Origin of the sequence: Methylobacterium indicum (assembly GCF_001043895.1) — a bacterium.
Taxonomy (GTDB): Bacteria; Pseudomonadota; Alphaproteobacteria; order Rhizobiales; family Beijerinckiaceae; genus Methylobacterium; species Methylobacterium indicum.
In genome coordinates this window covers 1-56,103 of record NZ_JTHF01000138.1, presented here as the reverse complement: position 1 = coordinate 56,103, position 56,103 = coordinate 1, and the positions used below count along the sequence as shown (strand labels likewise).

Genomic DNA, 56,103 nt, shown 5'->3' with positions numbered 1-56,103 from the left:
CCGGTAGCCGCGGGCGACGAGTTCGGCGAGGGTCGAATCGAGCAGGAACGGCCGGTTGGCGTTGACCGCCTCCACCACCGTGAGGTCGCGCCGGCGCCCGCCCTGCGTGACCTCGACGTTCGAGAGCCGCACCGCATCCGTTCCGCGGCCGGGCCGCGCCGCGGCGAGGTGCCGGCGGGCGGCGAGTGCCAGATCGGCCAGGTCGTCGGGCGCGTAGGCGGTGAGGTCCTCGGGCGCGACGCGGCCGAACAGGTCGCGGACGAAGCCGCCGGGTCCGCCCCTGTCCTCGGCCAGGGCCGCCGCTGCGGCGATCAGGTCGGTCCGGCTGGCTTTCGCTTCGGCGGTCGCGGTCGCGGTCGAAGGTTCCATGTCTGGCCTTCCTCTTCTGCTCGTCCTCTGCCGAGGTTGAGGGCCGGAGCGGTGGCACAGCGTCTCGGCCCCCGCAAGCCCGGCCTCGCCTGCCCGAGGCAAACTGCCTATAGCTGAGGCACGATCACCGGGAGGGCACGGGCATGAGCGGCGGCAGGAAGAAGGCGGGGGAGAAGCCCGAGATCGGCGAGCGGCCGGCCCGGCAGGAGATGGAGGGCACCGTGATGGCCCTCGATTTGTCCCCCTCGCCGGACCTGTCGCCCGCGATGCGGGCCTATTTCGACAAGTGCCGGGAAAAGATCGGCTACGTGCCGAACGTGCTCCTGGCCTACGCCCACGACAGCGCCAAGCTCGAGGCGTTCGCGGCGCTCTACAACGACCTGATGCTGGCGCCCTCGGGCCTGTCGAAGCTGGAACGCGAGATGATCGCGGTCGCGGTCTCCAGCGTGAACCGCTGCTACTACTGCCTCACCGCCCACGGCGCCGCCGTGCGCAGCCTTTCGGGCGACCCGGTGCTCGCCGAGATGCTGGTGATGAACTACCGCGCCGCCGCTCTCTCGCCGCGCCACCGCGCGATGCTCGACTTCGCCGTGGCGCTGACCGAGGCGCCCTGGACGATCGAGGAGGAGGACCGCGACGCCCTGCGGGACGTCGGCTTCTCGGAGCGCGACCTCTGGGACATCTCCGCCGTGGCGAGCTTCTTCAACATGTCGAACCGCATGGCCTCCGCCGTCGACATGCGCCCGAACCGCGCCTACCACGGCGAGGCCAGAGGTTTGTCCGGCGCCGAGGAGGCCTGACGACGGCCGGTCACCCGGTTGCCGTATTGTCGGCCTAGGCGCAGCACGAGAACGGATCTGGGCCGAAGGCGCGCGTCGCGTCGCGTCTTGCCCCGCGGGAGTGAAGGATGGCGTACCAGGCGAAGTCGGCGCTCGAAGTCCAGCTGGACGTGCTGGGCGCGCTCATGCTGCGCGACATCCGGACCCGCTTCGGCGGGACGATGTGGGGTTACAGCATCGCGGTCTTGTGGCCGTGTGCCCACATCCTTGTCATCACCGCCGCCTACGTTGTCATGAAAAAGCCGACGCCGCTTGGTGACAGTATCGTATTGTTTGCCGTCTCCGGCCTATCTCCCTACATTATCATCAACTATATGTCCAGGAAGATGATGGAGGGCCCGCTGGCAAATAAACAGCTTGTTTATTTTCCTCAGGTCAAATTCTTCGATGTCGTAATGTCGCGCGCGCTCGTCGAAGTCTGTACAAGTAGCCTGAGCATTTTTATGGTATTCTTGATTGCGGCGTGTTGCGGTGCTCATATTATCCCCAGAGACTCCTTGGCTTTCTGCGAATCCATGCTTCTCGCGCTTTTTTTCGCAATGGGATTCGGACTTTTCAATGTTTTTATTTCGCAGATTTTTCCTCAGTGGCTAATAGTTGTCATCGTCCCCATCCTCATTATGTATTTTACTAGCGGTACGGTCATCGTGGTTGAGGCTATGCCGGCCATCATTTATGATTACGTACAATTGAATCCGCTCATGCACATCGTCAAAGTGTGCCGATCGGCTTTCTATCCAGGTTACGGGTCGGATGCCGACATCATGTTCGTGCTCATTGTCAGTGGCGTGATGGCGCTGATCGGCCTCCTGGGCATCCGCTTCGTGGTGCCGCGCTTCCTCAACTAAGACCCCGCTTCCTGAGGCGCGGGCGAGTCGTCTGACGAGGATCATGGCGGCGGCGGTACGACCGCGGCAAGCTTCGCAATCCCACCGATCCGACGGGTGAGGAGTGGACGCTTGTCGCTCCGCTGATCCCGCCGGCCCGACGCGGAGGGAACAAACGCACGGTCGATCTGCGCGAGATTGTCGATGGCTTGACGTATGGTCTTGGCACGGGATGCCAATGGCGTGCCATTCCAAGATATCTTCCGCCGCGCTCGACGGTTCACGGCTCCTTCGATCTCCGGGATCGCGACGGGACCATTCTGCGCATCCATCATGCCCCGTACGTCCTCTGCCGCGAGCAGGCCGGGCGCGAGGCCGGTCCTACGGCAGCGATCGTTGACAGCCGGAGCGTCAAGAAGCGCGGAAAAAGGGGGCGCACGATCGACCCGTTCGGTTGCGACGCGGGCAAGAAGTCAACGGTAAGAAGATCGAGGGCAAGAAGCGCCATCTCCTCGTCGACACCCAAGGTCTGCTGATGCCGCCCTGGTGCATCCGGCTGACGCCCAGGATCGCGACGGCGGCGTATGGGTCATGACGACGCTCTCGAGCCTCTGCCCGTTCCTGCCGACGCCGTATGCGGAGGGCGGTTACCGGGGGCCGGCGTTCCGGGAGGCTTTGGAACGGGTGTGCCGGTCCGTGACGGTGGAGATCGACAAACGTTCGGATCAGGAGGCGGTCGGGTTCGAGGTCCTGCCCAGGCGTTGGATCGTCGAGCGGACGATCGGCTGGCTCGAGCGATGCCGACGGCTGGCGAAGGATTGGGCGTGCCGCACCCGCAAGGCACTGGCTTTCCTGCGCCCTGCCTCGGTCCGCATCATGCTCGGAAAGCTCTGCCAGCAATCAGCGTGATTCCGGACAGACGCTCATGGATCGGTTCAGTTCGTGCGCTCGGCCTTCGTGCTGGAAGCATCCTGGAGGCTCTATGGTCCGCACGCAAAGTTGCGATGTGATCCCCAGTGATGCCTCCCGATGTGTCGCTGTCGCTCCGGTAGGCGATCGGCAGGATGGTTTCGATCCGTATGGTCTTGTCGAAGCACGGCATCGCGGGTCGTGCAAGCACGCCCGCGCCTCATCTCATATATTTTGCTATTTAAGAATTCCGATCATCTTGCCTCAAAGGCAGGATGGTGCGGCCGAGAGGACTCGAACCTCCACTGGTTGCCCAACTAGCACCTCAAGCTAGCGCGTCTACCAATTCCGCCACGGCCGCGGAGTTTGCTGAATATCAAAACGATCCAGATTTTCTCAAATTCGATCAACACCCATCTGCATCAAAAATTACGCATGAGCAATCCGTAATGTCATGCATCCCGAGCTCAGTCGCGATACTTCGACCAGAGCCTATCTCCATCTCATCTGAGTTCGGTCGATGACCTCAGGAGAGAGATGGTGCGGCCGAGAGGACTCGAACCTCCACTGGTTGCCCAACTAGCACCTCAAGCTAGCGCGTCTACCAATTCCGCCACGGCCGCGGATCGCTTCGTCTCGCCGGGAGCGGCGGGGCGGGGGTGAAACCCGTCCGAAGCGAGGCTGCGAATACCAGTCCCCCCCGGGGGACGCAAGCGCCCCGATGCGGATCTGGCAAACATTCTCGTCAGAGCGCGTCCGACAGGGCGCCCAGGAAGGCGGCGCCGCCGTCGCCGATGCGGATGCCGGGCTCGCGCACCACCTCGGCCTTGCGGATCAGCTCGGTCACCTCCACGGAGATGCGGTTGCCCGTGACCACGATCTGGCCGCGGGCGATCGGGTGGTTGTTGGCGAGGATCTCGACCATATCGCTGTCGGTTGAATCGAGCTCGATCACCGCGCCGCGGCCCATGCGCAGCAGCATGTGGATCGGCATCCGGGTCCGCCCGAGCACCACCGCGAGGTCAACCTTGAGAATGTCGAGAACCGCCAACGGACAGACCCACCCTGACCACGAACCAATACCCCGACAATCCGATCTTATGGTGAAGCCTTGGTAAACGACCGGCTCGGAACCGCCCCGGGCAGCCTGATGGCCGCACCCGGGAGCCCTCCCGTCGAATGGGTCGTGCGCGACACGCTCCTCGACTACCGCGAGGCGGAGGCCGCCATGGAGGCGCGGGCGGCGGCGATCGCCGAGGGCCGCGCCCTCGAACGGGTGTGGCTCGTCGAGCACCCGCCGCTCTACACCGCCGGCACCTCGGCGAGGGAGGCCGACCTCGTCGCGCCGGAGCGATTTCCGGTCCACCGCACCGGGCGGGGCGGGCAGTACACCTATCATGGGCCCGGGCAGCGCGTGGCCTACGTGATGCTCGATCTCAACCGGCGGCGGCCGGACCTGCGCGCCTACGTGGCCGCCCTGGAGGCCTGGCTGATCGCGACGCTCGACGCCTTCACGGTGCGGGGCGAGCGCCGGGAGGACCGGGTCGGCGTCTGGGTGCGCCGGCCGGAGAAGGGGCCTGGCATCGAGGACAAGATCGCGGCGATCGGCATCCGGGTGCGGCGCTGGACGACCTTCCACGGCATCAGCCTGAACGTCGAGCCGGACCTGACGCACTTCTCCGGTATCGTACCCTGCGGCGTGCGCGAGCACGGTGTGACGAGTCTCGTCGATCTCGGCCGGCCGGTGACCCTGCCGGAAGTCGACGCCGTGCTGCGCGGGCGCTTCGAGGCGATCTTCGGGCCGACCGTCCTCGTCGACGATGACGGTCGGGGCGAAGCGGCCTCGTCGCCCGAGCCGTGACCGTTACGCCGTTGCCCGACCCGTTTTCACCACGCCGGGACTTGCTCTAGAGTGCTGTGTCAGAACGCGCAGACGACGCGGCCGCCGGGCGGGCGGCCCCGGCCGCGCCATCACGGAGGCCCCGCCCGTGCCGGCTGAGACGCCCGAGAGCCCCGGGCCCAAGGTCTCCGTGCTTCTGCGCGCGGCTCTCGCGGCGTCGCCGCTGCCTTCCCTGCTGGTCGAGCCCGGTCCCGACGGGGCGGTGCTCTTCGCCAACCCGGCGACCGAGGCCCTGCTGGGCGGGATCCCGGACAGGATCGCGGCGCTCGCGGCCGATCCGGAGGCCGAGGCGGCTTTGCGCGCGCACCTGAGCGGTCGTGGACCGGCCAGCGCCGAGGTAATGATGCGCCGCCGCGACGGCGCGACGCTGTGGATCGCCCTCCACCTCTCGCCGACGGGCGGGGAGGGCGGCGCGTCCCTGGTGCAGCTCGTCGAGACCTCCCGCTGCCGCGACCTCGAGGCGGCCCTCGGCCTGGCGCAGCGCCGCGAGGCGCTCGGCCAGCTCACCAACGGCGTCGCGCACGAGTTCAACAACCTGCTGCAGATCCTCGTCGGCTACGTCGACGGCCTGCGGCGGCGCCTCGGCGAGCACCCGGACGCCTTCGTGCAGCGGGCGCTGACCCGCTCGACCGATGCCGCCGAGCGTGCCTCGACGCTCACCCGCCACCTCCTGGCCTTCTCGCGCAAGCACCGGCCCGAGCCGCGCCCGGTCGATCTCAACGGGCTGCTGCGGGAGCATCGGACACGGGTGGACGCCGTGCTGGGCGAGACCATCGCCCTCGATCTCGATCTCGCCGACGACCTGTGGATCGCCTGCATCGACCCGGTCCAGACCGAGCTGATCCTGCAGATCCTGCTGCGCAACGCCGCCGAGGCGATGCCGACGGGCGGTCGCGTCACGATCGAGACCCGCAACCACGGCGGCGAGGGCGTGGCGGCGGACGGATCGGCCGGGCGCCACGTGGCGCTGACGGTGGCGGATACCGGCACCGGCATGCCGCCGGAGGTGCTGGGCCGGGCGCTGGAGCCCTTCTTCACCACGCGCGAGCCCGGGCGCGGCACCGGCCTCGCCATCCTCAACGCGGTGGTCAAGCGCCAGAACGGCGCCGTGGCGCTGCGCAGCACCCCCGGCGAGGGGACGTCGATCCGCCTGACCTTCCCGGCGGCAGAGGAGCGGCGCCCGCAACGAAGTGCCGTCGCCCGATAATCCCGGCCAGATCAAAAATTTATCGCTTGGCAGATCTGATGCCGATCGGTGACTTTTCATCGTGTGTAGTTACGACCAGAGCGGCATCCGGGGCGTGTCCTCCCTTCTACTGCACCACCCGCACCCCCATATGTGCGGCAGGGGAAGGGCCACCGCCCACGGACGGCGCCCCCACTGGTGATGGCACGAGGCGAGACGAACCGATGATGACCACCTTCACCCGCGGCCGCCGAACGGTTGCAGCCTTCGGCCTCGCGGCCCTGATGGCCGTGGCGGCGACGGCCGGCGAGGCGCGTCCCGGCAGCGGCTCCTCGATGGGGTCGCGCGGCTCCCGCACCTATTCGGCGCCGGCCCCGACCACGACCGCCCCCGGCGCCCCCGCGCCGATGCAGCGCTCGATGACCCAGCCCGGCTCGTCGATGGGCGCCCCCGCCGCCCCGCAGCGTCGCTTCGGCGGCGGCTTCTTCGCGGGCCTGCTCGGCGCGGGCCTGCTCGGCGCGCTGATCGGCGGGGGCTTCTTCGGCGGCCTCGGCGGCATCGCGTCGTTCCTCGGCCTGCTGCTCCAGGTCGGCCTGCTGGTCGGCGTGGTGATGCTGGCCCTGCGCTTCTTCCGCCGCCGCCGGGCCGAGCCGGCCATGGCGGGCGCCTACAACCGCAGCGGCCCGGCTTCCGGTCCCGGCGGCCCGCTCGGCGGCATGGGTGGCAACCTGGGCGGCAACACGGGTGGCGGCCTCGGTGGCGGTCTGGGCGGCATGCTCGGCGGTGGCGCTGCGGCGCAGCAGGCCCGCCCGCCCAAGCGCGACGAGGTCGGCATCGGCCCGCAGGATTTCGACGCCTTCGAGCGCACCCTCAACCAGGTCCAGCTCGCCTACGGCGCCGAGGATGCCGCCACCCTGCGCCGCCTGACGACGCCGGAGATGTTCGGCTATTTCGGCGAGGAGATCCGGGCCAACGCCGCCCGCGGCGTGGTCAACAAGATCGCCGACGTGAAGCTGCAGCAGGGCGACCTCGCCGAGGCCTGGCGCGAGGGCCCGGTCGACTACGCGACCGTGGCGATGCGCTACACCCTGCGCGACGCGCTGATCGAGCGTGCCAGCGGCAAGGTCGTCGAGACCAACCCGCCCGAGGCGACCGAGGTCTGGACGTTCCTGCGCGAACGCGGCGGCCAGTGGGTGGTCTCGGCCATCCAGCAGACCCGGTAGCGGTCGATCGTGCGGGGAGCCACGCTCCCCGCCACCGTCGCGGAGCCCTCGATCCGGCCTGGATCGGGGGCTTTTTCGCGTTCGGCCGCATCTCGACGGACGGGCGGTCTCGAAGGCTCGGGCGTCAGAGCGCCCGGGCCATCGCCACGAAACCGGCCACCGGCACCTCCTCGGCCCGGGCCGTCTCCGGGATGCCGGCGGCGGCGAGGAGGGGAGCGGGATCGGGGGTGGCCCCTTTGAGGCTCTGGCGCAGCATCTTGCGGCGCTGGCCGAAGGCGGCGCCGGTCACGGTTTCGAGCGCCCGGACCCGGCAGGGCAGGGGCTCGGGTCTGGGTACCAGCCGCACCACGCTCGAGGTCACCTTCGGCGGCGGCACGAAGGCCGAAGGCGGCACGTCGAACAGGATCTGGGCTTGCGTGCGCCAGCCGCACAGTACGCCGAGCCGGCCGTAATTCGCCCGGTCGGTCTCGTCGGCGACGATGCGCTCGGCGACCTCGCGCTGGAACATCAGGGTCAGCGAATCCCACCAGGGCGGCCAGGCCTCCTGGGTGAGCCAGCCGGTGAGGAGCTGCGTACCGACATTGTAGGGGAGGTTCGCCACGATGCGGGCCGGCCCCTCGCCGATCAGCGGGCGCGGGTCGAATGCGAGCGCATCGGCTTCCACCACCTCCAGGCGGCCGGGGTAATGCGCGGCGATTTCGGCGAGCGCCGGCAGGGCGCGGGGATCGCGCTCGACCGCGATGACGCGGGCCGCGCCGTGCATCAGGAGGGCCCGGGTCAGGCCGCCGGGGCCGGGACCGACCTCGACCACCGTTACGCCCTCGAGCGGCCCCGACGACCGGGCGATCCGTCCGGTCAGGTTGAGGTCGAACAGGAAGTTCTGGCCGAGCGAGCGGCGCGGCATCAGGTCGTGCGCCTGCACCACCTCCCGCAGGGGCGGCAGGCCGTCCGGGGCGCTCATGCGGCGACTTCCTCGTGGGGCCGCGTCAGCCGGCCGGCGAGCTTCAGGGCGGCGATCAGGCTGTCGGGCTTGGCGAGCCCCTTGCCGGCAATGTCGAAGGCGGTGCCGTGATCCGGCGAGGTGCGCAGGAACGGCAGCCCGAGGGTGACGTTCACGCCCTCGTCGAAGGCGAGCGTCTTGATCGGGATCAGGGCCTGGTCGTGGGTCGGGGCCAGCGCCACGTCGTAGGTCGCGCGCGCCCGGGCGTGGAAGAGCGTGTCGGCCGGGTGCGGGCCGGTGATACGGATGCCCTCCGCCCGCAACCGCTCGATCGCGGGGGCGAGCACGTCGCGATCCTCGGTGCCCATCGTGCCGGCCTCGCCCGCATGCGGGTTGAGTCCGGCGAGCACGAGGCGCGGGGCGGGGAGGCCGAATCGGGCCCGCATGTCGCGGTCGACGATGCGGGCGGTCTCGACCACGAGGTCGGCGGTGAGCAGCTCCGGCACCCGGCGGAGCGCCACGTGGATCGTCACCGGCACCACCGCGAGGTCCTCGGACCACAACAGCATCACGGGCGTCGGCGGGCTCGCGCCGGGGGCGGCGGCAAGCGCCGCGAGGTACTCGGTGTGGCCCGGATGCCGGAAGCCCGCCTCGTAGAGGACGTGCTTGGCGATCGGGTTGGTGACGAGGGCGGGCGCCCGGCCGGCCTGGACCAGCCGCACCGCTTCGTCGATCGACGCGAGCGTGCCGGCGGCGCTCGCCGGATCGGGGTGGCCCGGCTCCGCCGCGACGGTGAGCCCGTCCGGTAGCCGCACCACCGGCAGGGCCCGGGCGAAGGCGGCGGCCGCCTCCTCGGGCTCGACGGCGGCGAGCGGCACCGAGAGGCCGAGGCGGGCCGCGATCGACCCCAGGAAATCCGGATCGCCGATGACGAAGAACGGCGTCAGCCCGTGCTCCTCCCGGGCGAGCCAGGCCCGCAGGGTGATCTCGGGCCCGATCCCGGCCGGATCGCCCTGTGTCAGCGCGAGGGCTGTGGTCATCGCGGGAATTCCCGTCCGTGGCGGCGCGCCGTGGCGCGGGCGGCTCTTTGCGTGTGCATCCCGCGCGCCATCGCATTCCGGCTCCCGCCGGGCAAGCGCCGCACGCTGCCCGATGCGAACCTTCCGTTGCGGGAGCCGTTGGTTTCGGGCACCCTCCGGCAGCCATCCCCGGGATGATCGCGCTCCATGGCAAGCGTCGCCTTCGACACGCTGAAATTCGCCCGGACCCTGCGCGACAAGGCGCAGCTGTCGCCCGAGCAGGCCGAAGGCTTCGCGGTCGCCGTGTCCGAGGCCGTTCAGGGCGATCTGGCGACGAAAGCCGATCTGCAGATTCTGGACACCGGGCTGCGCAACGAGATGCAGTCGCTTCGAGCCGAGTTGAAGAACGACATGCAGTCGCTTCGGAGCGAGCTTAAGAACGACATGCAGTCGCTCCGCACCGAACTCAAATCCGAGCTGCGAGAGTCCGAGGCCCGCCTGGAGACCAAGCTGGAGCGACAGCGGTCCGAGATCGTCAAGTGGATGTTCGGAACGATCGGCTTCCAGACGCTGATCATCCTGGGCGCGGTGATCGCGCTCGTCCGCGTCGTCAAACCCTGATCCGGCGCGCTCCCCCATCGGGAGCGCGCCCCGGTGCCGTCACCGCGCCGTGGCGATCCCGTCCGCCGTCGTGGTGGTGCTGAGGTTCTGGCGGAAATTCGCCTCGCCGAGGGTGCGCAGCTCGATCCGGAGCAGGAAGGTCTGGTTGCGCTCGCGCAGGCCCGAGGCCGTCTCGATCGGCGAGGACAGGTAGTTGAGCGAGACCGTCGTGCACTCGTCGCGGTAGCCGAAACCGAAGCCCGACGAGGAGACGTAGAACTTGTCGGCCTTGTCGTAGATCGGCGCCGTGCCGACCGGGTTGAGGAAATAGGCCTGGGCCGCCGTCGCGTAGAACTCGCGCACCTGGAGGTAGTGCGAGAGATCGAACAGCACCGAGCCGGTGACGAACCAGTTCGGCGTGATGTTGTAGAGCGCCGAGGCCTGCAGGCCCTCGCGGCGCCGGTCGAAGCCGAGCTCGGGCTGGGCCTCGTAGCGGGCGTAGATCAGCGAGGTCTCGAGCGGCAGGAACGGCGCGAACTTGGCGGTGATGCCGGCTTCGAGGCGCTTCAACGCGAAGGTGTCGTTGTCGAACCGCGCCCGGGTGATGAAGCTGATGTTCTGGTTCGGCGAGACCTGGAAGCGCGTGACGAAGTCCGAGCGGGTCTGCTCCAGGCCCGAATCGCGGCCGACATTGGCGATGTCGCCGCGGCGGAACGAGTTCACGCCGGCGATCGCGATCGACTCGCCCGCCATCGCGTTCAGGTAGAAGCCGTTGCGGCCGGTGATCGAGTACTCGGCACCCAGGTTGGCGCGCACGCCGCCCTCGACCCGGTCGTAGCCCGAGAACTTGTCCCAGGCGAACAGCGAGGTGTCGTCGAAGACGAGGCTCTGGGCGTCCTCGTTGGGGAGCCGCCCGATATGGGTCTCGCTCGGCCGCGCGATGACCTGGGCCACCGGCGAGATGGTGTGGACGCCGAGCGGCCCGAAATCCGCGACGAAGGGGTAGCGGTACTCGAGCCCGACCGCCGGCATCACCCGGCCGGAGAAATTCGAGTCGGGCGAGAACAGGTTGCTGACTTCCGGGTTCTGGAAGCCGGTCGTGTTCGGGTTCACGAAGAAGGCGTCGCCGCGCAGGTAGGCGAAGGGCTGCCAGCGCTGGCCGAACTCGTCCGTGAAGGTGCGCCGCCACGACACCTGGGCGGTCGCCCGGGTGGTGTCGCCGGCGAGTCCGCTCACCAGGCACTGCCCGCGCTCGAACACCGAGCAGGTGCTGTAGAGCGGGAAGGTGATCCCGTTGACGCTCGGGCTGAGCAGGTAGGTCCCGGTGCGCGGGATCTGGGTGTACTGGGTCGCGTCCCGCGACAGGTGGGTGAAGTTCGCCTGGAACCGCACCTCGCCGCCGATCGGGTCGGGCCCGTCGCGGCGCTTGTCGTAGTCGATCACCGGGGCGACGATCGGCTGCTGCTTCTGCCAGTCGAAGGTCGACAGGCCCTTGAAGTAGTAGCCCCGCGCCTCGAACCACGAGCGATCGCCCTGGCCGATCAGGTAGGCGGTGGAGACCGCTTCACGGAAGTAGTCCGTGCTGATCGTCTGGTTGCGGATGCGGTAGTTATCGAGGAACCACTTGTCGGTGACGCCGACGACGTCCCAGCCGGCGCGCCAGTTCTGGCCGAGGTAGAACTGTCCGGCCGATTCGATCGAGCCGCGGAAGTCGCGGTCGCCCGAGCCGAGGGGGCCGGGCAGGAACGCGCTCGGGGTCGACTGGAAGATGCCGCTGACGCGGACGTTGTAGAAGCCGTTGGCCAGCCGCTGGCGCCACTCGGCCTGGCCGAGCACGCCCTGCTTCGACAGGAAGGTCGGCTCGACCGTGAGGTCGTAATCGGGCGCGATGTTCCAGAAGAACGGCGTGCCGATGCCGTAGCCGAGCACGTTCGAGGAGACGAAGTGCGGTGCCAGGAAGCCGGTGTCGCGCCGCACCGTCGGGTCGGGCGAGTAGAAGTAGGGCAGGTAGGCGATCGGGATCCCGGCCACTTCGAGGTACGAATCCTCGTAGTAGATCCGGCGCTCCTCGTTGTTGTGGATGATCCGCGCCGCCTTGACCTGCCACAGGGGCGGGCGCTCGGGGTGGTCCTTGCACGGCTCGCAGGCGGTGTAGGTGCCGTATTCGAAGGTCGTGGTCTCGCCCGCGATCCGCTCGGCCCGCGGGGCCGAGAACCGCACCCGGGCCGGGCGGCCGCGCTGCTCGATGGTCTGCTGGACGCGCAGCGAGTCGATGAAGCCGGACTTGAAGTCGTCCGTCAGCTCCATCCGGTCGCCGGTCACGACCGAGCCGGTCTCGTCGGTGAGGCGGACATTGCCCTCGGCGAAGACCCGGCCGGTGTTGCGGTCGTAGCGGACGCGGTCGGCCAGCAGGGTGCGCGGGCCGTAATGCAGCTCGGCGTTGCCGACCGCCGAGACCGTGTTGCGGTCGTTGTCGTAGACGAGTTCCTTGGCCTCGACGAGCAGGCGCTCGCCGCCGGCCCCGGCCTTGTCCTGGTTCTTGGCGGTGCGCGCCGCCAGGCGGTCGTTCAGCGTGCCCTGCGCACGCGCTTCGGCGCTCGCGCCCACCGTCACGGCGGCCGCCAGCAGAACCGTCAGGGATCCCGTGACCGCGGCACCCGCGGCCTTACGCACGACTCGACCCATCCCTGCACCCGCTATGCCCGCGCCGCTCGTCCGGAGGATGGGCATCAGCCGTCCTCCAGGTGCAGAAGCGCGAGCGTTCCGAGAAGACTCCCTACCACGGCCGGGAACCACGCCGCCACCGGCGCGGCGACCAATCCAGAGGCTCCTAGGCCCTCCATCACCTGCCGTGCCACGTAGAGCACGAAGCCCGCCGCGACGCCGCCGAGCACCATCTTGCCGACGCCACCAAAGCGGAAGAACCTTAAAGAAACCGATGCCGCCACCAGCACCATCGCCAGGAACAGCACCGGCCGCGCCAGGAGCACGTCGTACTGCAGGCGGTAACGCGTGGCGTCGAGTCCCGCCCGCTCGGTCCGGGCGATCGTCTCTCCGAGTTGCCAGAAAGGCACGGATTCCGGCGGGGTGAAGCGCTGGCGCACCTGCGAGGGGTCCAGCGTCGAGGCGATCAGGTAGGTGTCGTAGCTCTGGGGCTCCTGGTCCGGCCCCTGCACGCGCACGTCCTGCAATTCCCAGTAGCCGTCGTGCAGGGTGGCGCGGGCCGCCTGCATCTGCTGGGTGAAGGCGCCCGTATCGTCGAAGGTGAACACCATGACGCCCGCGAGCGTCGCCGTGCCCTCGATCACGGTCTCGGCCCGGATGATCGCCTGGCCGTCGATGCCGCGCTGGCGGATCCACAGCTCCTTGCCGGAGGCGGCCTTGCCCGAGCGGGCGAAGATCTTGGCCTCGATCTCGGTCGAGCGCTGCTTCAGCTCGGCCGAGACCGGGTTGTAGACCCCGACCGTGAAGGCGCCGATGCCGAGCGCCACCAGCGCGCCGGGCTGCAGGAACTGCCAGGCCGAGATGCCGGCGGCCCGCGCCACCACCAGTTCGAGCTTGCGGCTGAGCTGGAGCAAGGCCGCCATGGCGCCGAACAGGATCGCGAAGGGCAGGACCTGCTCGGCCACCGCGGGCGTGCGGAAGAGCGCGAGCCGCGCCATGACGGCGGCCGAGGCGCCCTCGGCGTCGCCGGCCCGGCGCATCAGCTCGACGAAGTCGAGGGTGTAGACGAGGGCGAAGACCGTGAGGAAGACCCCCAGGATCATGCGCAGGAAGCGGGCGGCCAGGTAGCGGCCGAGGGTGAAGCCGATCAGCATGAAGGCTCAGCCCGCCCGCATCCGCAGCCGCCGCGCCGGCAGCGCCGCCGAGAGCCGGCGCAGCCGCACCGCCAGAGCGGCGTTGAAGGCCCGCACCCGGTTGCCCTGGGTGGCGACGACGAGCGAGAGCCCGATCGCGACGAGCGGCACGAGATAGACCGCCGCGACGGCGCCCTGGCTGCGCACCGCCGCGCTCGAGGCGGCGAAGCCCGCGATGCGCAAGGCCACTACGGCGGCGATGGCGCCCGCCACGGCCAGCCCGCGGCCCTGGCGGGTGGTGCGGGGATCGCCGAGCGCCGCGAAGGCGATCAGCCCGAGTGCCAGGGGGTAGAGCCAGGACGACAGCCTGTCGTGCAGCTCGGCCCGGAAGCGGCCCTTGGTCAGCTTGTAGTAGGTCTCGTTCGGGTTCGGAAAAAGCAGCTGCACGGTCGAGCGCTCGCGCGGCTTGTAGATCGTGTCGGCGTCCGGCGGCGTGAAGGCCGCGAGGTCGACGGCGTAGCGCTGGAAGGTGATGATCGAGGAATCGCGGCTGTTCGGCTGCTGGCGGTGGATGCTGCCCTTCTCCAGAACCAAGTAGGTCTGCCCGTCGAGGTCGACCGCCTGGCCGCGCTCGGCGAGGTAGACCACCGTCTTCCCGGCCTCGCGCCGGTCCTGCATGAAGATGCCGAGCAAGGCCCCGTTCGGCGCCCGCTCGCGGAAGTGGAAGGTGATGCCGCTGTCGAGGCTGGTGAACTGCCCCTCCTTGACCACGTTGGCGATGAAGTCGCCGCGCACGCGGGTGAGCACGTCGCGCAGCTCCTGGAAGCTCGACGGCATCACCTGGATGGTCAGGAAGCCGATCGCCGCGCTGACGATCAGCGCCAGCGTCAGGAACGGCCGCATGATGTGGCGCGGCGACATGCCGGCGGCGCTCATCACGATCAGCTCGGAATCGCCGTTGAGCTTGTTGAGCGCGTAGACGACCGCGATGAACAGCGCGACCGGCGCGATCACGGTGATCAGGGTCGGCAGCGACAGGCCGGTGATCAGGAAGAAGATGAGAAGGGTCTGGCCCTTGGCGGTGATCAGGTCGAGCTCGCGCAGGGCCTGCGTCACCCAGATCACGCCGGTGAGGCCGATCAGGCACGACAGGAACGCCCCGAGGGCGATGCGGAAGATGTATCGCTCGATCTGCTTCATCGGCCGGCTGCGGTCGGGCCCCCTCCCGCGTCGATGCTGGTTAGGCGCCGCCCGCCGGCCGCACAAGCACCGGCTGCCCTGAAGCGCCCGAAGTGCGGCCTTTTGCGGGCGGGCGCGGTCGGCCCGCCACACCCGGCCGCGTTGCGCTGGCGGGCGTCCCCCCGCTACACAGGGGACCGGCACGGCGCCCTTCGAGAGGCGCGCGATCCAGAAGACGGGACGAAAGCAACGCCATGGCGGACGGCATCAGCATCGAGATCGAATCCCTCGCGACGGCCAAGCCCGGCGGGGCCGGCGGCGACCTCGTGCTGTTCGTGGGCGAAGACCTCGCCCTGTCGCCGCGGGCGGCCGAGATCGCCGGTCCCGGCGCCGCCGACCTGGTGGCGCGGGCCGCCGCGGTCGAGCGCTTCAAGGGCAAGGCATCGAGCGCCCTCGTGATCACCGCCCCGGCCGGCCTGTCGGCCGAGCGCCTGGTGGTGGTCGGCACCGGCGCCGACGAGGCGCCGGCCCGCGACTGGGCGACGCTCGGCGGCTTCACCGCCGGCAAGATCGGCAGCCGCCCGGCCTGCGTGGTGCTCGAATGGCCCGGCACCGCGCCGGGCTCGGACGAGGTCGCGGCGTTCTCGCTCGGCGCGCGCCTGCGCGCCTACAAGTTCGACCGCTACAAGAGCAAGAAGACGCCCGAGGGCGAGGAGGCGAGCGGGGCAGGGCGCCTGACCCTGCTGGTGCCGGAGAATGCGGGTCTCAAGAAGGCGTTGCGCGGGGCCGAAGGGGTGGCCGAGGGCGTGATCCTCGCCCGCGAGCTCGTGAACGAGCCGCCGAACGTCCTCGATCCGGAAGAGTTCGCCCGCCGCACCGAGGCGCTGGAGAAGCTCGGCGTCGAGATCGAGATCCTCGACGAGAAGGACATGAAGAAGCTCGGCATGCGGGCCCTGCTCGCGGTCGCGCAGGGCTCGACCAAGGAGGCCCGGGTCGTCATCATGCGCTGGAACGGGGCTGAGGATTCCTCCGAGGCGCCGGTGGCCTTCATCGGCAAGGGCGTCACCTTCGATTCCGGCGGCATCTCCATCAAGGGGAGCGGCGGCATGGAGGACATGAAGGGCGACATGGCGGGCGCCGCCTGCGTGGTCGGCCTGATGCACGCGCTCGCCAGCCGCAAGGCCAAGGTGAACGCGCTCGGCGCCATCGGCCTCGTCGAGAACATGCCCGACGGCAAGGCCCAGCGCCCGGGCGACATCGTCACCTCGATGTCGGGCCAGACGATCGAGATCATCAACACCGACGCGGAAGGCCGCCTGGTGCTGGCCGACGTGCTCTGGCACGTCCAGCAGACCTACAAGCCCCGCTTCATGATCGATCTCGCGACCCTGACCGGCGCGATCCTGGTGGCGCTCGGCCAGGAATTCGCCGGCATGTTCTCGAACAACGACGAACTGGCCCAGCGCCTCTCGGCGGCCGGCGAGGCCACCGGCGAGAAGGTCTGGCGGATGCCGCTGGCCCCGGGCTTCGACAAGCTGATCGAGTCGAAGTTCGCCGACATGAAGAACACCGGCGGCCGCCACGGCGGCTCGGCCACGGCGGCGCAGTTCCTCAAGCGCTACGTCAACGACGTGCCGTGGATCCACCTCGACATCGCCGGCGTCGGGATGGGCTCGCCGGCCTCCGAGATCAACCGCTCCTGGGGCTCGGGCTGGGGCGTGCGCCTGCTCGACCGGCTCGTGCGCGACCACTACGAGGCGTGAGCGCTGCCCCCGGCACCCTTTCGGGCGCCGCTCCCGCAGCCTCCGGTGCCGGGCGCCTCGTCGCGCTGGTGCCGCTGGCCGCCGCCCTGGCGGTGGTGGCGCTCGCCGCCGCCGCGGGGGTGACGCAAGGGCGCCTCGATGCGGCGGGGTTCGGCCAATGGGCCTACGGGTTCTTCGCCGACCGCTACCCGCTGTTCTTCGCCGCCATCGCGTACGGCGTGACGCGGGCGGCCCTCCTGCCGCTCGCCGCGCCGGGCTGGCGCGGCGGGCTCGGTGCGGTGCTGGGGATTGCCCTCGTCCTCGCCCTGTCGCTGCACCCGACCTATGGCGGGCTGGTGCTGCGGGCCGGCTTCTCGGTCGGCGGCGTCGCCTTCCTGTCGGGCCAGACGATGATCGTGGCCCATCTCCTCGGAGCCCTGATCGCCGCCATCGTGCTCGGCAGCGCCCTGGCGGTCGCGGCGCTCGTCGCCCGCGGCCTGCCGCGCCGCGGCGACCGGCTGCGCGCCCTCGGCCGGGGGGCCTCGCGCGTCCTCGCCCTCGCTTGGGCCATGTGGCTGCTGGCCGCGGCCCGGGATCTCGGCCTCTCGGGCTTCCCGCGCGTGCCGCTCGGCAGTCAGGCGCCGCTGGCGCTCGGGCTCGTTCTGGCGGCGTTCCTGCCCCACGCCGCCCTGGGCGTGGTCGCCCCGGGCCCGGCCGCCACCCGGCGCTCGGTTGAAACCGCCCCGGGGAGACGGTAACCGGAAGGGAAGCGGGAGCCATCCGATACGGCATCCGGCATCGGGGAGGGGTTGAGTTCATGGGCAAGGGGCCGAGCGCGATGGAACCGAACACCCCGCCGCGGCCCTGGCTCGCCGCCTATCCGGCCGGCGTTCCGGCGGAGATCGAGGCCGACAAGCTCGGCACCCTGGTCGAGCTGATCGAGACCAGCGCGCGGCGCTTCGCCGACCGTCCTGCGGTCACGTGCTTCGGCGCCTCCCTGACCTACGCCGCCCTGCGGCGCGAAGGCGGGGCGGTGGCGGCCTGGCTGCAGGGCCAGGGCATCGGCAAGGGCGACCGGGTCGCCATCATGATGCCGAACGTGCCGGCCTTTCCGGTCGCCCTCGTCGGCGCGCTGCTCGCCGGCGCCACGGTCGTCAACGTCAATCCGCTCTACACCCCGCGCGAGCTGACTCACCAGCTGCGCGATGCCGGCGCGCGGGTGCTCTTCGTGCTGGAGAATTTCTGCCACACCGTCGCCGAGGCGCTCCCTGATCTGCCGGGCCTGGAGCGGGTGGTGGTGGCGGGCGCCGGCGACGGGCTCGGCCTGAAGGGCTCGCTCGTCACGCTGGTGGCGCGGCACGTCAAGAAGGCGGTGCCGCCCTTCGCCCTGCCGGCCGCACGCCGCACGGATTTCAAGGCGGTGCTCGCCACTGGCCGCAAGGCGACCTTCCGGCCGGTCGCGGTCGGGCCCGACGACCTCGCCTTCCTGCAATATACCGGCGGCACGACCGGCGTGTCGAAGGGAGCGATGCTCACGCACCGCAACGTCGCCGCCAATGTCGAGCAGAGCCGGGTATGGTTCGGCATGCGCGACGACGAGGGCCCGGGCCGGGTCATGGTCACGGCCCTGCCGCTCTACCACATCTTCGCGCTGACCTGCTGCTGCTTCTTCATGATGCGGCTCGGCGCCTGCTGCCTGCTGGTCCCGAACCCGCGCGACATTCCGGGTTTCGTGGCGCTTCTGCGCAAGAGCCGCTTCACCAACCTGTCGGGCGTCAACACGCTGTTCAACGCGCTGCTGAACCACCCCGACATCGACAAGGTCGACTGGTCGCGGCTCGAATATTCGATCGCGGGCGGCATGGCGATGCAGGCCCCGGTGGCCCGGCGCTGGAAGACGACGACCGGCAAGCCGGTGATCGAGGGCTACGGCCTCTCCGAGACCTCGCCGGTTGTCTCGATCAACCCGCCGGCCCTGCACGACTGGTCGGGCACGATCGGCTACCCGGTGCCCTCGACGGAGGTCTGCATCCGCGACGCCGCCGGCACCACGCTGCCGGTCGGACAGCCCGGCGAGCTCTGCGTGCGCGGGCCGCAGGTGATGGCGGGCTACTGGGGCCGGCCCGACGAGACCGCCCGGGCGATGACCCCGGACGGGTTCTTCCGCACCGGCGACGTCGCCCTGATCGAGCCCGACGGGCAGGTCCGCATCGTCGACCGGATGAAGGACATGATCCTGGTCTCCGGGTTCAACGTCTATCCGAACGAGGTCGAGGACGTGCTCGCCGCCCATCCGGGGGTGGTCGAGGTGGCGGTCGTGGGCGAGCCCTCGGCCGAGACCGGCGAGAGCGTCGTCGCCCACGTGGTGCGCCGCGATCCCGACCTGACGGCGGAGGCCCTGCGCCTCTACGCCCGGGAGAGCCTGACCGCCTACAAGGTGCCCCGCCGCTACGTCTTCCGCGACAGCCTGCCGAAGACCAATGTCGGCAAGGTGCTGCGGCGCGCGCTGCGGGACGGCGAGGCGGTGGGGTAGCGGGCACCCCGAACCCTCCCCCGCCGAGGGGGAAGGGTTCGGCGTTGCGCCCTCTACGTCACCGTGATCGGCATCTCTTCCGTCTGCGAGAACCCGTTGTCGCCCGTCCAGGTGAAGCGCAGCGTGCCGGTCTTCGTCGCCACGGTGGTGAAGGTCAGGTACGGGTTGGCGGCGCTCGCCGACGAGAGATCGGCCCGAAACACCTCGTCGCCGTCATAGGCGCAGACGAACTCCGTGATGATGTTGCGCGGGATCAGGCGCCCGTCCGGGCCGGGGCGGTAGCCGGTCTCCATCGGGTGCGAGATCAGGGTCTTGATCTCGATCACCGCGCCGGCCTTGGCGGTCTTCGGCAGGTTGATGAGGGCGCGGGCCATCGTCACGATCCTTCCACGCAAGCCGCCAGCGTCACGATCGCGTCGGCGGTGGCCGACCAGTAGGTGCCGTCCCGCATCTCGGCGATGGCCGTGATGGTCTGGGAATCGGCCAGGCGTATCCGGGTGTTGATTGCGGCCCGGCCGGCGCGCGGCCCGAGATGCAGCGTGATCACGTGCGGCTGCGGGTTCTTGTCGTTGAACACCGCGATGCGGTGGACGAAATCCGTCTCGCTCATCGGGCTCTCGACGGTGATGGCGAGCGGCACGGTGTTGCCGTTCTCGACCAGGGGCGGCATGTCGAGGTGGATGCGCCCGGCCTGGATCGCGGCGCCGCCGGTGAAGCGGCGGATCGCCTCGACGGTCGCCTCGCGGGTCGGCCGGATGATCGCGGCGGCGCCCGGGCGCACCAGCGCCACGGTGAGCAGGCCGGCGCCCCCGGCGAGGATCGTGCGGCGGTGGAGCACGGCCGTCATGGCGTCGCGGGCCCTCCCTTCAGGGTGACGAGGTAGGCGATCACGTCCTCGATCTCGCCCGCCTCCAGCACCGGCCGGTCGCGCCACGCGGCCGCGACCCGGATGCCGTCGGTCCGGTAATAGGAGGGCATCAGGGTCGCGGGGTTCAAGACGCGCCCGTCGACGAGCCGCAGCCGCAGCTGGCCTTCTGAGAGGCGCGCCCCGACCTCCGCGAGGTCGGGCCCGAGGTCGCCGGCCGGCCCGGCGCCGCCGAGGCCCGTATGGCAGAGCGGGCACAGGCCCTTGCGGGTGTCGGTGGCGACGGCCCGGCCGCGCGCCGCGTCGCCGGTCTTTCCCTCGAGCGGATCGGAGATCGCGTCGCCGACGATCGTCGCGGGGGCGAGCGCGGTCTGGGTCAGGGCGAGGAGCACGGCCAGCCCCCGCCTCACCCGAACACCGCTGCGGTGATGGTGCGGTACCAGTCCTCGGCGTAGACCGCCTCCTGCCGGCGCACGGTCTCGGGCGCGTCGACCGGGCTGGTGCCCCCGGCGCCCTCGACGTCCGCCAGCACGCCGTTCGCCGGGTGGTAGACCCCGGCGACCGAGATGCCGTAGCCCGGCGCGACCAGGCTGTAGCAGGTGTTGATCAGCTTCGGCGCCTCCGGCGCCCGCCCGGCCAGGAGATCGATCACGGCCTCGGCGCAGACCTTCCCCTGCGCATTGGCCGCGAAGGCGGATTTCGGCATCGCGCCGGCGATGGCCGCGTCGCCGACGACGTGGATGCCCGGCACCAGCCGCGATTCGAAGGTGACGGGGTCGATCGGGCACCAGCCCGAACGGTCGGCGACGCCGGCCGCGCTCGCGATGGGGGCCGCCCGCTGGGGCGGGATGATGCAGGCGAGATCGGCCTTGTAGGTCTCGAAGTCGGTCGCGACCGTCATCGCCGTGGCATCGACGGACGTGACCTGTCCTCCGGCGGCGAGCGGCACGTAGTCCAGGATGCCGGGATAGAGCGCGGCCCAGGCCTGCTGAAACAGCTTCTGCTTGGAGAAGGTGTCCTTGGCGTCGAGCACGATCAGCTTGGCACGGGGTTTCCGGGTCTTGAGGTAATGCGCGATCAGGCTCGCCCGCTCGTAGGGGCCGGGCGGGCAGCGATAGGGGTTGCCCGGCACCGACAGGACCACCGTGCCGCCCTCCGGCAGCGCGGCGAGTTGTCGGGCCAGCAGCTCGGTCTGCGCGCCGGCCTTCCAGGCATGCGGCATCACCTCGGCGGCGGCCGCGTCGTATCCCGGGAGGGCGTCGAAGCGGAGCGCGATGCCGGGCGAGAGGATCAGCCGGTCGTAGTCGAGGGCCGTGCCGTCGGCGAGCCGCACCCGGCGCGCCGCCCCGTCGATCGCCTCGGCGCTGGTGCGGGCGAGCGTCACGCCGCTCGCCCGTAAGGCGTCGTAGCCGAAGGCCTGCGCGGACATCGGCCGCAGGCCCGCGATCACCTCGTTGCTGAACGGGCAGGCCCAGTAGGTCTCCGCCGGCTCGACCAGCGTGACGGCGAGGCCGGCCCGGTGCAGGACCCGCGCGGCGGTGGCGCCGCCGAACCCGCCGCCGACCACGACGACGCGCCCGCGCGCACCCTGCGCCAGGGCGGGACGGGGGAGGGCCGGACGGGGAAGGGCGGCGGCGGCGAGACCCGCCAGCACCGCGCGACGGCCGAGCCTCGTCACTGGCCGCCTCCCGCGATCCAGGCGGCGATCGCCTGGCTCTCGTCGTCGGAAAAACCCTTGGCGATGCGGTTCATCACCGTGGCCGGGCGGGCGCCCGACCGGAAGGCGGCGAGCGAGGCCGCGATGTCGTCGGCCGAATGGCCGGCGAGGCTCGGCACCGCACCGCCCGGAGCGCCGTGGCAGCCCGAGCAGGACGAGGCGCCCGGCGGCGAGGCCGCCGCCGGGGTGGTGGCGAGAAGGACGAGGAGGAGCGAGGCCCTCACGCGCGCTTCAGGTCCGTGTGGCGTGCCGGGATCTGACGCACCCGCTTAGCCGTGGCGGCGAAGACCGCGTTGAGCACGGCGGGCGCCGCCACCGCGATGGTCGGCTCGCCGACGCCGCCGATGAAGCCCCCGGACGGCATCAGGATCGCCTCGACCTTCGGCATCTCGTCGAGGCGCAGGACGGGATACGAATCGAAGTTGGTCTGCTCGATCCGCCCGTCCTTCACCGTGCACTCGCCGTAGAGCGCCGCCGACAGGCCGTACACGAAGGAGCCGGCGACCTGCGCCTCGATCTGCTGCGGGTTGATCGCGACGCCCGGATCGGTGGCGGCGACGATGCGGTGGACCTTGATCTTGCCGTCCTCGGCCACCGAGACCTCGGCGGCGGCCGCCACGTAGCTGCCGAAGCCCATGATCTGGGCAAGGCCCCGGTGCACGCCCGCCGCCGGCTTGGTGTCCCAGCCGATCCGCTCGGCCACCGCGTTCAGGACGGCCAGGTGCTTGGGGTGCTTCTCCATCAGCTTGCGCCGGAAGGCGAGGGGATCCTGTCCGGCTGCATGCGCCACCTCGTCGAGGAAGCATTCGAGGTAGATCGCGTTCGGGTTGGTGTTCACGCCGCGCCAGAAGCCCGGGATGATCGGCGGGTTGCGCATCGCGTGGTCGATGAGGAGGTTCGGGATCGTGTAGCCGATCGCGGCCTCCGCCCCGCCCGGGTTGAGCCCCTGGAACACCACCGGGTCCTTGCCGTCCGGCGCCAGCCGCCCCGGGATGATGCCGGCGAGGATCGACTGGCCGGAGATCCGCATGTGGAGGCCGGTGAGGTTGCCCGCTTCGTCGAGGGCCGCCTTCATCCGGCACTGGGTGACCGGGTGGTAGCGGCCGTGGGTCATGTCCTCCTCGCGGGTCCAGATCAGCTTGACCGGCGTTCCGGGGAGTTCCTTCGCGATCAGCACCGCCTGGCGCACCCAGTCGTGGGTGGCGCCGCGCCGGCCGAAGCCGCCGCCGAGATGGATCTTGGTGACGTCGCATTGCCGCGCCGAGAGGCCGGCGGCCTCCGCCGTCGCGGCGAGCGCCGCCTCGCCGTTCTGGGTCGGGGTCCAGACCTCGCAGCGTTCCGGCGTCCAACGCGCCGTGGCGTTCATCGGCTCCATCGTGGCGTGGTTCTGGAACGGATAGGCGTAGGTCGCCTCCACCACCTTGGCGGCGCCCTTGAGCGCGGCGCCCGCGTCGCCGGCCTTGTTGCCGACGAAGGCCTCCGGCGCGTCGAGCCCGTCCTTCAGCATCGCGGCGATCGTCTCGCTCGAGACCCCGGCGTTCGGACCCTCGTCCCAGACGATCTGGAGCGCCTCGACGGCGGTCTTGGCGCGCCAGAACGTGTCGGCCACCACCGCCACCGCGCTGTCGCCGACCCGCACCACCTTGCGCACGCCGGGCATTTTTTCGACCGCCGCGGCGTCGACGCTCTTCACCGTGCCGCCGACCACCGGGCAATCGCGGATCGCGGCATTGAGCATGCCGGGGAGCTTGAGATCGATGCCGTAGACCTGCGAGCCGTCGGTCTTCTCCAGCGTGTCGAGGCGCTTCACCGGGTGGCCGGCGATGGTCCAGTCCTTCGGGTCCTTGAGCGGCACCTCCTTCGGCACCTCCAACCGGCCCGCGGCGGCCGCGACCTTGCCGAAGGTGGTGGAGCGCCCGGACGCCGGATGGCTGATGACGCCGCGCTCGACCCGGCACTCGCCGGGCGGCACGTTCCAGTCTTGTGCGGCCGCGGCGACCAGCATGGTGCGGGCGGCCGCGCCACCCTGGCGCACCGCGACGTAGGATTCGCGGATGCCGCGGCTGCCGCCGGTCGAGAAATCGCCCCAGGCACGGTTGCGGGCGAGGTTCTGGCCCGGCGTCGGATACTCGGTGGTGACGCGGGCCCAGTCGCAGCCGAGCTCTTCCGCGACGAGCTGGGCGAGGCCGGTGAGCGTGCCCTGGCCCATCTCCGAGCGGGCGATGCGGATCACCACGGTCTCGTCCGGGCGCACCACCACCCAGGCGTTGACCTCGGGCGGCATCGTGGTGGCGGCGGCTTCGGCGCCGGGGAGGTCGAAGCCGAGCGCGAGGCCCCCGGCCGCGGCGGCGGAGCCGGCGAGGAAGAAGCGGCGGGACAGGGCGGGGGAGGCGGTGTCGGTCATCGGAGCCTCCTTTAGCCGCGGCCGGTCTCGCCGCCCTCGGCGGCGAGGGTGATGCCGGCGAGCACCCGGTTGTAGGTGCCGCACCGGCAGATGTTGGTGATCTCCTGGCGGATCTCGGCCTCGCTGGGTTTCGGGGTCTGCGCCAGCAGGGCGGCGGCCGCCATGATCATGCCGGACTGGCAGAAGCCGCATTGCGGCACGTCGAGCGCGGCCCAGGCCTTCTGCACCGGATGCGAGCGGTCGGGGCTCAGGCCCTCGATGGTGACGATCTTCTGGCCGGGCTCGACGCCCGAGACCGGCAGCGAGCAGGAGCGCACCGCCTGCCCGTCGATATGGACCGTGCAGGCACCGCATTGCGCGATGCCGCAGCCGTACTTGGTGCCGGTGAGGCCGACCTGCTCGCGGATCACCCAGAGCAGCGGCGTGTCGGGCTCGGCCTCGACCTCGCGCACGGCGCCGTTCACGGTCAGGCGTATCATGGGCGCTTCCGTTCGGTTGTCCGGCGCCGGGCGCCGTGGGGATGGGGCGGCCGCGTCGAGCGCCGCGTGGGGCGTTGTCTCGCACCTTTTAGCGATAACAACTTCGCGGCGGCCGGCTGTGTCTGTCAATTGACGGATGCGCGAGCGGGGCGCGGTCAACCGTGGATCGCGTGCCTTCGCGGGGCGGGCCTGATAGTGCGGCGGGATCGTTTCACGCCGCGAGCAGCGTTTGACCATCCCCGTCGCGCCCGACAGCCCGCTCCCCCGCCGCTTCACGGCCGGCGACCTACCGCTGATGCTGGAATCCGGGATCCTGCGCGAGGACGAGCGGATCGAACTCCTGGACGGCGAGTTGGTCGAGAGGGCGGCGAAGGGCTTCGCGCATGACGTCGTGAAGAACGCGCTGATGCGCCGTCTCGTCCCGGCGCTCCCGGACACGATCTATCTCGGCATCGAGAGCACGCTCCAGCTTCGGCCGACCCTGTTGCTGGAGCCGGATCTTCTGCTCGCGCCGGTGAGCGCCCGCAGCGCCTCGCCCGAGGGGTTCTGCACCATCCCGGGCTCCGAGATCCTGCTGGTGATCGAGGTGGCGGCCTCCAGCCCCGCCTACGATCGGGGCCGCAAGGCGGCGCTCTACGCGCGGCACGGGGTGCGGGAATACTGGGTGATCGACGCGCAGGAGCGGACGGCGAGCGTCCATCGCGAACCGGCGTCAGGGGGCTACCGGGACGTGGCGGAACTGCCCCGGGATGCGATCCTGCGGCCGCGGGCGGACGGGCTCGCGGCGCTCAGCGTCGCGCTCGCGGCACTCGACTGACGCGCCTCACGTCCGCTCCGCCACCGTCTTGCCGCCGTGCTTCTGGCGCAGGGCGTCGATCTGCTCCTCGGCCTGGCGGAAGGCGGCGAGGCTCGGGCCGGTCAGCTCCCGGGCGCTCGGCAGGCGGATCTTCATCGGGTCGACGAAGCGGCCGTTGATCGCGACCTCGTAGTGGACGTGCGGGCCGGTCGAGAGGCCGGTGGTGCCGACCGCGCCGATGACCTGGCCGAGGCGCACCCGGGCGCCCGGCGCGATGCCGCGGGCGATCCGGGCCATGTGGTTGTAGGCGGTGGTGTAGCCGTTGGCGTGCTGGATCTCGACCCGGTTGCCGTAGCCGGAGCGGGCGCCGGCCGACACGATGGTGCCGTCGCCGGTCGCCATGATCGGGGTGCCGCGGGTCGCCGCCCAGTCGACGCCGTTATGCGGCCGGGCATAGCCGAGGATCGGGTGCAGGCGCATGCCGAAGGGCGACGAGATCCGCCCCTCGGCCACCGGACGGCGCATCAGGAATTTCTGGCTCGAGCGGCCGTTCGGGTCGAGGTAGTCGACCTCGGACGTGCCGGGCACCCGGTAGCGGTAGAGGCCGTAGATCTCGTCGTGGACGCGAAGGCCGACATAGAGCAGTTCGGGCCGGGCATCCTCGTCCTCGGTGAAGAACAGCTCGGCCCTGTCGCCCGCATTGGTGCGCTGCTGGAGGTCGGTGGAGGTGGCGAGCGCCATGACCATCTCCTCAATGATCGGGCGCGGCACGCCGTTCTTGAGCGCGGTACCGTAGAGGCTCTCGTAGAGGGTGACGCCGGATTCGTCGTCGTCCTGCGCGGTATTGCCCGGGCGGGGCGGGGCCACCGAGACGAAGGCGCCGCGGTCGTTGGCCGCCACGATCTCCTGGATGCCGTCCTCGCCGTAGAGCGTGACCCGGGCGATGCCGCGATGCGCCGGCCCGTCGCCGGGTCTGTCCTCGCCCTTGTTCTCGGGGGCGATGAGGAGGCGGACGTGCTGGCCTTCGGACAGGTCGGTCCGGGCGCGCTCGCTCAGGGTCGCCATCAGGGCGGCGAGCTGCGCCGGCCCGGCGCCGTTGCGCTTGAGCAGGTCGGCGAGGCTCTGGTCCTTGGCGAGCACGAGGTCGCGCTCCTCGAACAGGCGCGGCCCGGCCTCTTCCCCGGCGGTCGCCGTCTCGGCGATCTCGGTCAGGTTCTCGGGCAGGATCCGCACCTCGATGTTGCGGAACCGCGCCTCCGGCCCGGCCTCGTCGGGGACGGCCGCCGGGCGCAGCGCCCGGGAGAGCAGGCCCTCCGCCGGGAAGGCCGGCAATGCGCCTCCGGCGAGGGTCTGGGTCTCGGCCACCATCGCGTCGACCTCCGCCTCCGAGAGGGCCGGCGCGTCACCCTCGATCGGCGCTTCGGCGAGCGGGCTGCGCATCAGGGTCACGGCGGTCTCGGCCGGGTCGGAATCCCCCTCCTGGGCCGGCGGCGCCTCGATGCGGGCGCTGCGCAGGGGATCGAAGGGCGGCACCGCGACGTCGGGGGCGCGCAGCGGCAGCTCGGTGGCGATCTGGACGTAGGAATGGACCCGGATCACCTCGCGCTCGCCGGCGCGCTCGCTCATCGGTGCCTTGAAGGCGGTCTTGGCCGCCACGATCATCTCGTCGCGCACCAGCCGGTCGCCCTTGTGGGCGACGTCGCCCGTCCCGCCGTCGCCATGGGGCGGCAGCGCCCGCTCCGGCGGCACAGGCACGATGCCGTCGACGGTGGCGAGCGAGAGCGCGAGGCCGATCAGGCCGGCGCCGGCGACGCCGGTGAGCAGGCTGCCGGCGAGCCAGCGCAGGTTCAGCGCCTGCCGGGGCGCGGAGGCGGGACCGGGAAGGGAGGGAGCGTCGGCGAACACGGAGGACGAATCGGGCCTTGGCGGGTGGGACCCGCCCTTGGCGCCGAAACCGTGACCGTTTTGAGACCCGGCCGTTCGCCGGGACATTGCTCGTTTAAGACCCGGCTGTCAGCCGGGACATCGCCTGTCTGGGACCCGGCCGTCCGCCGGGACGTGGCTCGTTTAAGACCCGGCCGTTCGCCGGGTCACGGCTTGCGCGCGGCTACTCGGCGGCCGCGCGCGGGGCGTAGCCGAGGCGGCCGTTCAGCTCGGCGATGAGCTCCGCCGCCGCTTCCGCGATGACGGTGCCGGGCGGGAAGATCGCCGAGGCGCCGGCCTGGCGGAGCGCCGCGAAGTCGCCCGGCGGGATCACGCCGCCGACGACGATCATCACGTCGGGCCGGCCGGCCTCGTCGAGCGCCCGCTTGAGTTCCGGCACGAGCGTCAGGTGGCCGGCGGCGAGCGACGAGACGCCGACGATGTGGACGTCGTTCTCCACCGCCTGGCGCGCGGCTTCCTCGGGAGTGGCGAAGAGCGGCCCGATATCGACGTCGAAGCCGAGATCCGCGAAGGCGGACGCGATGACCTTCTGGCCGCGGTCGTGCCCGTCCTGGCCCATCTTGGCGACGAGGATGCGGGGACGGCGCCCGTCCGATTCCTCGAAGGCCTCGACCAGCCCGCGCACCCGCTCGACCGCCGCCGACATGCCGCCCATCTCCCGCTTGTAGACGCCCGAGATCGCCCGGATCTCGGCCCGGTGCCGGCCCCAGGCCCGCTCCAGGGCCTCCGAGATCTCGCCGACCGTGGCCTTCGCCCGCGCCGCCTCGACGGCGAGCGCCAGAAGGTTGCCGCTGCCCTTGGCGGCTTCCGTCAGCGCCGCGAGCCGCGCCTCCACCGCCTGCGCGTCGCGCTCCCCGCGCAGGCGCTTGAGCTTGTCGATCTGGAGCGTGCGGACGTTGCCGTTGTCGACCCGCAGGAGGTCGATCGCCCGGTCGCCGTCGGGCTTGTAGCGGTTGACGCCGACGATGACCTGCTGGCCCGAATCGATCCGGGCCTGGGTGCGGGCCGCCGCTTCCTCGATGCGCAGCTTCGGGATGCCGGCCTCGATCGCCTTCGCCATGCCCCCGAGCGCCTCGACCTCGCGGATATGGGCGGAGGCCCGCGCGACGAGGTCCTGGGTCAGCCGCTCGACGTAGTAGGAACCGCCCCACGGATCGATGATCCGGGTCGTGCCGCTCTCCTGCTGCAGGAAGAGCTGGGTGTTGCGGGCGATGCGGGCCGAGAAGTCGGTGGGGAGCGCCAGCGCCTCGTCGAGCGCGTTGGTGTGCAGCGACTGGGTGCCCCCTTGCGTCGCCGCCATCGCCTCGACGCAGGTGCGGGTGACGTTGTTGAACACGTCCTGCGCCGTCAGCGACCATCCGCTCGTCTGCGAGTGGGTGCGGAGCGCCAGCGACTTGTCGGATTTCGGAGAAAAATCCTTGACCATGGAGGCCCAGAGCAGGCGCGCCGCCCGCATCTTGGCCACCTCCATGAAGAAGTTCATCCCGATCGCCCAGAAGAACGACAGGCGCGGGGCGAACTTGTCGATGTCGAGCCCCGCCGCCAGGCCGGCGCGGATGTACTCGACGCCGTCGGCCAGCGTGTAGGCGAGCTCGAGGTCCTGCGTCGCCCCGGCCTCCTGCATGTGGTAGCCGGAGATCGAGATCGAGTTGAACTTCGGCATGTTGGCCGAGGTGTAGGCGAAGATGTCCGAGATGATCCGCATCGACCCGGCCGGCGGGTAGATGTAGGTGTTGCGGACCATGAACTCCTTGAGGATGTCGTTCTGGATCGTGCCGGCGAGCTTTGCCGGCGGCACGCCCTGCTCCTCGGCCGCGACGATGTAGAGGGCCAGCACCGGCAGCACCGCGCCGTTCATCGTCATCGACACGGTCATCTCGTCGAGGGGAATCCCCGAGAAGAGCGTCCGCATGTCGTAGATCGAATCGATCGCGACGCCCGCCATGCCGACATCTCCCGAGACCCGCGGGTGGTCGGAATCGTAGCCGCGATGGGTCGCGAGGTCGAAGGCGACCGACAGGCCCTTCTGCCCGGCCGCGAGGTTGCGGCGGTAGAAGGCGTTCGAATCCTCGGCCGTGGAGAAGCCGGCATATTGCCGGATCGTCCAGGGCTGGCTCGCATACATGGTCGGGTAGGGGCCGCGCAGGAACGGCGCGACGCCCGGATAGGAGCCGGCGAGGTTCAGGCCCTCCCGGTCCTGCGGACCGTAAGCTCCCTTCACCGGGATGCCCTCGGGGGTCATCCACGGCTCGGCGGCCGACGCGGCGGCGCTGGCCGCCGCGGACGGCGCGAAGGCGATTTCCGAGAAATCCGGGATGCGGGTCATCGGCCTGCGGCTCTCGTTGCTGGCGTTCCTTGTCGCCAACTTATAGGGGCCGGCGCTGCGGCGGCCAATGGGTGGAAGGTCGGAGGCGCGGCGCGGTCGGCGCGTCTCGAGGGCGGTCTTGGCGGCCCGTCGCGCCGATCACCGCGAAAGCCGTCGTCAGTTCGGCGACGGGCGTGAGGAACGGGAGCCGGGTGGTTTCGGTGGGGCTCATGACGGTTCCGTCGGGGGACCGGATCGACTCACGCAGTGCGTGGCTGGTGTGGTCCCCGGACGACATCACACTCGCAACGTCACCGTGGGGCGCGTCTTGGGTGTTTCCGGGATCCATCATCGCCAACGGTTCGGAACGAAGCGACCTGTGTTCCGCCCAGTCCAGCATTGTCAGCGGTTATGGATCCCGGGTTCCGCTTCGCGGCCCCGGGATGACGTAGAGGGATGTCACTGTCAGTGTCGATCATGTACGATCCTGCCGAATCCCGGATCGTCGCGCAGAGAGGCCGATGGGATGGCGTCTTTCGTGTACATGATGGCCAGCCGGCCTCACGGGACCCTGTATATCGGTGTCACGAACAACCTTGCCCGACGGGTCTTCGAGCACCAGACGAAGGTTTTAGGCGGTTTCACGGCACGATACGATGTTGCGCGGTTGGTCTGGTACGAGACCTACGAGAGCATCAACGAGGCGATCGCACGCGAGAAGGACTTGAAGCGGTGGCGTCGGGACTGGAAGCTCAAGCTGGTCGAGGATTTCAATCCAGGCTGGAGCGATCTGTATTCGACGCTGGCCGGCTTTTGAGATCGATCGGGTGCCATGACAGACGAGCCACGACCTGTCTCACGCCCTCCGCGTCATCCTGGGGCTCGCGCAGCGAGAACCCGGGATCCATAACCGCCAACATATCCAAACGAGGCGAACAGGGTTCCGCTTCACCCAGTATCGGTAGCGATTATGGATCCCGGGTTCCGCTTCGCGGCCCCAGGATGACGCGCAGGATGTCAGACCGTTGGTCCATCAACGGAAAATCGACGCGGAAAGCGCCGCATTGCGTGTCTCAGGGGCCTTCACTCACTCCCTGCCATCGTCCCGCGGGCCCTCGCCCGCGCCCAGTCCCGGCGGCGCTGGTCGGCCTTCGCGTCGGCGGATTCCCGCTCCGCCGGGACGGTGGCGTAGAAGTCCGCCACCGCCGCGCCGCCATGGATGCGCTGGCCGCGGCCGGCCTCGTGCCGCAGCCGCCAGCAGCCGAGTCCCTCGCGCTCGCCGTCGCTGCGGGCGCGGCTGCAGGCCTCCGCCCGGTTCTGGCGGGGCGAGGCCTCGGCGGCGTTCGCGAGGGTGGCGAGCGCGAGGGTGATGGCGGCGACGGAGGCGAGACGGCGAGGCGACAGCGACGGCTTGCGGAGCATTCCGGACCTTTCGTATGGGGGAGGCCTCAAGCCTAGAGACCCCGCCCCATGCCTGCAACCTTGCCGGGTCCTTCGGCCGCAGCGCCACCTGCTCGTGCCGAAGCGCCACTTGCTCGTGCCGCAGCGCCACTTGGCGGTGACGCGATGCCGCCCGACAGTGCCGCGCGGCTCTGGGCGCCGCTCGCGCGCCTGTCCGCCCGGGAGGCGGGTCTGGGGGAATGGGCGCAGGCGCGCGGCAAGGCGGCGGCCGGCCTCTACGAGTTCGTGCGCTTCGGCGTGAAGCAGGGCTGGGCCTGCCTGTTCGGCGGGGCGTTGTGCGGGCTCCTGATCCTCACCCACCTCGTCTATCCGGCGGGCGCGCCGCTCGCCCGCTACGACGTCCTGACGCTCGCGGCGGTCGCGATCCAGGTCGCGATGCTGGCCTTCCGCCTCGAGACCTGGGAGGAGGCCAAGGTGATCCTGGTCTTCCACGTCGTCGGTACCGCCATGGAGCTGTTCAAGACGAAGGTCGGCTCCTGGGTCTATCCCGAGCCGAGCCTGCTGCGCCTCGCGGGCGTGCCGCTCTTCACCGGCTTCCTGTACGGCAGCGTCGGCTCCTACCTCGCCCGGGTCTGGCGCCTGTTCGATTTCCGCTTCACCCGCCACCCGCCGCTCTGGGCCCTCGCGGTCCTGTCGCTGGCGATCTACGCGAACTTCTTCACCCAGCACGTCGTGGCGGACCTGCGCCTCGGCCTGTTCGCGGCCGCCGCCCTCCTGTTCGGACCCGCGGTGATCCACTTCAAGGTCTGGCGGGTCCACCGACGGATGCCGCTGCTGCTGGGCCTCCTCCTCGTCACCCTGTTCATCTGGTTTGCCGAGAACATCGGCACGGCGACGCGGGGCTGGATCTACCCGCATCAGGCCGCCGGCTGGGCCGCGGTGTCGCCGCAGAAGTTCGGCTCGTGGTTCCTCCTGATGATCATCTCCTACACCCTGGTCGCCCTGGTGAGCCGGCCCAGGATCTTTGCCGAGGCGAAAACCGTCGCCGGCCCGGAGATTGACGTGGCGCCGGGCCGGCCCAGTTCCCGAAGGGCAGGCCGGGAGGCGGGCCGCGCTCCCGCGGGTCCGTCCCCGGCCGCGTGTTCCATCGCCGTCCCCTCCACCGCAGCCTGTCCCACGGAGTGACGAAACCGGTGCCCGATCGTTTCCTGCGGATCGCCGTCACGGCGGCCCTGCTGCTGCTCGCCCTGTTCGTGGCGCAGCCCTACGTCACGAGCCTGCTCTTCTCCGCCGACGCGCCGCGGGCGGTGACGGCGCGGGGCGACCTCTCGCAGGCCGAGGCCTCGACGGTGGCCCTGTTCGAGCGCGCCGCGCCCTCGGTGGTCTACGTCTTCGCCCGGGCGCAGCAGGGGGCGGTCTCGTTCGATCCCGAGACCGGCGAGCGCCGGCAGGGCGGGGGCGAGCAGACCGGCTCCGGCTTCGTCTGGGACGCGGCCGGCCACATCGTGACCAACAACCACGTCATCCAGGGCGGCGGCGACATCCAGGTCCGGCTCTCCACCGGCGAGGTCGTCCCCGCGACGCTCGCCGGCACCGATCCGAACTACGACCTCGCGGTGCTGAAGCTCGGGCGCGTCACCGCCAGCCCGCCGCCGATCGCCATCGGCACCTCCGGCGACCTGAAGGTCGGGCAGTTCACCTACGCGATCGGCAACCCGTTCGGCCTCGACCACACCCTGACGACCGGCGTGGTCAGCGCCCTCCAGCGCCGGCTGCCGACCGCGGAGGGCCGCGAGCTGTCGGGCGTGATCCAGACCGACGCGGCGATCAACCCGGGCAATTCCGGCGGCCCGCTGCTCGATTCCGCCGGGCGCCTGATCGGCGTCAACACCGCGATCTTCTCGCCCTCGGGCGCCAGCGCCGGCATCGGCTTCGCCATTCCGGTCGACGTGGTCAACCGGGTGGTACCGAACCTGATCCGCACCGGCCGCACCCCGAGCCCGGGCATCGGCATCGTGGCGGCGAGCGAGGACGCGGCGGCGCGGCTCGGCATCGACGGCATCGTGGTGGTGCGGGTCCTGCCGGGATCGCCCGCCGCCCAGGCCGGCCTCCAGGGCGTCGATTCGGCGAGCGGGGAACTCGGCGACATCATCATGGGGGTGAACGGCCGCCCGGTGCGGCGGCTGGCCGACCTGACCGCGGCGCTGGAAGCGAGCGGCGTCGGCCGCAGCGTCGCGCTCCAGGTCGAGCGCGACGGGCGGGCCGTCACCGTCACGGTCACCCCGGCCGATATGGGCCGGGGACGACGGTGATCGGGCGGCCGCCGCACGGCTCGCCGCGCGCGGGGCGAAAGGCTATCCTGGGGCCGACCCCTCGCCGAGCCGCCCCGCCGTGACCGCACGTTCCTCCGCCATCCTCGCCCTGGCCGTTCTCGTTCCGGCCGCCGTCGCGCTGCCCGCCGTCGCGGGCGAGCGCGGCGTCCGCCCGGCCCGCCTGTGCCCGCAGGACGCACCGCCCGGCGTGCGCCTGCCCGACCGGCCGCACTGCCGCGAGGCGCCTCAGGCCGTGCGGAGCGGGGCCGCCCCCGGCTTCATCGATCTCGGCAACGGCACCTCGCTGCGCGTCAGCGGCCGGGCGGCCTACGAGGTCGGTGCACGCACGCGATAGCCATCCCCTGCGCCCTCCGCGACCCGGGCGCACCGGAACCCTCCGGGCCGCCCCCGCATTCGCTCCTCGACCGACATGGAGGGCGCAGGTGATGGGCGCGACGATCCTTGCGGCCTGCGAAGGCCGCCACTGGCGCTACGAGATCGCCGAGCACGCCGACGGCTACGTCGTGCGCATGCGCGACCTCGATACCGGCGACGTCGAGGCGGACGGCATCACGGTGTTCCGCACCATGCCGGTGGCCTTCGCCTTCGCGGAGATGTCGGCGGCCTTCGACCGCTTCACCGCCTCGACCGACGACGAGCCGGACGATTTCGAGACCGCGACCGACTTCGCGGTGAGCGAGCGCGCCTTCTGCGACCTCAGCACCCTGCTGTGCGACGGGGGCGTCGCCGGCAGCCTGGTCCAGGCCTGGGAGCGCCGGCCGGCCGACGGGCCCCGGCAGACGCTGCACTGAGCGTCACGAGCCGAGCCGCGCCAGCACGGCGCGTGCCGCCCGCTCGCCGTCGAGCGTCGCGCCGCCCACCGTCATCGCGCCCCCGCCCGCCGCAGCCTCGCCCGCGAAGAACACCCGCTCGACGAGCGGGATCCGCAGGGCCTCGCGGGCGGCAAGCCGCCCGGGCCGCGCGATGGAGTAGCTGCCCCGGCTGAACGGGTCGGTCCACCACGCAGCGAGCCGCCCGCCCGACACGGCGCCGCGGATTCCGGCCCCGAACACGCTCGCCAGATGGTCGCCCGCCGCTGCGACGGCCGCCGCCTCGCCGGCCTCGCACAGGGCGCGGGCGCCGTCGCCGCCGCAATGCAGCACCGCCAGCGGCCTGTCGAAGGGCCGCATCTCCAGATAGGCGGTGAAGCCCGGCGTGCCGCTGGTCAGGATCACGGCGTCGCGAAGGTCCTTCGCCTTGGCCGGGTCGAGGGCGAGGCCGATCTTGGTGTAGGCGCCCATCCCCAGCCCCGCCACGGCCGCGGCGGTCGAAGCCGGCAGGTCGGGGGTGAAGCGCACGCTGCCCGCCGCCAGCACGCCGACCGGCACGGTCACGATCGCGCAGGCCGCCCGCAGGGTACCGCCCGGCGTCTCGACCGCCACGCCCGGGCCGCGCCAATCGATCCCGGTTACGGGCGTACCGAGGCGTAACGGCAGCTCGGCGTAGTGACGGGCGACGAGGGCACCGTAGCCGTCGACCCAGATGTCGTCACCGGACCAGAGCTGGTCGTAATCGGCGGACGACACCCGGTCCGGCTCCTCGCCGAGGGTGAGGCGGGTGAGCCCGGTCGCGGCTCCCCGCACCGCCTCGTCCTCCCCCGCCACGGCCTGCGCCACCGAGCGGTCCGGCCCGGCCGGATGATCGAGGAGGCCGCTCACCCGGCCGAACCCCGCCCGGCGCTGGCGGCGCTCGTCCTCGCTCGCGCGCACCCCGTCCTTGATCAGGACCGGCCAGGGTCCCGTGGCGTCGCCGCTCGTCCGCACGCCCGATGCCCGCACGATCTCCCGCCAGGGGTTGCGCTCGGCCCAGTGGACGTATTGCGCTCCGGCATCGAAGCTCCGCCCCGCTCCCAGGGCGGTCTCGGTGAAGGCCCGCCCGCCGAGACGCGTCCGCGCTTCCAGCACCACGACGCCGTGGCCGCCCCGGCGGATCGCCGCCGCCGCGGCGAGGCCGGCGGCCCCGGCACCGATCACCACGACCTCGACCTCCGCGGCGGCGCGGGCCCTGGCGGAGGCCGCCAGCACGGCCGCTCCGGCCAGGAGGGAGCGACGCGACAGCGTCATCCCGGTTCTCCGAGTTCGTTCCTGTGAGACTTTACCTCGGCGCGGCCGAAGCGCCGGCAAGCGGCGCGCGGCGAAATACCGCCCGGCCGGGCCGCAGCGCTTCCGCACCCGGCCCCCTGCCGCTAAGAGCGGCGCCATGCCGATCCGCCCCGCCCGTCCCGACGACGCCCCCGCCATCTGGTCGATCCTCGCGCCGGTGATCCGCGCCGGCGAGACCTACACCCTCGACCCGGACATGACCGAGGCCGAGGCCCTGGCCTACTGGATGGGGCCGGACAAGGAGACCTTCGTCGCCGAGGAGGCGGGCGAGGTCGTCGGCACCTACTACATGCGGCCGAATCAGGCCGGCGGCGGCAGCCACGTCTGCAATTGCGGATACATGACGCGCACCGGCGCGACGGGACGGGGAATCGCCCGGGGGATGGCGGAGCATTCCCTCGCTCACGCCCGCGCACGCGGCTATCGGGGCATGCAGTTCAACTTCGTCGTCAGCACGAACGAGCGGGCGGTGCGGCTATGGCATTCCCTCGGCTTTGAGACGGTCGGGCGCCTGCCGCTGGCGTTTCGGCATCCGACCCACGGCGAAGTGGATGCGCTGGTGATGTTCCGGGTGTTATGAGCGCGGCCGGGCAGTGGATTGTCCACACCCGCGCCGGGAACCTCACCCGCTCCAGAATGCGCCCATGATTTCGGAATACGCGTCCTGAAGTGCTGCAATCGCCCCGCACCGGCTCCGTGACACGACTGTCGCGGTTGAACAGCGAAAAATATCGGCATTGCGGAGTTTGGATCGTAACCGACGACCGGCGATGATCGGTCGGGGACGGTAGCACATCATGGTGATCGGCATCTGCCTGGCATCGGCTTTCCCACTGCTCTTGCTGGGCATGTGGCATCGGATGAAGCTCGAAGGCATCGTTCGGTCGAAGGTTCCGAAGATGGCGGAGGAGGAGTTTCGCGTCGCCGTCGGATATTGGGTCTGGAATTCGATGATTCCCGACGCCGCGCGGCGCCACCACGTCCGGGGCACGAGCGCCGCCGCGACGGCGATGATTCTGGCCGGTGCCGGATTCTGGCAAGCGGGGTATCACCCTCTGATCCTGATTATCCTGATAGGCGGAGCGGTACACGCGCTCCTCGATCTTGTGCGGCAAGCCCGGAAGTTCGAACGCGGACGCCGCACGCAAGCGAACTGATGGCGCCTGGTGGTCGCGCCTCGCTCGCGTCGCCGGCAGCTTTTCACGATGCGGGTGAATCCTCGACTTCACACCCGCGCCACGAACGCCATCCGCCGCTGGTTGTGCCCGAGATTCCGCGGCATCCGCTGCGCCGTGAAGCCGGCATCGCGCAGCCGGGCGAGCATGTCCGCCTCGTCGTAGCGGGACAGCCCGAGCCGGCGGCGCAAGCTGCGGTAATCCGACAGGAACGTGCGGGCGAGGCCCAGCAGGGCTGCGAGGAGAAAGCCGTCGCGCCGTGCGAAGGCCAGGAGGGCGGCCGCGTCCGCGACGGCGCCGAGCTGCGGCGGGATCACGTCCGCGAGGATCAGGCGGCCGCCCGGCGCGAGGGCGCGGTGCCAGTCCCTCAGACAGGCCTCGAGTTCGGCGGCCGTCAGGTACTGCGCCAGGGAATTCGCCACCACGAGGTCGAGGCTCGCCGCGGGCAGGGCGGCGACCTCCTCGGGCGCGAGCACGGCGATGGTCGGCGTACCGGCGAAACGCTGCCCGAGGGCGTCGCGCCGGCGCGGGGAGGCGTCGCAGAGGAGGAGCCGGCCGCAGACCTCGGCAATCCGGTCGGCGAAGAGCGCCTCGCCGCTGCCATGGTCGAGGACGATCGCCCCCGGATGCGGCACCAGGGCGGCGATCTCGTCCGCCAGCCCGGCATAGTGCCGGGCCTTGTGGCGGGCGTTGACGTAGATCGGGGTGTCCCGATCCCAGAATTCGCGCCAGGAGGAGACCACGCCGTTCCTCCCGCTCCCGGCGCCGTGCGGCCTCAGCCGCCGATGAACAGAACCGAGATCGCGCGGTCGATCGAGAGGTAGAACACCGCGAAGGCGACGACGGCGGCCAGCGCGAACTCGGCGGCGTCGTTCGGCAGGGCGCGCAGCTCGCGCAGGGTCTCGCGGCCGTAGAGGGCGCCGAGCCAGGCCAGCGTCAGCACCACCGGCATCGCGAACAGGAACGACCAGGTGCTCTCGACGCGGCTCGCCATCGGGTCGATCAGCGCCCGGATGTTGCGCACCCAGGGCGCCTGGATTGCGGCCGCCAGGGTGGTGACCCAGGCCAGCCCCACGGCGATGCCGAGATGGGTCGTGAAGGTGCGGTGCAGGCGCGAGAAGGTGTCGGTCGCGGCGTGGTCGGTCACTGGGCAAGCCCCCGAAATCGCGGCCCCGCGACGATCGTTGGATCGTCGTCGCTCGAAGGCCCCGTGGACGGCCGGGAGAATCGGCCGCGAGTTCGGGTTTTTTGTGGCTGCGGCCGGAATCGGCCGCAACCTTTTTCGGAGTTACGCGTTGCTGCTCTTCGTCTCGCGCATGAGGCTGACGAACCGGTCGAACAGGTAGTGGCTGTCCTGCGGCCCCGGCGAGGCCTCCGGGTGGTGCTGCACCGAGAAGGCCGGACGGTCGGTGAGGGACAGGCCGCAATTCGAGCCGTCGAACAGCGAGACGTGGGTCTCGACGGCGTTCGCCGGCAGGCTGGCGGGATCGACCGCGAAGCCGTGGTTCATCGAGACGATCTCGACCTTGCCGGTGGTGTGGTCCTTCACCGGGTGGTTGGCGCCGTGATGGCCCTGGCTCATCTTCACGGTGCGGCCGCCGAGCGCGAGGCCCATCAGCTGGTGGCCGAGGCAGATGCCGAAGGTCGGGACCTTCTGGTCGAGGAGGGCGCGGATCACCGGCACGGCGTATTCGCCGGTCGCCGCCGGGTCGCCCGGGCCGTTCGACAGGAAGACGCCGTCGGGCTTCAGCGCCAGCACCTCGTCGGCGGTGGCCGTCGCCGGCACCACGGTAACGTCGCAGCCGGCCTTGGCGAGGAGGCGCAGGATGTTGCGCTTCACGCCGTAATCGATCGCCACGACCTTGAGGCCTTCGCCCGCCGCCCGGCTGCCGTAGCCGGCCGGGTGCTGCCAGGAGGTCTCGCCCCAGGTGGTAGAGGCCTTGCTCGTCACCGGCGGCACGAGGTCGAGGCCTTCCATCGGCGGCAGCGCGGCGGCCTTGGCGGTCAGGGCCTCGCGGTCGAAGCGGCCCGCCGGGTCGTTGGCCAGGATGGCGTTCGGCATGCCGCGGTCGCGGATCAGCGCGGTGAGCGCCCTGGTGTCGATGCCGGTGATGCCGACGATGCCGCGGGCCTTGAGCCAGCCGTCGAGGTGACGCGACGAGCGCCAGTTCGAGGGGTTCGTCACCGCCGAGGCGATCACCGCGCCGCGCACGCCGGAGGCCGGCGCCGCGTCGAGGCTCTCGAGGTCCTCGTCGTTGGTGCCGACATTGCCGATATGCGGGAAGGTGAAGGTGACGATCTGCCCGGCATAGGACGGATCGGTCAGGATCTCCTGGTAGCCGGTCATCGCGGTGTTGAAGCAGACCTCGCCGGCGGCCTCGCCGGTGGCGCCGATGCCGAAACCCTCCAGGATCGTGCCGTCGGCGAGCACCAGGAGGGCGGTCGCGACGGGCTCGGCCCAGCCTTCGGGTTGCGCGGGGGCGGCCGCGTCGTCTTGCAGCATGATGTTGAACTCGCTTATGTCGCGGCCGGGTCCGGCCGACGGGCGCGGCCGGCTGTTTACGAGGCCGGCGGCGGCCCGGTCAATCTGGGGATGCCCCGGTATCCCCTCAAGTGCCTCGACTTTCAAGAGCCTTGCGGGAGCACGTGCAAGTGCCTCGCCCCCACCGAGAACACCAGGAGACCGGCATGCTGCGCCAGCGCCTCACCGCCGAGATGAAGGAAGCCATGAAGGCCGGCGACAAGGCGAAGCTCGCCACCGTCCGGCTGATCCAGGCCGCCCTGAAGGACAAGGACATCGAAGCCCGCGGCTTGGCCAAGGAGCCGCTCTCCGACGAGGAGATCTTTTCCCTGCTCCAGAAGATGATCAAGCAGCGCAACGAATCCGCCACGGTCTACGACCAGGGCGGCCGCCCGGAACTCGCCGAGGCCGAGCGCGCCGAGGCCGCGATCATCGCCCAGTTCCTGCCCCAGCAGATGGACGAGGACGAGACCCGTGCGGCCATCCAGGCCGCCATCGCGGAGACCGGTGCCGCCTCGCCGAAGGACATGGGCAAGGTCATCGCCGCCCTCAAAGGGGCCTATGCCGGCCGGATGGACTTCGCCAAGGCGAGCGGCCTGGTGAAGGGGATGCTGGCCCAGGGCTGACCGCCCTCCGGTTCTACCCCGGTTCGCCCCGACCCCGTCGGGGGAGGGGGGCGGATCCGCGTCCTCGTCCCGCGGGCCGGGGCCGTTCGCGGTTGACCGGTCCCATGGTCGATCGGTCCGATTCGAAACGGCGTGGATCCCCGGCTCCCCCACGAGGGCCGGGCGATCCGCGCCGTTTCGTCGTTCGGGCGTCGCGTCGCGCAGGGCGGTCAAGCTCCGGGCGAACCCCTGCGGCACCGGCCGATGAATCGGATGTCGGAAGTGCGGGCCGGTCTGTGTCGCCCGGTACTGCGGCATCATGACGAGCGCATGTAATCCAACGACCGCTCGTCCTGCAGCAAATCTGCGTATTCGCTTGGCGCCGCAGCGTTTCGGCGTTCACGGCCTGATATTGTTAGTTTTTGATTAAGAGTAATTCCGTCAGAATGCGCGTGCGGTCCCATGGAAACTTGGTGGGATTGCGTGCGTGGAGGTCCGTGGTGAGATCGCTGTTGTCTGTCCGGGCGCTGGTGCTCGGGATCACGCTGGCGCTGGGCGCGATCGTCGGCGCGGTGACCCTCGACGGGGTGCTCCGGGCCTGGACCGGGCATCGCGATGCCGGGACCGTGGCGGCCGCCGCCCGGCTCGACCAGCGCGTCCTCGACGCGATGCAGGCTTTCCGCTCGGAGCGCGGCGACACTGCCGCCACCTTGAGCCTGTCGGGCGATCAGGTCGCGACGATGCGCAAGGTCATCGACGGTCATCGCGGCCGGGTCGACGGCGCGGTCGGCGCGCTCCTCGCCGCGCCTGCCGACCTCGCGGTGCCGGGCCTCGCCGAGGCGCTGAAGGCGCTCGACGCCGCCTATCGCGACCAGCTTGCCCTGCGGCGCCTCGCCGACGAGGCCTACGGCGTCGACGTGGGTGCCCGCGACAAGGCCCTCGCCCCGCGGGTGCTGAAGACCGGCGACGCCGTCCTGTCCCGGCTCGAGGGCGTCTCGGCCTCGCTCGAGCGCCAGATGGCCCGCCTCGACCCCGAAACCCGGCTCCTGACCGGCATCAAGACCAATGCCTGGACGACGCGGGCCACCGCCGGCTCGCTGGCGGTCGTGGTCAACACCGTCCTGTCGACCCGGACGCCCCTGACGCCCGAGCAGGCCGATGCGGTGCAGGCCCTGCGCGGCCGCTACGAGGCGGCCTGGGCCATGGTCGAGGGGGCCTCCGCCGATCTGCCGCCGCGCATCGCGGCCTCGGTCGCGGCCGCGCAGGGCGCCTATTTCACGCCCGAGGTCAGCACCGCCATCCAGCGCAACCTGCGCGCCTTCGCGCCCGGCGCCGAGGCGGCGATGACGCTGCCCGAGTGGCAGAAATTCGTCACCCCGAAGCTCAACACCCTCGTGGCGGTGGCGAGCGAGGCCCTCAGCGTCGGCGCCGAGCGGGCGGCCGACGCGGCCGAGGCCGCCCAGCGGCGGCTGATCGCCAACGCGGCCCTGTTCGCAGCGGCCCTGCTGCTGGTGGGCGCGAGCTGTGCGGTCGCGCAGCTGCGCATCGCCCGGCCGATCCGCCGCATGACGCAGGCGATGCAGGCGCTGGCGGAGGGCGATGCCAGCGTGACGGTGCCGGCGGTCGGCCGGCGCGACGAGATCGGCGCCATGGCGGCGACCGTGCAGGTGTTTCGCGACAACCTGATCCGCGCCCGCGCCCTGGAGACGGAGACGGCGCAGGCCCGCGCCTCGGCCGAGGAGCAGCGCCGGATCGGGATGCGCCAGATGGCGGATTCCTTCGAGCGGACGGTGGGCGGCATCGTCGGGCAGGTCACGGCCTCGGCCGCGGAACTTCAGACCACCGCCGCCGCGATGAGCGACGGAGCCACGCGGACCGCCGGACGCACCACCGCCGTCGCGGCCGCCGCCGGGCAGACCGCCGAGAATGTCGGCACCGTCGCGGCGGCCGCCGAGGAGCTCGGCGCCTCGGTGGGCGAGATCGGCCGACAGGTCACGGGATCGGCCGCGCTCGCCCGCACGGCGGTCGACGAGGCCGCCGGCACCGCCGGTCACATGCGCGAACTGAGCGAAGCGGTCGCCCGCATCGGCGATGTCGTCGGCCTGATCTCGTCGATCGCGGCCCAGACCAACCTGCTCGCGCTCAACGCCACGATCGAGGCGGCCCGCGCTGGGGTTGCCGGCCGGGGCTTTGCCGTGGTGGCGGCGGAGGTGAAGGAGCTCGCCGGCCAGACGGCGCGGGCGACCGAGGAGATCACCGGCCAGATCGGTCGCATCCAGGGCAAGACCGGCGACGCGGTCACGGCGATCGAGGCGATCACCGGGCGGATCGCCGAGATCGACCGGGTCTCGGTCGGGATCGCGGCGGCGGTCGACCAGCAGGGGATCGCGACCCGCGAGATCGTCCGCAACGTGGCCGAGGCCGCCACCGGCACCCATGCGATGACGGAGACGATCACCGCGGTGGCGGGCGCGGCCGGGGAGACCGGCGCTGCGGCCACCCAGGTGCTCGCCGCCTCCTCCGAGCTGTCGCGGCAATCCGAGCGGCTCTCGGCCGAGCTGACCGGCTTCCTCGCCACGGTCCGGGCGGCCTGACAGCCGCGTCCGGGCGGCCTGACGGCAACCCGTCGCCGCCGGGGGCGGCCATGCCGCCTCCGTTAGGACTCCGCTGACCAAGACGCGCTACAAGGCAGATCCCCCGGACCGGATGTCATCGTGCGCTATCCGCCTCATCTGCTCGAAGAGATCCGCTCCCGCCTGCCGGCCTCCGAGGTCGTCGGCCGGCGCGTGCGCCTCAAGAAGGCGGGGCGGGAATGGCGCGGCCTGTCGCCGTTCAACGCCGAAAAGTCGCCCTCCTTCTACGTCAACGACCAGAAGCAGTTCTACCACTGCTTCTCCTCGGGCAAGCACGGCGACATCTTCACCTTCGTGATGGAAACGGAAGGGGTCTCGTTCCCCGAGGCCGTCGAGCGCCTGGCCTCCGAGGCCGGGGTCGCCCTGCCGGCGCCGAGCGAGGCCTCCCGCGAGAGCGAGACCCGGCGGCGCGGCGCCCTCGAGGTGATGGAGCTCGCCTGCGTCTTCTTCGAGGAGCAGCTCGCCGGGCGGGCGGGGGGCCGCGCCCGCGACTATCTCGCCGGCCGCGGGCTCGACGGCGAGATCCGCCGCACCTTCCGCCTCGGCTACGCGCCGCCCGAGCGCTACGGGTTGCGCGACCACCTCGCCGCCCGGGACGTGCCGGCCGAGCTGATGGTGGAGCTGAACCTTCTCACCACCGGCGACGACATCAAGGTCCCGTTCGACCGCTTTCGCGATCGGGTGATCTTTCCGATCCGCGACGTGCGCGGCCGGGTCGTCGCCTTCGGCGGCCGCGGCATGAGCCCGGACGCCAAGCCCAAATACCTGAACTCCTCCGAGACGCCGCTCTTCCACAAGGGGCGGATGCTCTACAACCACCACGCCGCCCGCAAGAGCGCGCACGATACCGGGCGGGTGATCGCGGTCGAGGGCTACGTCGACGCCATCGCGATGACGCTGGCCGGGCACCCGGAGGTGGTCGCCTCGCTGGGCACGGCACTCACCGAGGACCAGCTCGCCCTGCTCTGGCGCATGGCCGACGAGCCGATCCTGTGCTTCGACGGCGACGGGGCGGGCCGGCGCGCCGCCTACCGCGCCCTCGACGTGGCGTTGCCGGCGCTGCAGCCGGGAAAATCCCTGCGCTTCGCCCTGATGCCCGAGGGCCAGGATCCGGACGACCTGTTGCGCACTGGTGGCCCGAGCGCGATCGACCGGGTGCTCGACGGCGCCAAGCCCCTCGTCGACGTCCTGTGGTCGCGCGAGACCGAGATGAGCCCGGTCGACACGCCGGAGCGGCGGGCCGGCCTCGCCCATCGCCTGCGCGAGATCGTCGGCGGCATCCGCGACGAGACCCTGAAGCGCTACTACCGCGACGAGATCGAGGCCCGCCTGCGCTCCCTGAGCCCCAACAACGCCAACCGCCAGCCGGGCGGCGGCGGGGACCGCGCCTATGGCCGGGAGCGCACACCCTTCGTGCCGCGGGGCCGCGGCGCGCCGCCGGCCCCGGTCTCGCCGCGGCTCACAGCCCGGGCGAGCCCGCTGCTCGCCCGCTCCTCGCTGTTCTCCGGCGGCTCGTCCTCCCGCGAGGCCCTGATCGTCGCCGCCCTCCTGGTCCATCCCGAACTGCTCGCCCGCGAGGCCGAGGAACTGGCCGAGGTCGCGTTCGAGGGGGCGGATGCGCGGGCGTTGCGCGGAGCGCTCCTCGACCTCGCGGCGGAAGGAGGTGCGAGCGACGCGGCCCTTCTCGATGCGCGGCTCGAACGCGCCGGGCTCACGGCGGCCGCGGGCCGCGTCGCGAGCCTCGTGCGGCCCGGCGACCGCTGGATCCTCGATCCCCACGCCGATCCGGTGCGGCTGGAGGACGCGCTTCGGCAGGCCGTGATCTTGCACCGCAAGGCCGGAACGCTACATAGCGAACTCCGGGCCGCCGAACGCGCCCTGGCGGAAGAGGAAACGGAGGCCAACTTCGCCTGGTTGCGCGACGTGAAGGGCCGCCTCTCCGTGGTGGCCGGCGCCGAGGGCGAAACGGAGGCGGCCGATGACGGAGAATCGTCCTGACGGGCCGCTCGCGGCCCCTCGCGACGTGGGACTCGGGCGACGCACGACTTGCGGCTTGCGCCCCGACTGGTTTACGGCAAGCCGATAGAATGGCTTGCAATTCTGCGTGAGATCCTGGGACGGCATCCGCGCCGCCCGACGCGACATCACGGTGCCGGCACGGCGGGAGCCTCCCCCGCCCGGGCACTGCCGACACCGGGAAGCATAGGCTGAGCATGGCGACGAAGGCAACGGAACGAGACGAGACCGAGGCGGCCCCCGAGCAGCAGACCGACGGCCCGCTCCTCGACCTGACGGATGCCTCCGTCAAGCGGATGATCAAGCTCGCCAAGAAGCGCGGCTACGTCACCTACGACGAGCTGAACGAGGTGCTGCCCCAGGAGGAGTTCACCTCCGAGCAGATCGAGGACGTGCTCGGTCAGCTGTCCGAGCTGGGCGTGAACGTGGTCGAGGCCGAGGAGGCCGACGAGCAGCAGGGCGAGGCCCCGGCCCAGGAGGGCGCCGAGGAGGAAGAGGCGAGCGAGGGCGGCGAAGTCGCCGAGGTCGCCGCCGCCCGCCCCGTCGCCCTGCGCGCCGAGACCACCAAGGAGCCGACGGATCGCACCGACGATCCGGTGCGGATGTACCTGCGCGAGATGGGCTCGGTCGAGCTTCTCTCCCGCGAGGGCGAGATCGCGATCGCCAAGCGGATCGAGGCCGGGCGCGAGGCGATGATCGCCGGCCTGTGCGAGAGCCCGCTGACCTTCCAGGCCATCATCATCTGGCGCGACGAGCTCGTCGACGGCCGGGTGCTCCTGCGCGACATCATCGATCTCGAAGCCACCTATGCCGGCCCCGACGGCCGCGCCGGCCCCGCCGAGGGCGAGGGCGAGGCCGAGGAGGAGGGCGACGCCGAGGGCGAGACCCCGCCGGAGGGCGAGGGCGACGAGGACGACCTCGAGAACAACGTGTCGCTCTCGGCCATGGAGGCCGAGCTGAAGCCGCGCGTGCTCGAGACCTTCGACGCGATCGCCGAGAACTACCGCAAGCTGCGCAAGGTCCAGGCCGAGCAGGCCGAGACCCGGCTCAAGGGCGCCGAGGCCTCCGAGTCGCAGGGTCAGCGCTACTCCGAGTTGAAGAACACCGTCGTCGCCGACGTGAAGTCGCTGTCGCTCAACGCCAACCGCATCGAGGCGCTGGTCGAGCAGCTCTACGACATCAACAAGCGGCTGATCTCGCATGAGGGCCGCCTGATGCGGCTCGCCGAGAATCACGGCGTCGCCCGCGACGAGTTCCTGCGCCACTACCAGGGCTACGAGCTCGATCCGCACTGGGTCGAGCGGGTGGCCAAGCTCGGTGGCAAGGGCTGGAAGAATTTCACCGAGCGCGGCGCCGTCAACATCCTGACGCTGCGCGAGCAGATCATCTCGCTCGCCTCCGAGACCGGCCTGGAGATCCAGGAGTACCGGAAGATCGTCCACATGGTCCAGAAGGGCGAGCGCGAAGCCCGCCAGGCCAAGAAGGAGATGATCGAGGCGAACCTGCGGCTCGTGATCTCGATCGCCAAGAAGTACACCAACCGCGGCCTGCAGTTCCTGGACCTGATCCAGGAGGGCAATATCGGCCTGATGAAGGCCGTGGATAAGTTCGAGTACCGCCGCGGCTACAAGTTCTCGACCTACGCGACCTGGTGGATCCGGCAGGCGATCACCCGCTCGATCGCCGACCAGGCCCGCACGATCCGTATCCCGGTGCACATGATCGAGACGATCAACAAGATCGTCCGGACCTCGCGCCAGATGCTGCACGAGATCGGCCGCGAGCCGACCCCGGAGGAGCTGGCCGAGAAGCTGGCGATGCCGCTGGAGAAGGTCCGCAAGGTCCTCAAGATCGCCAAGGAGCCGATCTCCCTCGAGACCCCGATCGGCGACGAGGAGGATTCCCACCTCGGCGACTTCATCGAGGACAAGAACGTCGTCCTGCCGATCGACGCGGCGATCCAGTCGAACCTGCGCGAGACCACGACCCGGGTGCTCGCCTCGCTCACCCCCCGCGAGGAGCGGGTGCTGCGCATGCGCTTCGGTATCGGCATGAACACCGACCACACCCTCGAGGAGGTCGGCCAGCAATTCTCGGTGACCCGCGAGCGTATCCGCCAGATCGAGGCCAAGGCCCTGCGCAAGCTCAAGCATCCGAGCCGGTCCAGGAAGCTGCGCAGCTTCCTCGACAACTGAGCGTTCACCACGATCGATCGCGAAAGGCCCGGGAGGCAGCTGCCTCCCGGGCCTTTCGCATTACAGCGGCGCGACGATCCGTGCCACGGCGCGCCGCACCAGCGGCAGGACGAGCAGCAGCGTCGGAAAGGCGACGAGCCAGGAAAAATCCCAGGCGCGGGGCCAGTGCCACAGCGCATCGGACGTGGCGCCGAGGCTGAGCAGGGTCGCGAGACCTGAGACGATGCAGGTCATCAGGATCGAGAGCAGGAAGGCGGTCACCAGCGGCGCGGTATGGGCCGGCAGTCGGCGCGGGGTGAGGAAGGAGGTCATGACGCGTCTTTCGAAGCGGATGGACCCGCCCGGGACCAAGGCGACGCGCGCTTGCCCGGTGGAACCACCCAGGGAGCGCGTTGCTTGACGTGAGACGCTTACGGCCGGGCGGGACGGTGTCCCGGGGGCAGATCCGGTTTTAGCAGGAGCAGGCCCGACCGCCAAGGTTATGCCGGGCGGCCTCGTTGCCTCGCGACCTCTGCCCTCGGCAGCCGTGGCGGCGTCCTCCGATACCCTCTTCCCAAGCCTTGCCGTCCCGCGCGGCGAAGCCCATGTCAGAGCCATGCACGACCAGCCTCGCCCCAACTCCGCTCCGACGCCCACGGCCGCGGCGGACGGGTCGGAGGCGAGCGACATTCCGATCGGCCTGTTTCGCGAATGCGTGGCCTTGCGCGACTGGCTCTTGAGCGAGGGCGCGCGGCTGCCGGAATCCGGTGACCTGCTGGCCGGCATGGCCGAGCGGCTGAACGACCTCGGCGTGCCGGTCGACCGGGCGACCACCGCCATCGACGCCCTGCACTCGGACTATTCCGGCGTCGGCCGGTTCTGGACCCGGGAGGACGGCGTCAGTTTTCGCCTGTTCCCGCACGGCGAGGCGTCCGAGAAGGCGCTCTCCCGCTCTCCCTTCGCGCATGTCTACGCCACCGGCCAGTGGCTGATCCTCGATCTGCGCCAGACGCCCGACGACCAGTTCAGCATCGTCCCGGAGCTCAAAAGCGCGGGCTACACGCATTACATCACCGTACCGCTGTTCTTCACCAACGGCACCAAGAACGGCGTGACCTTCGCGACCCGCGATCCCCGCGGCTTTGCCGACGACGACCTCGCCATCCTGCGCTTCATCATCCCGACCCTGTCGGCGGTGATGGAGATGCGTGGGCTCAACGCGCGGCTCGACCATGTGCTGCGGGTCTATGTCGGCGACGGGCCGCACCAGGCGATCCTCGCCGGCTTCATCCGCCGCGGCCAGGTCGAGCGGATCCGCTCGGCGATCCTGTTCGCCGACATGCGCGGCTATACCCACCTCACCGACGCCCTCACCCCCGAGGCCTCGGTGGAGTTGCTGAACACCTATTTCGACTGCCTAGTGCCGCCGATCGAGAGCGAGGGCGGCGAGGTCTTGAAATACATGGGCGACGGCCTTCTCGCGATCTTTCGCGAGAGCGGCGATGATCTCGGCGGCGCGGCGCAGGGTGCGCTCTCGGCCGCGCAGGCGGCGTTGCGGCGCGTCGAGGAGGCCAACCGGGCCGGGCGCTTTCCCACCCGCATCGAGATCGGCATCGCGCTCCACCACGGCGAGGCCGCCTACGGCAATGTCGGCTCCGGCGCGCGGCTCGATTTCACCGTGATCGGCCGCGACGTGAATCTGGCGAGCCGGCTCGCCAAGCTCAACAAGATCCTGTCCGAGCCCCTCCTGATGTCGAAGCCCTTCGTCGACTTCCTGTGGGGCGATCCCGAACTCCTCGGCACCCACCCCCTCGACGGCATTGCCGAGGAGATGGCGATCTACCGGCCCGGCAAGGGTGGTTGATCGAGGGCGGTTGACGAAAGTGGGCCGGCTCGCCACATTCCGGCCGTTCCAGGGAGATCCCCGGCAAGGGGCTGAGACACCGCTGGACTGCAGGCTCTTACGCCTCGGTCGGCGCGGAAATCCTTCGAACCTGATCCGGCTCATACCGGCGTAGGGATTGGACAGGCCCGTTCAGGGCTCTCGCGCATCATCCGGTTGCCGGGCGCTGTCCACTCTCTTCGGGCGACCGTGGAGAACGAGGGTGCACGCGCAAGCGATCGGACGGCGGAACGGGCCGGCGATATCCCCAGAGACCGACCGGCTGCCGGAGCGCGCCGACGTCGCGGTGATCGGCGCCGGGCTGATCGGCCTCTCGGTCGCCTGGCGGCTGGCGCGCGCCGGCCTCGCCGTCGCGGTGGTCGAGCGGGGCCGGGCCGGAGACGGGGCGAGCCTTGCCGCCACCGGCATGCTGGCGGCCGCCGCCGAGCACGAGCCCGGCGGCGAGGGCCTGTCGCCGCTCTGCGTCGAGAGCCAGCGCCTCTGGCACCCGTTTCGCGACGACCTCGAAGCCGAATCCGGTCTCACCATCGATTACCGCCGCGAGGGCACGCTGGTCATCGCGCTCGGCCGCGACGAGGTCGAGCGTCTGCGCTTCCGCCACGAACTGCAGCGGCGCGATGGCCTCGCCGCCGAGTGGCTGTCGGGCCCGGCGGTGCGCGCCCGCGAGCCGGGCCTGCGCCCCACCGTCACGGCCGGCCTCTTCTGCCCCGACGACCATCAGGTCGATCCCGCCCGGGTGATGGCGGCCCTCCGCCAAGCGCTGCGGGCGGCCGGCGGGCGGCTCGTCGAGGAGACGACCGTCACGGCGCTCACCCGCGAGGGCGGGCGGGTCACCGGCATCGAGACCTCGGCCGGCGCGCTACGGGCCGGCACCACGGTGCTGGCCTCCGGCGCCTGGGCCGGGGAGGGGGGGCTGATCCCCGATCTCGCCCTGCCGGTGCGCCCGCTCAAGGGCCAGTCGATGGCGCTGCAGATGACGCCGCGCAGCGGCCGGCTCACCCACGTCGTCTGGACCGAGCAGGTCCACATGGCGCCGAAGGACGACGGCACGCTGATCGTCGGCGCCACCGTCGAGGAGACCGGCTTCGACCCCCACCTCACCGCCGGCGGCCTCTACGCCCTGCTGGAGGGCGCCCGCCGGGCGCTTCCGGGCGTCGAGGAGATGCGGGTGGCCGGCGTCTGGAGCGGCTTTCGCCCGACCTCCGACGACGACGCCCCGATCCTCGGCGAGGCGCTGCCGGGCCTCGTGCTCGCCGCCGGCCACCACCGCAACGGCTACCTGCTCGCCCCCGTCACCGCCGAGGCGGTCGCCGCCCTGATCCTGCGCGGCGAGACGCTGCCGGTCGCCGCACCCTTCGGCCTTGCCCGCTTCACCCCGTCGCCCCGCGAGACCCCATGAAGATCCTCGTCAACGGCGAGCCCCGCGAGAGCGCGGCCGCCACCCTCGACGCCCTGTGGCGCGAGGAGACCGCCGACCTCGACCTCTCCGGCCCCCAGGGCTTCGCCATCGCCCTCAACGGCGCCGTGGTGCGCCAGCGCGCCTGGGCCGAGACGCCGCTCGGCGAGGGCGACCGCGTCGAGATCGTGCGCGCCATGCAGGGCGGCTAGACACTCAAGAGATCCGGAGACACCCCCATGACCGACTCCCACGACGACCCGTTCGTCATCGCCGGCACGACGCTTGCCTCGCGCCTCCTCATCGGCACCGCCGGCTACCCGACGCAAGCCATCATGAGCGAGGCGGTGCGGGCGAGCGGGGCCGAGGTGGTGACGGTCTCGATCCGCCGCATCTCGCTCCACGGCCACGGCTCGGACACGGTGGCGCGGCTGAAGGGCGCCCGCTTCCTGCCCAACACCGCCGGCTGCGAGACCGCCCGCGACGCGGTGATGACCGCGGAGCTCGCCCGCGAGGCGCTCGGCACCAACTGGATCAAGGTCGAGGTGATCGGCGACCGCGAGACGCTCTACCCCGACGTCGCCGAGACGATCGAGGCCACCCGCCAGCTGGTCGATTCCGGCTTCGTCGTGCTGCCCTATTGCAACGACGATCCGGTGGTGTGCAGCCGGCTCGCCGATCTCGGCGCGGCCGCCGTGATGCCGATGGGCTCGCTCATCGGCTCCGGCATGGGCGTCGCCAACCCGGCGAACCTCGAACTGATCTGCCGCCGCTCTCCGGTGCCGGTGATCGTCGATGCCGGCATCGGCACCGCTTCGGACGCCGTGGTGGCGATGGAGCTGGGGGCCGCGGCCGTCCTCCTCAACACCGCCGTCGCCAAGGCCGACGATCCGGTGCGGATGGCCGCCGCGATGCGCCATGCCGTCGAGGCCGGCCGCCTGGCGCATCGCGCCGGCCGCATCCCGCGTCGCGCCCGGGCCGAGCCGTCGAGCCCGCAACTCGGCCTCGTCGGCTCGTGAGCCTGCCCGCCCGCCTCCTGATCGTCACCGACCGGCACGGCTGCCCCGAGCCGCTGGAGACCCGCGTCGCCGCCTGCCTCGCGGCCGGCGCCCGCTGGGTCTGGCTGCGCGACCGCGACCTGCCGGCGCCGGAGCGGGCGGCCCTCGCCAAGACCCTGGCCGCGCAGGTGGCCCGGGTCGGCGGGGCGCTGACCATCGGGCGCGACGTGGAGCTGGCGGCGCAGGTGGGGGCGGCCGGCGTGCAGCTCGGCGACGCGGCGGCGGTCGCCCCGGCCCGGGCGCGGCTGGGGCGGGGGGCGTTGCTCGGCGTCTCGGCGCATTCGCTGGCCGAGGTGCGGGCGGCGCGGGAAGCGGGGGCGGATTACGTGACCCTGAGCCCGATTTTTCTGACGGCCAGTAAGCCGGGATATGGGCCGGCTTTGGGGCTTGCCGCGCTCGGCGAGGCGACCGCCTTGATGCCGGTCGTGGCGCTGGGCGGCCTTGATCCGACGACGGCGCCGTCCTGCCGCGCGGTGGGGGCTGCCGCCGTGGCCGTGATGGGGTTGGTGATGAAAACGCTAAACGTTCAAACAGTGATGTCTGAAATAAATTGAATATTTTTTGGGAAAAACCTTGATTTGTTAGGATATTTCAGTAATATATGGTAAAATATATCATTATCAATAATAACATGCAGGTCGATAAAAGAAAACGCGATGTCCAGATTGATTGTTATAATTGGCCAATTTAACACCTTTGTGTTCTGCAAATAGCTGTGATATCGTGAGCATGAGATTCAAGTGCCAAAAAATTATGGATGCAAATAGAGTAATATCAAATATAATAATTTACTTCATGGTATAAGGGAGGTATCAAATGGATGTTGTTACGCAGAGTTTGCTGAAAGAATTCTCTGAGAGTCAAAAGATTGAAAACCAATCTGAGTCTGATAAATTTGAGGCATTTGTCAATTATATTGTAGTTTCAGATTTATATCCAGAAGAATTTGATTTTAGTATTATTGCTACAGGAAAAGGAGAGTTCGGTATCGATGGGGTCGCAGTCATTGTCAATGATGTCCTAGTCGACGATGAAGAGCAGTTAGAAGATATAATTGTTCATAATTCAACATTGCAAGTGCAATTTTTGTTTGTTCAATCCAAGACTAGTTCTTCTTTTGATAGCGGAGATATGTCAAAATTTTTCAGGCGGTTCTAGATTTTTTTGGAAGTAGACCTGCGTTCGCACAGAGCGATCGCATACACGATTTAAATAAGCTTAAAAATCGCCTATACGAGGTGGCCGGTAAGTTTGCAAGAGGCTTGCCAAAGGTTTCTCTATTTTATGCAACTACTGGAACTTGGAATGAAGATCAAAATCTATGTGCGATCAGGGACGGTTTCATAGCGCAAGCAAATTCTCTACACATGTTTTCATCATTTACGTTTAATCCTATAGACGCAACGCGCATACAGAAGCTTTATTTTCAGACAAAAAATGCCTTTCGTGTTACAATAACATTTTTGCAAAATATATCATTGCCAGAAATTCCGAATGTCCGCGAGTCGTACATTGGATTAATCCCTATTTCCGAATATCTAAAAATGATTACTGATGAAGAGGGTAATGTTCGTCGCCGTCTATTTTTTGACAATATACGAGACTTTCAAGGGGATACGCCTGTAAATATATCGATCGCCGACACGCTAAATTCAACAAGCTGTATTGAGTTTCCGCTGAGAAATAACGGCATCACGATCATGACCCGCAAGCTGCAGCGTGTTGGTCCTCAATTCACTCTAGAAGATTTTCAAATCGTTAATGGATGTCAGACGAGCCATGTAATTGCTGCAAGGGCAACACAAAAAAATCAAGCAACAATGATACCAATAAAAATTGTCGCCACTGAAGACGAAGAGGTGGCGCGACAAGTGATTGTAGCATCAAACTCGCAAAATAAAGTCGATCAGGAAAGTTTTTGGGCTCTTGATCCTATACATAAGGCAATCGAGATATATTTTGAGTCAAAAACGGGAGATCAACGGCTTTATTATGAGCGACGTCCTGGCCATTTCAATACGGTGGCTGGTATTGAAAAAGTGCGAGTTGTTACAAAAGATCTACTCTTGAAGGTTTACGCATCGGTCTTTTTAGAGCAGCCTAATCAAGTTGGCCGTTATTATAAAGACTTGACTCCTATGATAGGCAAAGAGGTTTTCAATCCAACCCACGAAGTTCATTCTTACTATACTGCAGCTTTCATCGCGTTTAGACTCGAGTTTTTATTTCGAAACCGACGCCTTGACACCGATTGGAAGCCATTTAGATTTCAAATAATAATGGCAGCTCGCCTTTTAATTGAGCGCAATTACGGACTGGATCCAAAAGAACGGCGTTCTCAGCTGTATTGTAAAGCAATCGACGCTATTATGCTAGACCCCGACAGGGCACAAATCGTTTTCGAACGTGCGACTGATGCCATTAAGACCGCTGTGTCCGAATTGAAGGATCAGGGGGCAGAGCTAGATCGTAGAACTGCAAAGATGAGAGATATGCGTGACAAGCTTCGAGCCGTAATAGGAGCAGGCGTACAGGGAGATGATATAGTTCAATCAAATATTTTGTAGTATTTAATAACCGTACCGATCACAGACTGCATGATTCATTCAACGCGCAATAAATAATAAAATGACATTTTCAATTTTTTATACCGATAAAGGTGGTGCGGACGGCGGGACTCGAACCCGCACGACCAGAGGTCGCAAGATTTTAAGTCTCGTGCGTCTACCGATTCCGCCACGTCCGCGCGGGGCTTGCCCGATCCGTCCGGGTTAGCCGGGGGCGGGGCCCAGATCAAGGCCCCGTTGCGGTCGGGTTAGCCGGGGGCGGGGCCCAGATCAAGGCCCCGTTGCGGTCTCACAACCCTCAGGCCGGGCGCCAGCCGTAGAGCCAGGCGTAGCGCTCGGTCATCTGCTCGGGCCGCAGGCGTCCCATCACGAGGTCGCGGGCCGCCGCGACGAGGGGGCCGGCGTGGTAGACGCGGCCGTTGCGGCGGGCGTGGTTCTGGATCAGGCGCACCCGCTCGACCCGGGCCGCAGCGTAGGCGGACAACGCCGCCGGCACCGGCCGGTCGGCCTCGAGGCTGTGGGCCAGCACAGCGGCATCCTCGATCGCCATCGCGGCGCCCTGGGCCAGGAAGGGCAGCACCGGATGGGCGGCGTCGCCCAGGAGCGCGATCCGGCCGCGGGCCATCGGGCGGGCGGCGGCGCGGTCGGTCAGCGGCCAGACCAGCCAGGATTCGGGTCGGGCGAGCAGGTCGGCGAGCGGTGGGGCGGCATCCGCGAAGGCGGCGCGCAGGCGCGCGGGGTCGCCCGTCCCGGCCCAGTCCTCGCCGCCGGGCTGGTCGGGCATCACCGCCACGAGGTTGAGCCGGCGCCCGGCATTGATCGGGTAATGCACGACGTGGCGACGCGGGCCGAGCCACAGGCCGGTCTCGTCGGCGAGGAAGGCGTCGGGCACCGCCTCGCGCGGCAGGGTGGCGCGCCAGGCCGATTCGCCGCGGGGGCGCAAGGGGCGCCGGTCGAGGGCTGCGCGCAAGCCCGAGCGCACGCCGTCGGCCGCCACCACGAGCTCGGCTTCGAGCGTCTCGCTGCGGCCGCCGTCGCTGGTGAGCGTCAGGGTGGCGTGGTCGGGGGCGTCGCGCACGCCCGCGACGGTGCGGCCGACGAGCAGGCGGATGCCGGGGCGGCCGCGGGCGGCGTCGAGCAAAATGGTCTGGAGGTCGGCGCGGTGGACGACCCAGTAGGGCGCGCCGAAGCGCTCGCGCATCGCGGCGCCAAGCGCGATCGCGCCGATCTCCCGCCCATGCGCGATGCCGCGGATGCGCACCCGCTCCGGCTCGCCGGCGACGCGGCGCAGCGGCAGGCCGAGGCCGAGATCGGTGAGCACCCGGCTGGCATTGGGGGAGAGCTGCAGGCCCGCCCCGACCTCGCTGAAGGCGGTGCGGCGCTCGACGAGGGTCACCGCGTGGCCGCGGGCGGCGAGCGCCAGGGCGGCGGTCAGCCCGCCGATGCCGGCCCCGACGATCGCGACGCGCAGGCCCGGCCGGTCGGCGACCGGCCGTCCCGGCGCGGGAGGGAGCGCCAAGGCCTACTCGGCCGCGAGGCGGGCGCGGTCGTCCCAGACGCTGGAGGCCGGCGCCGCGGTCCCGGCCTTCAGGCTCGGGTTGTAGCGGTACAGCGTCGAGCAATACTGGCAGATGATCTCGGAATCGGCGCCCATGTCGAGGAAGACGTGGGGATGGTCGAACGGCGGCAGCGCGCCGATGCACATGAACTCCTTCGAGCCCACCTGGATGACCTGGACGCCGTCCTGGTTGTGGAAGTGCGGGACCGCCTTGTCTGCCATCGCGTCCGGGTTCCTGACTGCGCGGGGCGTGAGCCCCCGATTCTCGCGGGGCACGCTGGCCCCTATCCTCGCGCTCTCCTAGCCCCTCGGGGGCGCCGCGCCTAGGGGTGCGGGCGCAGGCCTGTGCCCCACCCGGGGCCATCCGCCGCCGTTTGGTCACGGTCCTGCGGCATCGGGGGCCCGACAAGGCTTCGTCACACGAGAGGATCGCCCGTGACCCGTTTCCCGCCGAGGCTCGCCCTCCTCGCCGCCGCCCTCGGCGCCTCCCTCCTGGCGGCGCCTGCGGCGCAGGCCCAGAGCCGCACCGTCGTCGGCGCCGGGGCCGGCGCGGTGGCGGGCGCCCTCGTGGCCGGACCGATCGGCGCGGTGGTGGGCGGGGTCGTCGGCGCCGCCTGGGGCGAATCGGGCCGGCGCCCGCGCCGGGTCGCCCGGCGGGCGCGTCGCCACCCCATCGCCGCGCGGTACGCCGCGCCGCGTCCGGTCGCCCGGATCGCCCAGCGCGAGGGCAGCCGGCCGCGGGCCTGGGTCGATCCGCGCTGAGTGCGCGCATCGCTTCGGGTCCTTGGCTTCGGGTCCTTGGCTTCGGCGCCGGAACCCCCTACATCGAACGGCATCCCACGCCGCGCCAGCAGCATCTTTTTCGGGCCCCCGATGAGTCGTGACGAGCAGAGTGCGGTCAAGGACGGCCGCCGGCAGGAGCCGCCGATCCACGGCCCCGAGGCCTTCGCGGCCATGCGCAAGGCCGGCCGGCTCACCGCCGAGGCCCTGGACCTTCTGATGGAGGCGGTGACGCCGGGCGTCACCACCGAGGCGCTCGACCGCCTCGC

The 56,103-nt window shown here is 70.0% G+C and carries 53 protein-coding genes, 3 tRNA genes, 2 pseudogenes and 1 riboswitch (1 of these 59 only partly in view); of the genes and pseudogenes, 31 read left to right on the top strand and 27 right to left on the bottom strand.

What is annotated here, in order from left to right; genetic code table 11:
• Positions 1–369: the beginning of an NAD-glutamate dehydrogenase gene (locus tag QR78_RS17050; RefSeq protein WP_048428743.1), read on the bottom strand. The gene continues 4,527 nt to the left of window position 1, outside the view; 369 of the gene's 4,896 nt are visible here — the first part of the coding sequence; it begins with the start codon at positions 367–369; its stop codon lies off the left edge, out of view.
• Positions 370–578: 209 nt separating this feature from the next.
• Here QR78_RS17050 and QR78_RS17045 point away from each other — a divergent pair, with 209 nt between their 5' ends.
• The 3 genes and pseudogenes from QR78_RS17045 to QR78_RS32930 form a co-directional block, all read left to right on the top strand.
• A complete protein-coding gene (locus QR78_RS17045) occupies positions 579–1,169 on the top strand; it encodes a peroxidase-related enzyme (protein WP_423793857.1) in 591 nt (196 codons plus the stop codon).
• Positions 1,170–1,276: 107 nt separating this feature from the next.
• Positions 1,277–2,056 carry an ABC transporter permease gene (locus tag QR78_RS17040; RefSeq protein ID WP_048428741.1) on the top strand — a complete coding sequence of 260 codons (780 nt, stop codon included), beginning with the start codon at positions 1,277–1,279 and terminating at the stop codon, positions 2,054–2,056.
• A gap of 47 nt (positions 2,057–2,103) precedes the next feature.
• Positions 2,104–2,944: pseudogene (locus tag QR78_RS32930) on the top strand (IS5 family transposase); the annotation flags it as partial.
• Positions 2,945–3,220: 276 nt separating this feature from the next.
• Here QR78_RS32930 and QR78_RS17030 read toward each other — a convergent pair.
• The 3 genes from QR78_RS17030 to QR78_RS17020 form a co-directional block, all read right to left on the bottom strand.
• Positions 3,221–3,305: transfer RNA gene (locus tag QR78_RS17030), tRNA-Leu, on the bottom strand.
• 177 nt (positions 3,306–3,482) lie between these two features.
• Positions 3,483–3,567: transfer RNA gene (locus tag QR78_RS17025), tRNA-Leu, on the bottom strand.
• 122 nt (positions 3,568–3,689) lie between these two features.
• Complete coding sequence (locus QR78_RS17020; RefSeq protein ID WP_048428740.1) at positions 3,690–3,995, bottom strand: FliM/FliN family flagellar motor switch protein; 306 nt, start codon at positions 3,993–3,995, stop codon at positions 3,690–3,692.
• A 99-nt stretch (positions 3,996–4,094) separates the two neighbouring features.
• On the opposite strand from QR78_RS17020, the gene lipB reads away from it, so the two are divergent.
• The 3 genes from lipB to QR78_RS17005 all read left to right on the top strand — a co-directional run bounded on the left by lipB (position 4,095) and on the right by QR78_RS17005 (position 7,253).
• Positions 4,095–4,805: a lipoyl(octanoyl) transferase LipB gene (gene lipB, locus QR78_RS17015; RefSeq protein WP_179945804.1), complete on the top strand. Its 711-nt coding sequence runs from the start codon at positions 4,095–4,097 to the stop codon at positions 4,803–4,805.
• A gap of 127 nt (positions 4,806–4,932) precedes the next feature.
• Complete coding sequence (locus QR78_RS17010) at positions 4,933–6,051, top strand: ATP-binding protein (RefSeq protein ID WP_048428738.1); 1,119 nt, start codon at positions 4,933–4,935, stop codon at positions 6,049–6,051.
• Between the two features lie 203 nt (positions 6,052–6,254).
• Positions 6,255–7,253, top strand: coding sequence for a TIM44-like domain-containing protein (locus tag QR78_RS17005; protein ID WP_048428737.1), 999 nt, complete (start codon positions 6,255–6,257; stop codon positions 7,251–7,253).
• A 124-nt stretch (positions 7,254–7,377) separates the two neighbouring features.
• On the opposite strand, the gene rsmA is transcribed toward QR78_RS17005, so the two are convergent.
• Positions 7,378–8,214 carry a 16S rRNA (adenine(1518)-N(6)/adenine(1519)-N(6))-dimethyltransferase RsmA gene (gene rsmA, locus QR78_RS17000; protein WP_048428736.1) on the bottom strand — a complete coding sequence of 279 codons (837 nt, stop codon included), beginning with the start codon at positions 8,212–8,214 and terminating at the stop codon, positions 7,378–7,380.
• On the bottom strand, positions 8,211–9,233 hold the full coding sequence (pdxA, locus tag QR78_RS16995; RefSeq protein ID WP_048428735.1) for a 4-hydroxythreonine-4-phosphate dehydrogenase PdxA: 1,023 nt from the start codon (positions 9,231–9,233) through the stop codon (positions 8,211–8,213). Before pdxA ends, rsmA begins: the two co-directional genes overlap by 4 nt.
• A gap of 186 nt (positions 9,234–9,419) precedes the next feature.
• On the opposite strand from pdxA, the gene QR78_RS16990 reads away from it, so the two are divergent.
• The gene (locus QR78_RS16990; RefSeq protein ID WP_048428734.1) at positions 9,420–9,833 is read left to right on the top strand and encodes a CCDC90 family protein; all 414 of its coding nucleotides are present in this window, start codon (positions 9,420–9,422) and stop codon (positions 9,831–9,833) included.
• Between the two features lie 39 nt (positions 9,834–9,872).
• Here QR78_RS16990 and QR78_RS16985 read toward each other — a convergent pair whose 3' ends face one another.
• From QR78_RS16985 to lptF, 3 genes are read right to left on the bottom strand one after another with little or no spacing between them, the layout of a single operon-like run.
• Entirely contained in the window at positions 9,873–12,542 is a 2,670-nt protein-coding gene (locus tag QR78_RS16985; protein WP_048428733.1) for an LPS-assembly protein LptD, read from the bottom strand.
• A complete protein-coding gene (gene lptG / locus QR78_RS16980; protein ID WP_048428732.1) occupies positions 12,542–13,630 on the bottom strand; it encodes an LPS export ABC transporter permease LptG in 1,089 nt (362 codons plus the stop codon). The genes QR78_RS16985 and lptG overlap by 1 nt, the downstream gene beginning before the upstream one ends.
• 6 nt (positions 13,631–13,636) lie before the next feature.
• Positions 13,637–14,809: an LPS export ABC transporter permease LptF gene (gene lptF, locus QR78_RS16975; protein ID WP_048428731.1), complete on the bottom strand. Its 1,173-nt coding sequence runs from the start codon at positions 14,807–14,809 to the stop codon at positions 13,637–13,639.
• A 233-nt stretch (positions 14,810–15,042) separates the two neighbouring features.
• Here lptF and QR78_RS16970 point away from each other — a divergent pair, with 233 nt between their 5' ends.
• The 3 genes from QR78_RS16970 to QR78_RS16960 all read left to right on the top strand — a co-directional run bounded on the left by QR78_RS16970 (position 15,043) and on the right by QR78_RS16960 (position 19,063).
• Positions 15,043–16,551 (top strand): leucyl aminopeptidase, encoded by a 1,509-nt coding sequence (locus QR78_RS16970; RefSeq protein ID WP_048428730.1) that lies wholly within the window; start codon positions 15,043–15,045, stop codon positions 16,549–16,551.
• Positions 16,548–17,288: a hypothetical protein gene (locus QR78_RS16965; protein WP_048428729.1), complete on the top strand. Its 741-nt coding sequence runs from the start codon at positions 16,548–16,550 to the stop codon at positions 17,286–17,288. Before QR78_RS16970 ends, QR78_RS16965 begins: the two co-directional genes overlap by 4 nt.
• Positions 17,289–17,368: 80 nt before the next feature.
• Positions 17,369–19,063 (top strand): AMP-binding protein, encoded by a 1,695-nt coding sequence (locus QR78_RS16960; protein ID WP_048428758.1) that lies wholly within the window; start codon positions 17,369–17,371, stop codon positions 19,061–19,063.
• A gap of 53 nt (positions 19,064–19,116) precedes the next feature.
• On the opposite strand, the gene soxZ is transcribed toward QR78_RS16960, so the two are convergent.
• Genes soxZ through QR78_RS16925 form a run of 7 tightly spaced genes read right to left on the bottom strand, consistent with a single transcriptional unit; the run spans position 19,117 to position 24,528 of the window.
• Positions 19,117–19,437, bottom strand: coding sequence for a thiosulfate oxidation carrier complex protein SoxZ (gene soxZ, locus QR78_RS16955; protein ID WP_048428728.1), 321 nt, complete (start codon positions 19,435–19,437; stop codon positions 19,117–19,119).
• A 2-nt stretch (positions 19,438–19,439) separates the two neighbouring features.
• Positions 19,440–19,910 carry a SoxY-related AACIE arm protein gene (locus QR78_RS16950; RefSeq protein WP_048428727.1) on the bottom strand — a complete coding sequence of 157 codons (471 nt, stop codon included), beginning with the start codon at positions 19,908–19,910 and terminating at the stop codon, positions 19,440–19,442.
• Complete coding sequence (soxX, locus tag QR78_RS16945; RefSeq protein WP_244276334.1) at positions 19,907–20,320, bottom strand: sulfur oxidation c-type cytochrome SoxX; 414 nt, start codon at positions 20,318–20,320, stop codon at positions 19,907–19,909. The genes QR78_RS16950 and soxX overlap by 4 nt, the downstream gene beginning before the upstream one ends.
• 14 nt (positions 20,321–20,334) lie before the next feature.
• Complete coding sequence (locus QR78_RS16940; protein ID WP_082171631.1) at positions 20,335–21,606, bottom strand: NAD(P)/FAD-dependent oxidoreductase; 1,272 nt, start codon at positions 21,604–21,606, stop codon at positions 20,335–20,337.
• Positions 21,603–21,869, bottom strand: coding sequence for a c-type cytochrome (locus QR78_RS16935; RefSeq protein WP_048428725.1), 267 nt, complete (start codon positions 21,867–21,869; stop codon positions 21,603–21,605). Before QR78_RS16935 ends, QR78_RS16940 begins: the two co-directional genes overlap by 4 nt.
• Positions 21,866–24,049 (bottom strand): xanthine dehydrogenase family protein molybdopterin-binding subunit, encoded by a 2,184-nt coding sequence (locus QR78_RS16930; protein WP_048428724.1) that lies wholly within the window; start codon positions 24,047–24,049, stop codon positions 21,866–21,868. Before QR78_RS16930 ends, QR78_RS16935 begins: the two co-directional genes overlap by 4 nt.
• A gap of 11 nt (positions 24,050–24,060) precedes the next feature.
• Positions 24,061–24,528 carry a (2Fe-2S)-binding protein gene (locus tag QR78_RS16925; protein ID WP_048428723.1) on the bottom strand — a complete coding sequence of 156 codons (468 nt, stop codon included), beginning with the start codon at positions 24,526–24,528 and terminating at the stop codon, positions 24,061–24,063.
• Positions 24,529–24,757: 229 nt separating this feature from the next.
• Here QR78_RS16925 and QR78_RS16920 point away from each other — a divergent pair, with 229 nt between their 5' ends.
• Positions 24,758–25,345 carry a Uma2 family endonuclease gene (locus tag QR78_RS16920; protein ID WP_048428722.1) on the top strand — a complete coding sequence of 196 codons (588 nt, stop codon included), beginning with the start codon at positions 24,758–24,760 and terminating at the stop codon, positions 25,343–25,345.
• 6 nt (positions 25,346–25,351) lie between these two features.
• On the opposite strand, the gene QR78_RS16915 is transcribed toward QR78_RS16920, so the two are convergent.
• Together QR78_RS16915 and scpA are read right to left on the bottom strand one after the other, a co-directional pair.
• Positions 25,352–27,229: a M23 family metallopeptidase gene (locus QR78_RS16915; protein WP_048428721.1), complete on the bottom strand. Its 1,878-nt coding sequence runs from the start codon at positions 27,227–27,229 to the stop codon at positions 25,352–25,354.
• A gap of 202 nt (positions 27,230–27,431) precedes the next feature.
• Positions 27,432–29,594 (bottom strand): methylmalonyl-CoA mutase, encoded by a 2,163-nt coding sequence (scpA, locus tag QR78_RS16910; RefSeq protein WP_048428720.1) that lies wholly within the window; start codon positions 29,592–29,594, stop codon positions 27,432–27,434.
• 505 nt (positions 29,595–30,099) lie between these two features.
• Between scpA and QR78_RS16900 the strand changes: the two genes are divergently transcribed.
• Positions 30,100–30,390, top strand: coding sequence for a GIY-YIG nuclease family protein (locus QR78_RS16900; RefSeq protein WP_048428718.1), 291 nt, complete (start codon positions 30,100–30,102; stop codon positions 30,388–30,390).
• A 266-nt stretch (positions 30,391–30,656) separates the two neighbouring features.
• Here QR78_RS16900 and QR78_RS16895 read toward each other — a convergent pair whose 3' ends face one another.
• Positions 30,657–30,995 carry a hypothetical protein gene (locus QR78_RS16895; RefSeq protein WP_048428717.1) on the bottom strand — a complete coding sequence of 113 codons (339 nt, stop codon included), beginning with the start codon at positions 30,993–30,995 and terminating at the stop codon, positions 30,657–30,659.
• Positions 30,996–31,139: 144 nt separating this feature from the next.
• Between QR78_RS16895 and QR78_RS16890 the strand changes: the two genes are divergently transcribed.
• The 4 genes from QR78_RS16890 to QR78_RS16875 all read left to right on the top strand — a co-directional run bounded on the left by QR78_RS16890 (position 31,140) and on the right by QR78_RS16875 (position 34,098).
• Positions 31,140–32,159 carry a DUF817 domain-containing protein gene (locus tag QR78_RS16890; RefSeq protein ID WP_082171628.1) on the top strand — a complete coding sequence of 340 codons (1,020 nt, stop codon included), beginning with the start codon at positions 31,140–31,142 and terminating at the stop codon, positions 32,157–32,159.
• Between the two features lie 8 nt (positions 32,160–32,167).
• Complete coding sequence (locus tag QR78_RS16885) at positions 32,168–33,286, top strand: S1C family serine protease (RefSeq protein WP_048428716.1); 1,119 nt, start codon at positions 32,168–32,170, stop codon at positions 33,284–33,286.
• A gap of 79 nt (positions 33,287–33,365) precedes the next feature.
• Complete coding sequence (locus tag QR78_RS16880; protein ID WP_048428715.1) at positions 33,366–33,641, top strand: hypothetical protein; 276 nt, start codon at positions 33,366–33,368, stop codon at positions 33,639–33,641.
• Between the two features lie 91 nt (positions 33,642–33,732).
• A complete protein-coding gene (locus tag QR78_RS16875; protein ID WP_048428714.1) occupies positions 33,733–34,098 on the top strand; it encodes a hypothetical protein in 366 nt (121 codons plus the stop codon).
• Positions 34,099–34,101: 3 nt separating this feature from the next.
• Here QR78_RS16875 and QR78_RS16870 read toward each other — a convergent pair whose 3' ends face one another.
• Complete coding sequence (locus QR78_RS16870; RefSeq protein ID WP_048428713.1) at positions 34,102–35,409, bottom strand: flavin monoamine oxidase family protein; 1,308 nt, start codon at positions 35,407–35,409, stop codon at positions 34,102–34,104.
• 136 nt (positions 35,410–35,545) lie between these two features.
• Here QR78_RS16870 and QR78_RS16865 point away from each other — a divergent pair, with 136 nt between their 5' ends.
• Together QR78_RS16865 and QR78_RS16860 are read left to right on the top strand one after the other, a co-directional pair.
• A complete protein-coding gene (locus QR78_RS16865; RefSeq protein WP_048428712.1) occupies positions 35,546–36,028 on the top strand; it encodes a GNAT family N-acetyltransferase in 483 nt (160 codons plus the stop codon).
• A gap of 217 nt (positions 36,029–36,245) precedes the next feature.
• Positions 36,246–36,605, top strand: a complete 360-nt coding sequence (locus QR78_RS16860) for a hypothetical protein (protein ID WP_048428711.1) — start codon at positions 36,246–36,248, stop codon at positions 36,603–36,605.
• A 68-nt stretch (positions 36,606–36,673) separates the two neighbouring features.
• Here the strand turns inward: QR78_RS16860 and QR78_RS16855 are convergent, their stop codons facing one another.
• From QR78_RS16855 to carA, 3 genes are all read right to left on the bottom strand, one after another.
• Positions 36,674–37,366: a class I SAM-dependent methyltransferase gene (locus QR78_RS16855; protein WP_048428710.1), complete on the bottom strand. Its 693-nt coding sequence runs from the start codon at positions 37,364–37,366 to the stop codon at positions 36,674–36,676.
• Between the two features lie 32 nt (positions 37,367–37,398).
• Positions 37,399–37,770 (bottom strand): hypothetical protein, encoded by a 372-nt coding sequence (locus QR78_RS16850; protein WP_048428709.1) that lies wholly within the window; start codon positions 37,768–37,770, stop codon positions 37,399–37,401.
• Positions 37,771–37,911: 141 nt separating this feature from the next.
• Positions 37,912–39,126 (bottom strand): glutamine-hydrolyzing carbamoyl-phosphate synthase small subunit, encoded by a 1,215-nt coding sequence (carA, locus tag QR78_RS16845; protein ID WP_048428708.1) that lies wholly within the window; start codon positions 39,124–39,126, stop codon positions 37,912–37,914.
• 185 nt (positions 39,127–39,311) lie between these two features.
• Here carA and QR78_RS16840 point away from each other — a divergent pair, with 185 nt between their 5' ends.
• The 4 genes from QR78_RS16840 to rpoD all read left to right on the top strand — a co-directional run bounded on the left by QR78_RS16840 (position 39,312) and on the right by rpoD (position 46,593).
• A complete protein-coding gene (locus QR78_RS16840; protein WP_048428707.1) occupies positions 39,312–39,770 on the top strand; it encodes a GatB/YqeY domain-containing protein in 459 nt (152 codons plus the stop codon).
• Between the two features lie 479 nt (positions 39,771–40,249).
• Positions 40,250–42,343, top strand: coding sequence for a methyl-accepting chemotaxis protein (locus tag QR78_RS16835; protein WP_125900951.1), 2,094 nt, complete (start codon positions 40,250–40,252; stop codon positions 42,341–42,343).
• A 120-nt stretch (positions 42,344–42,463) separates the two neighbouring features.
• Positions 42,464–44,380, top strand: coding sequence for a DNA primase (gene dnaG / locus QR78_RS16830; RefSeq protein WP_048428706.1), 1,917 nt, complete (start codon positions 42,464–42,466; stop codon positions 44,378–44,380).
• Between the two features lie 215 nt (positions 44,381–44,595).
• On the top strand, positions 44,596–46,593 hold the full coding sequence (rpoD, locus tag QR78_RS16825) for an RNA polymerase sigma factor RpoD (protein ID WP_048428705.1): 1,998 nt from the start codon (positions 44,596–44,598) through the stop codon (positions 46,591–46,593).
• A 60-nt stretch (positions 46,594–46,653) separates the two neighbouring features.
• Here the strand turns inward: rpoD and QR78_RS16820 are convergent, their stop codons facing one another.
• Positions 46,654–46,905, bottom strand: a complete 252-nt coding sequence (locus tag QR78_RS16820) for a DUF2798 domain-containing protein (protein WP_048428704.1) — start codon at positions 46,903–46,905, stop codon at positions 46,654–46,656.
• A 283-nt stretch (positions 46,906–47,188) separates the two neighbouring features.
• On the opposite strand from QR78_RS16820, the gene QR78_RS16815 reads away from it, so the two are divergent.
• From QR78_RS16815 to QR78_RS32925, 7 genes are all read left to right on the top strand, one after another.
• Complete coding sequence (locus QR78_RS16815; protein WP_048428703.1) at positions 47,189–48,436, top strand: adenylate/guanylate cyclase domain-containing protein; 1,248 nt, start codon at positions 47,189–47,191, stop codon at positions 48,434–48,436.
• Between the two features lie 41 nt (positions 48,437–48,477).
• Positions 48,478–48,611, top strand: a riboswitch (TPP riboswitch).
• 66 nt (positions 48,612–48,677) lie between these two features.
• A complete protein-coding gene (gene thiO / locus QR78_RS16810; protein WP_048428702.1) occupies positions 48,678–49,874 on the top strand; it encodes a glycine oxidase ThiO in 1,197 nt (398 codons plus the stop codon).
• Positions 49,871–50,083: a sulfur carrier protein ThiS gene (thiS, locus tag QR78_RS16805; RefSeq protein ID WP_048428701.1), complete on the top strand. Its 213-nt coding sequence runs from the start codon at positions 49,871–49,873 to the stop codon at positions 50,081–50,083. The genes thiO and thiS overlap by 4 nt, the downstream gene beginning before the upstream one ends.
• Positions 50,084–50,110: 27 nt before the next feature.
• Positions 50,111–50,890, top strand: coding sequence for a thiazole synthase (thiG, locus tag QR78_RS16800; protein WP_048428700.1), 780 nt, complete (start codon positions 50,111–50,113; stop codon positions 50,888–50,890).
• Complete coding sequence (locus QR78_RS16795; protein ID WP_048428699.1) at positions 50,887–51,483, top strand: thiamine phosphate synthase; 597 nt, start codon at positions 50,887–50,889, stop codon at positions 51,481–51,483. Before thiG ends, QR78_RS16795 begins: the two co-directional genes overlap by 4 nt.
• Positions 51,484–51,745: 262 nt before the next feature.
• A complete protein-coding gene (locus QR78_RS34210) occupies positions 51,746–52,087 on the top strand; it encodes a hypothetical protein (protein ID WP_125901221.1) in 342 nt (113 codons plus the stop codon).
• 80 nt (positions 52,088–52,167) lie between these two features.
• Positions 52,168–53,496, top strand: coding sequence for an AIPR family protein (locus tag QR78_RS32925; protein ID WP_125901219.1), 1,329 nt, complete (start codon positions 52,168–52,170; stop codon positions 53,494–53,496).
• A 93-nt stretch (positions 53,497–53,589) separates the two neighbouring features.
• On the opposite strand, the gene QR78_RS16790 is transcribed toward QR78_RS32925, so the two are convergent.
• The 3 genes from QR78_RS16790 to QR78_RS16780 all read right to left on the bottom strand — a co-directional run bounded on the left by QR78_RS16790 (position 53,590) and on the right by QR78_RS16780 (position 55,276).
• Positions 53,590–53,675, bottom strand: a tRNA-Leu gene (locus QR78_RS16790).
• Positions 53,676–53,794: 119 nt separating this feature from the next.
• Positions 53,795–55,015, bottom strand: a complete 1,221-nt coding sequence (locus QR78_RS16785) for an FAD-dependent oxidoreductase (RefSeq protein ID WP_048428698.1) — start codon at positions 55,013–55,015, stop codon at positions 53,795–53,797.
• A gap of 3 nt (positions 55,016–55,018) precedes the next feature.
• Positions 55,019–55,276: a zinc-finger domain-containing protein gene (locus QR78_RS16780; RefSeq protein ID WP_048428697.1), complete on the bottom strand. Its 258-nt coding sequence runs from the start codon at positions 55,274–55,276 to the stop codon at positions 55,019–55,021.
• A 213-nt stretch (positions 55,277–55,489) separates the two neighbouring features.
• Here QR78_RS16780 and QR78_RS16775 point away from each other — a divergent pair, with 213 nt between their 5' ends.
• On the top strand, positions 55,490–55,816 hold the full coding sequence (locus QR78_RS16775) for a DUF456 family protein (protein WP_048428696.1): 327 nt from the start codon (positions 55,490–55,492) through the stop codon (positions 55,814–55,816).
• Positions 55,817–55,927: 111 nt separating this feature from the next.
• Positions 55,928–56,103: pseudogene (locus QR78_RS36105) on the top strand (type I methionyl aminopeptidase); the annotation flags it as partial.

Coding starts and splice junctions, on each gene's coding strand:
- QR78_RS17005 (WP_048428737.1), top strand. CDS start 6,255: ATGATGACCACCTTCACCCGCGGCCGCCGAACGGTTGCAGCCTTCGGC.
- QR78_RS34210 (WP_125901221.1), top strand. CDS start 51,746: ATGGATGTTGTTACGCAGAGTTTGCTGAAAGAATTCTCTGAGAGTCAA.
- QR78_RS16815 (WP_048428703.1), top strand. CDS start 47,189: ATGCACGACCAGCCTCGCCCCAACTCCGCTCCGACGCCCACGGCCGCG.
- pdxA (WP_048428735.1), bottom strand. CDS start 9,233: ATGACCACAGCCCTCGCGCTGACACAGGGCGATCCGGCCGGGATCGGG.
- QR78_RS16870 (WP_048428713.1), bottom strand. CDS start 35,409: ATGACGCTGTCGCGTCGCTCCCTCCTGGCCGGAGCGGCCGTGCTGGCG.
- QR78_RS16950 (WP_048428727.1), bottom strand. CDS start 19,910: ATGACGGCCGTGCTCCACCGCCGCACGATCCTCGCCGGGGGCGCCGGC.
- QR78_RS16820 (WP_048428704.1), bottom strand. CDS start 46,905: ATGACCTCCTTCCTCACCCCGCGCCGACTGCCGGCCCATACCGCGCCG.
- QR78_RS16860 (WP_048428711.1), top strand. CDS start 36,246: ATGGTGATCGGCATCTGCCTGGCATCGGCTTTCCCACTGCTCTTGCTG.
- QR78_RS16900 (WP_048428718.1), top strand. CDS start 30,100: ATGGCGTCTTTCGTGTACATGATGGCCAGCCGGCCTCACGGGACCCTG.
- thiG (WP_048428700.1), top strand. CDS start 50,111: ATGACCGACTCCCACGACGACCCGTTCGTCATCGCCGGCACGACGCTT.
- QR78_RS17045 (WP_423793857.1), top strand. CDS start 579: ATGGAGGGCACCGTGATGGCCCTCGATTTGTCCCCCTCGCCGGACCTG.
- QR78_RS16840 (WP_048428707.1), top strand. CDS start 39,312: ATGCTGCGCCAGCGCCTCACCGCCGAGATGAAGGAAGCCATGAAGGCC.
- QR78_RS16895 (WP_048428717.1), bottom strand. CDS start 30,995: ATGCTCCGCAAGCCGTCGCTGTCGCCTCGCCGTCTCGCCTCCGTCGCC.
- lptG (WP_048428732.1), bottom strand. CDS start 13,630: ATGCTGATCGGCTTCACCCTCGGCCGCTACCTGGCCGCCCGCTTCCTG.
- rpoD (WP_048428705.1), top strand. CDS start 44,596: ATGGCGACGAAGGCAACGGAACGAGACGAGACCGAGGCGGCCCCCGAG.
- QR78_RS17040 (WP_048428741.1), top strand. CDS start 1,277: ATGGCGTACCAGGCGAAGTCGGCGCTCGAAGTCCAGCTGGACGTGCTG.
- scpA (WP_048428720.1), bottom strand. CDS start 29,594: ATGACCCGCATCCCGGATTTCTCGGAAATCGCCTTCGCGCCGTCCGCG.
- QR78_RS16890 (WP_082171628.1), top strand. CDS start 31,140: ATGCCGCCCGACAGTGCCGCGCGGCTCTGGGCGCCGCTCGCGCGCCTG.
- rsmA (WP_048428736.1), bottom strand. CDS start 8,214: ATGAGCGCCCCGGACGGCCTGCCGCCCCTGCGGGAGGTGGTGCAGGCG.
- QR78_RS16930 (WP_048428724.1), bottom strand. CDS start 24,049: ATGACCGACACCGCCTCCCCCGCCCTGTCCCGCCGCTTCTTCCTCGCC.
- QR78_RS16865 (WP_048428712.1), top strand. CDS start 35,546: ATGCCGATCCGCCCCGCCCGTCCCGACGACGCCCCCGCCATCTGGTCG.
- QR78_RS16875 (WP_048428714.1), top strand. CDS start 33,733: ATGGGCGCGACGATCCTTGCGGCCTGCGAAGGCCGCCACTGGCGCTAC.
- soxZ (WP_048428728.1), bottom strand. CDS start 19,437: ATGGCCCGCGCCCTCATCAACCTGCCGAAGACCGCCAAGGCCGGCGCG.
- QR78_RS16985 (WP_048428733.1), bottom strand. CDS start 12,542: ATGCCCATCCTCCGGACGAGCGGCGCGGGCATAGCGGGTGCAGGGATG.
- QR78_RS16970 (WP_048428730.1), top strand. CDS start 15,043: ATGGCGGACGGCATCAGCATCGAGATCGAATCCCTCGCGACGGCCAAG.
- thiS (WP_048428701.1), top strand. CDS start 49,871: ATGAAGATCCTCGTCAACGGCGAGCCCCGCGAGAGCGCGGCCGCCACC.
- QR78_RS16925 (WP_048428723.1), bottom strand. CDS start 24,528: ATGATACGCCTGACCGTGAACGGCGCCGTGCGCGAGGTCGAGGCCGAG.
- lipB (WP_179945804.1), top strand. CDS start 4,095: ATGGCCGCACCCGGGAGCCCTCCCGTCGAATGGGTCGTGCGCGACACG.
- QR78_RS16780 (WP_048428697.1), bottom strand. CDS start 55,276: ATGGCAGACAAGGCGGTCCCGCACTTCCACAACCAGGACGGCGTCCAG.
- QR78_RS16960 (WP_048428758.1), top strand. CDS start 17,369: ATGGAACCGAACACCCCGCCGCGGCCCTGGCTCGCCGCCTATCCGGCC.
- QR78_RS16990 (WP_048428734.1), top strand. CDS start 9,420: ATGGCAAGCGTCGCCTTCGACACGCTGAAATTCGCCCGGACCCTGCGC.
- lptF (WP_048428731.1), bottom strand. CDS start 14,809: ATGAAGCAGATCGAGCGATACATCTTCCGCATCGCCCTCGGGGCGTTC.
- carA (WP_048428708.1), bottom strand. CDS start 39,126: ATGCTGCAAGACGACGCGGCCGCCCCCGCGCAACCCGAAGGCTGGGCC.